This is a genomic window from Nocardiopsis sp. NPDC057823 (genome assembly GCF_042797335.1).
Classification (GTDB): Bacteria; Actinomycetota; Actinomycetes; order Streptosporangiales; family Streptosporangiaceae; genus Nocardiopsis; species Nocardiopsis changdeensis.
The window spans coordinates 398985-456655 of the sequence record NZ_JBHVLR010000002.1 but is presented as its reverse complement, the minus strand read 5'-3'; the positions used below and the strand labels follow the sequence as shown (position 1 = coordinate 456655).

Annotated in this window: 49 protein-coding genes and 1 CRISPR repeat array (2 of these 50 cut by a window edge); of the genes, 18 read left to right on the top strand and 31 right to left on the bottom strand. The window is 74.3% G+C overall.

All coding sequences use genetic code 11. The annotated features are described in order from the left end of the window. The 3 genes from cas1e to ACFVNO_RS06250 form a co-directional block, all read left to right on the top strand. Window positions 1-956, top strand: partial view of a type I-E CRISPR-associated endonuclease Cas1e gene (cas1e, locus tag ACFVNO_RS06260; protein ID WP_378889847.1) — the 3' portion only. 34 nt of this gene lie to the left of the window's left edge; the window shows 956 of its 990 coding nt (coding positions 35-990); its start codon lies beyond the left edge, outside the window; it ends in the stop codon at window positions 954-956. Next, window positions 956-1369 carry a type I-E CRISPR-associated endoribonuclease Cas2e gene (gene cas2e, locus ACFVNO_RS06255; RefSeq protein ID WP_378889844.1) on the top strand — a complete coding sequence of 138 codons (414 nt, stop codon included), beginning with the start codon at window positions 956-958 and terminating at the stop codon, window positions 1367-1369. The genes cas1e and cas2e overlap by 1 nt, the downstream gene beginning before the upstream one ends. Before the next feature lie 209 nt (window positions 1370-1578). Next, the gene (locus tag ACFVNO_RS06250) at window positions 1579-1740 is read left to right on the top strand and encodes a hypothetical protein (RefSeq protein WP_378889842.1); all 162 of its coding nucleotides are present in this window, start codon (window positions 1579-1581) and stop codon (window positions 1738-1740) included. A 56-nt stretch (window positions 1741-1796) separates the two neighbouring features. Beyond that, window positions 1797-3044: direct repeats of the CRISPR family, unit length 29 nt; unit sequence CGGTCCATCCCCGCGTGCGCGGAGCTGAC. Window positions 3045-3464: 420 nt separating this feature from the next. Here ACFVNO_RS06250 and ACFVNO_RS06245 read toward each other — a convergent pair. Next, a complete protein-coding gene (locus ACFVNO_RS06245; protein WP_355255043.1) occupies window positions 3465-4535 on the bottom strand; it encodes an alkene reductase in 1071 nt (356 codons plus the stop codon). Between the two features lie 270 nt (window positions 4536-4805). On the opposite strand from ACFVNO_RS06245, the gene ACFVNO_RS06240 reads away from it, so the two are divergent. Next, on the top strand, window positions 4806-5891 hold the full coding sequence (locus tag ACFVNO_RS06240) for an S-(hydroxymethyl)mycothiol dehydrogenase (RefSeq protein WP_355255046.1): 1086 nt from the start codon (window positions 4806-4808) through the stop codon (window positions 5889-5891). Further along, window positions 5888-6520 (top strand): MBL fold metallo-hydrolase, encoded by a 633-nt coding sequence (locus ACFVNO_RS06235; protein WP_355255049.1) that lies wholly within the window; start codon window positions 5888-5890, stop codon window positions 6518-6520. Before ACFVNO_RS06240 ends, ACFVNO_RS06235 begins: the two co-directional genes overlap by 4 nt. A 76-nt stretch (window positions 6521-6596) precedes the next feature. On the opposite strand, the gene ACFVNO_RS06230 is transcribed toward ACFVNO_RS06235, so the two are convergent. Further along, a complete protein-coding gene (locus tag ACFVNO_RS06230) occupies window positions 6597-7388 on the bottom strand; it encodes an NRDE family protein (protein WP_355255052.1) in 792 nt (263 codons plus the stop codon). 515 nt (window positions 7389-7903) lie between these two features. Between ACFVNO_RS06230 and ACFVNO_RS06225 the strand changes: the two genes are divergently transcribed. Both ACFVNO_RS06225 and ACFVNO_RS06220 read left to right on the top strand, forming a co-directional pair. Then, a complete protein-coding gene (locus tag ACFVNO_RS06225; RefSeq protein ID WP_378889838.1) occupies window positions 7904-10447 on the top strand; it encodes an HAD-IC family P-type ATPase in 2544 nt (847 codons plus the stop codon). Between the two features lie 82 nt (window positions 10448-10529). Next, on the top strand, window positions 10530-11006 hold the full coding sequence (locus ACFVNO_RS06220) for a nucleoside deaminase (RefSeq protein ID WP_378889836.1): 477 nt from the start codon (window positions 10530-10532) through the stop codon (window positions 11004-11006). A 4-nt stretch (window positions 11007-11010) separates the two neighbouring features. Here the strand turns inward: ACFVNO_RS06220 and ACFVNO_RS06215 are convergent, their stop codons facing one another. From ACFVNO_RS06215 to lnt, 8 genes are all read right to left on the bottom strand, one after another. Beyond that, the gene (locus ACFVNO_RS06215; RefSeq protein WP_355255058.1) at window positions 11011-11550 is read right to left on the bottom strand and encodes a suppressor of fused domain protein; all 540 of its coding nucleotides are present in this window, start codon (window positions 11548-11550) and stop codon (window positions 11011-11013) included. Window positions 11551-11657: 107 nt separating this feature from the next. After that, entirely contained in the window at window positions 11658-11981 is a 324-nt protein-coding gene (locus ACFVNO_RS06210) for a nuclear transport factor 2 family protein (protein ID WP_355255061.1), read from the bottom strand. Between the two features lie 66 nt (window positions 11982-12047). After that, window positions 12048-14297: a xanthine dehydrogenase family protein molybdopterin-binding subunit gene (locus tag ACFVNO_RS06205; RefSeq protein ID WP_355255063.1), complete on the bottom strand. Its 2250-nt coding sequence runs from the start codon at window positions 14295-14297 to the stop codon at window positions 12048-12050. Then, a complete protein-coding gene (locus ACFVNO_RS06200; protein ID WP_355255066.1) occupies window positions 14294-15295 on the bottom strand; it encodes a xanthine dehydrogenase family protein subunit M in 1002 nt (333 codons plus the stop codon). The genes ACFVNO_RS06205 and ACFVNO_RS06200 overlap by 4 nt, the downstream gene beginning before the upstream one ends. Next, window positions 15295-15870 (bottom strand): (2Fe-2S)-binding protein, encoded by a 576-nt coding sequence (locus tag ACFVNO_RS06195; RefSeq protein ID WP_355255069.1) that lies wholly within the window; start codon window positions 15868-15870, stop codon window positions 15295-15297. The genes ACFVNO_RS06200 and ACFVNO_RS06195 overlap by 1 nt, the downstream gene beginning before the upstream one ends. Window positions 15871-16090: 220 nt before the next feature. Then, the gene (locus ACFVNO_RS06190) at window positions 16091-17098 is read right to left on the bottom strand and encodes an aldo/keto reductase (RefSeq protein ID WP_355255072.1); all 1008 of its coding nucleotides are present in this window, start codon (window positions 17096-17098) and stop codon (window positions 16091-16093) included. Between the two features lie 206 nt (window positions 17099-17304). Then, complete coding sequence (locus ACFVNO_RS06185) at window positions 17305-17871, bottom strand: FxsA family protein (protein WP_355255075.1); 567 nt, start codon at window positions 17869-17871, stop codon at window positions 17305-17307. 111 nt (window positions 17872-17982) lie between these two features. Further along, window positions 17983-19542, bottom strand: coding sequence for an apolipoprotein N-acyltransferase (gene lnt, locus ACFVNO_RS06180; RefSeq protein WP_355255078.1), 1560 nt, complete (start codon window positions 19540-19542; stop codon window positions 17983-17985). 688 nt (window positions 19543-20230) lie between these two features. Between lnt and ACFVNO_RS06175 the strand changes: the two genes are divergently transcribed. From ACFVNO_RS06175 to ACFVNO_RS06165, 3 genes are all read left to right on the top strand, one after another. Continuing rightward, window positions 20231-21448 (top strand): sn-glycerol-3-phosphate ABC transporter ATP-binding protein UgpC, encoded by a 1218-nt coding sequence (locus ACFVNO_RS06175; protein WP_355255992.1) that lies wholly within the window; start codon window positions 20231-20233, stop codon window positions 21446-21448. A 314-nt stretch (window positions 21449-21762) separates the two neighbouring features. Further along, on the top strand, window positions 21763-23955 hold the full coding sequence (locus ACFVNO_RS06170; protein ID WP_355255081.1) for a prolyl oligopeptidase family serine peptidase: 2193 nt from the start codon (window positions 21763-21765) through the stop codon (window positions 23953-23955). Between the two features lie 214 nt (window positions 23956-24169). After that, window positions 24170-25372, top strand: coding sequence for a JmjC domain-containing protein (locus ACFVNO_RS06165; RefSeq protein WP_355255084.1), 1203 nt, complete (start codon window positions 24170-24172; stop codon window positions 25370-25372). Window positions 25373-25418: 46 nt separating this feature from the next. Here ACFVNO_RS06165 and ACFVNO_RS06160 read toward each other — a convergent pair whose 3' ends face one another. Then, window positions 25419-26213, bottom strand: coding sequence for a TetR/AcrR family transcriptional regulator (locus ACFVNO_RS06160; RefSeq protein ID WP_355255087.1), 795 nt, complete (start codon window positions 26211-26213; stop codon window positions 25419-25421). Window positions 26214-26311: 98 nt separating this feature from the next. Between ACFVNO_RS06160 and ACFVNO_RS06155 the strand changes: the two genes are divergently transcribed. The 4 genes from ACFVNO_RS06155 (at window position 26312) to ACFVNO_RS06140 (ending at window position 30186) form a co-directional block, all read left to right on the top strand. Next, complete coding sequence (locus ACFVNO_RS06155; protein ID WP_378889824.1) at window positions 26312-27301, top strand: ATP-binding cassette domain-containing protein; 990 nt, start codon at window positions 26312-26314, stop codon at window positions 27299-27301. A 22-nt stretch (window positions 27302-27323) separates the two neighbouring features. Continuing rightward, window positions 27324-28169, top strand: coding sequence for an ABC transporter permease (locus ACFVNO_RS06150; RefSeq protein WP_355255093.1), 846 nt, complete (start codon window positions 27324-27326; stop codon window positions 28167-28169). Window positions 28170-28318: 149 nt separating this feature from the next. Next, the gene (locus tag ACFVNO_RS06145) at window positions 28319-29053 is read left to right on the top strand and encodes a DUF2306 domain-containing protein (protein WP_355255096.1); all 735 of its coding nucleotides are present in this window, start codon (window positions 28319-28321) and stop codon (window positions 29051-29053) included. Between the two features lie 272 nt (window positions 29054-29325). Continuing rightward, entirely contained in the window at window positions 29326-30186 is an 861-nt protein-coding gene (locus ACFVNO_RS06140; RefSeq protein WP_378889817.1) for a (2Fe-2S)-binding protein, read from the top strand. Window positions 30187-30256: 70 nt separating this feature from the next. On the opposite strand, the gene ACFVNO_RS06135 is transcribed toward ACFVNO_RS06140, so the two are convergent. The 5 genes from ACFVNO_RS06135 to panD form a co-directional block, all read right to left on the bottom strand. After that, on the bottom strand, window positions 30257-31672 hold the full coding sequence (locus tag ACFVNO_RS06135; protein WP_378889814.1) for an MFS transporter: 1416 nt from the start codon (window positions 31670-31672) through the stop codon (window positions 30257-30259). A gap of 340 nt (window positions 31673-32012) precedes the next feature. Continuing rightward, entirely contained in the window at window positions 32013-33140 is a 1128-nt protein-coding gene (locus ACFVNO_RS06130; RefSeq protein ID WP_378889811.1) for a DUF4352 domain-containing protein, read from the bottom strand. 128 nt (window positions 33141-33268) lie between these two features. After that, a complete protein-coding gene (locus tag ACFVNO_RS06125; protein WP_355255108.1) occupies window positions 33269-34537 on the bottom strand; it encodes an MFS transporter in 1269 nt (422 codons plus the stop codon). Between the two features lie 93 nt (window positions 34538-34630). Beyond that, window positions 34631-34873 (bottom strand): hypothetical protein, encoded by a 243-nt coding sequence (locus ACFVNO_RS06120; RefSeq protein ID WP_220562105.1) that lies wholly within the window; start codon window positions 34871-34873, stop codon window positions 34631-34633. Between the two features lie 181 nt (window positions 34874-35054). Beyond that, on the bottom strand, window positions 35055-35462 hold the full coding sequence (panD, locus tag ACFVNO_RS06115) for an aspartate 1-decarboxylase (RefSeq protein ID WP_220562106.1): 408 nt from the start codon (window positions 35460-35462) through the stop codon (window positions 35055-35057). A gap of 280 nt (window positions 35463-35742) precedes the next feature. Here panD and ACFVNO_RS06110 point away from each other — a divergent pair, with 280 nt between their 5' ends. After that, complete coding sequence (locus ACFVNO_RS06110) at window positions 35743-36837, top strand: LacI family DNA-binding transcriptional regulator (protein WP_378889806.1); 1095 nt, start codon at window positions 35743-35745, stop codon at window positions 36835-36837. On the opposite strand, the gene ACFVNO_RS06105 is transcribed toward ACFVNO_RS06110, so the two are convergent. From ACFVNO_RS06105 to ACFVNO_RS06075, 7 genes are all read right to left on the bottom strand, one after another. After that, a complete protein-coding gene (locus tag ACFVNO_RS06105; protein ID WP_378889803.1) occupies window positions 36830-39691 on the bottom strand; it encodes a DEAD/DEAH box helicase in 2862 nt (953 codons plus the stop codon). The genes ACFVNO_RS06110 and ACFVNO_RS06105 overlap by 8 nt on opposite strands. 12 nt (window positions 39692-39703) lie before the next feature. After that, window positions 39704-40603: a YegS/Rv2252/BmrU family lipid kinase gene (locus ACFVNO_RS06100; RefSeq protein ID WP_355255116.1), complete on the bottom strand. Its 900-nt coding sequence runs from the start codon at window positions 40601-40603 to the stop codon at window positions 39704-39706. A gap of 88 nt (window positions 40604-40691) precedes the next feature. After that, complete coding sequence (locus tag ACFVNO_RS06095; RefSeq protein WP_220562110.1) at window positions 40692-41120, bottom strand: DUF397 domain-containing protein; 429 nt, start codon at window positions 41118-41120, stop codon at window positions 40692-40694. A gap of 110 nt (window positions 41121-41230) precedes the next feature. Continuing rightward, window positions 41231-42061, bottom strand: a complete 831-nt coding sequence (tatC, locus tag ACFVNO_RS06090) for a twin-arginine translocase subunit TatC (RefSeq protein ID WP_355255998.1) — start codon at window positions 42059-42061, stop codon at window positions 41231-41233. A gap of 162 nt (window positions 42062-42223) precedes the next feature. Then, window positions 42224-42553: a Sec-independent protein translocase subunit TatA gene (gene tatA / locus ACFVNO_RS06085; protein ID WP_355255120.1), complete on the bottom strand. Its 330-nt coding sequence runs from the start codon at window positions 42551-42553 to the stop codon at window positions 42224-42226. Window positions 42554-42619: 66 nt separating this feature from the next. Beyond that, on the bottom strand, window positions 42620-42799 hold the full coding sequence (locus ACFVNO_RS06080; RefSeq protein WP_220562112.1) for a hypothetical protein: 180 nt from the start codon (window positions 42797-42799) through the stop codon (window positions 42620-42622). 103 nt (window positions 42800-42902) lie between these two features. Next, on the bottom strand, window positions 42903-44918 hold the full coding sequence (locus ACFVNO_RS06075; RefSeq protein ID WP_378889797.1) for a helix-turn-helix transcriptional regulator: 2016 nt from the start codon (window positions 44916-44918) through the stop codon (window positions 42903-42905). 95 nt (window positions 44919-45013) lie between these two features. Here ACFVNO_RS06075 and ACFVNO_RS06070 point away from each other — a divergent pair, with 95 nt between their 5' ends. After that, window positions 45014-46093, top strand: coding sequence for a DUF3866 family protein (locus tag ACFVNO_RS06070; protein ID WP_378889794.1), 1080 nt, complete (start codon window positions 45014-45016; stop codon window positions 46091-46093). A gap of 3 nt (window positions 46094-46096) precedes the next feature. Here ACFVNO_RS06070 and ACFVNO_RS06065 read toward each other — a convergent pair whose 3' ends face one another. The 6 genes from ACFVNO_RS06065 to ACFVNO_RS06040 all read right to left on the bottom strand — a co-directional run bounded on the left by ACFVNO_RS06065 (window position 46097) and on the right by ACFVNO_RS06040 (window position 52104). Next, window positions 46097-47158, bottom strand: coding sequence for a methionyl-tRNA formyltransferase (locus ACFVNO_RS06065; protein ID WP_378889791.1), 1062 nt, complete (start codon window positions 47156-47158; stop codon window positions 46097-46099). A 144-nt stretch (window positions 47159-47302) separates the two neighbouring features. Then, window positions 47303-48418 carry an FKBP-type peptidyl-prolyl cis-trans isomerase gene (locus ACFVNO_RS06060; protein WP_220562115.1) on the bottom strand — a complete coding sequence of 372 codons (1116 nt, stop codon included), beginning with the start codon at window positions 48416-48418 and terminating at the stop codon, window positions 47303-47305. A 234-nt stretch (window positions 48419-48652) separates the two neighbouring features. Next, a complete protein-coding gene (gene pafA / locus ACFVNO_RS06055) occupies window positions 48653-50011 on the bottom strand; it encodes a Pup--protein ligase (RefSeq protein WP_220562116.1) in 1359 nt (452 codons plus the stop codon). A gap of 97 nt (window positions 50012-50108) precedes the next feature. Beyond that, the gene (prcA, locus tag ACFVNO_RS06050; RefSeq protein WP_220562117.1) at window positions 50109-50846 is read right to left on the bottom strand and encodes a proteasome subunit alpha; all 738 of its coding nucleotides are present in this window, start codon (window positions 50844-50846) and stop codon (window positions 50109-50111) included. 57 nt (window positions 50847-50903) lie between these two features. Then, window positions 50904-51755 carry a proteasome subunit beta gene (gene prcB / locus ACFVNO_RS06045; protein WP_355255132.1) on the bottom strand — a complete coding sequence of 284 codons (852 nt, stop codon included), beginning with the start codon at window positions 51753-51755 and terminating at the stop codon, window positions 50904-50906. Between the two features lie 148 nt (window positions 51756-51903). After that, on the bottom strand, window positions 51904-52104 hold the full coding sequence (locus tag ACFVNO_RS06040; RefSeq protein ID WP_220562119.1) for a ubiquitin-like protein Pup: 201 nt from the start codon (window positions 52102-52104) through the stop codon (window positions 51904-51906). A 360-nt stretch (window positions 52105-52464) separates the two neighbouring features. Between ACFVNO_RS06040 and ACFVNO_RS06035 the strand changes: the two genes are divergently transcribed. Together ACFVNO_RS06035 and ACFVNO_RS06030 are read left to right on the top strand one after the other, a co-directional pair. After that, window positions 52465-53526, top strand: a complete 1062-nt coding sequence (locus ACFVNO_RS06035) for a S1 family peptidase (protein WP_378889787.1) — start codon at window positions 52465-52467, stop codon at window positions 53524-53526. Window positions 53527-54048: 522 nt separating this feature from the next. Continuing rightward, window positions 54049-55188 (top strand): S1 family peptidase, encoded by a 1140-nt coding sequence (locus ACFVNO_RS06030; protein ID WP_355255138.1) that lies wholly within the window; start codon window positions 54049-54051, stop codon window positions 55186-55188. A gap of 129 nt (window positions 55189-55317) precedes the next feature. On the opposite strand, the gene ACFVNO_RS06025 is transcribed toward ACFVNO_RS06030, so the two are convergent. Then, the gene (locus tag ACFVNO_RS06025; RefSeq protein WP_378889785.1) at window positions 55318-56928 is read right to left on the bottom strand and encodes an amidohydrolase; all 1611 of its coding nucleotides are present in this window, start codon (window positions 56926-56928) and stop codon (window positions 55318-55320) included. A gap of 131 nt (window positions 56929-57059) precedes the next feature. Further along, window positions 57060-57671 carry the end of an MFS transporter gene (locus tag ACFVNO_RS06020; RefSeq protein ID WP_355255144.1) on the bottom strand. Its footprint extends 693 nt past the window's final position, so only the last 612 of its 1305 coding nucleotides appear in the window; its start codon lies beyond the right edge, outside the window; it ends in the stop codon at window positions 57060-57062.

Sequence of the window (57671 nt, the reverse complement as noted above, 5' to 3'; positions counted from 1 at the left end):
CGCTGGCCCGGCCGACCCTGGCGATGCTGCCGAAGGTATCGGACAACCTGTCGTTCCTGTACGCCGACATCTGCCGCATCGTGCAGACCGACACCGGGGTGTGCGCCGAGGTCGCGGCGGGGGCCGGGACGGTGCACCGGGTCCCGATCCCGACCGCCTCCCTGGCCTGCCTGCTGCTGGGACCCGGAACCTCGATCACGTCACCGGCACTGGCCACCTTCATGCGGCACGGGACGACGGTGGTCTCCTGCGGGTCGGGCGCCATCCTGCACTACGGGAGCCTGGTGCCCGAGAGCCGGACGACCCTGTGGCTGGACCGCCAGGCGCACGCGTACACCGACAAGGCGGCACGGCTCGCGGTGGCCAGGCGGATGTACGAAATGCGGTTCGGGGAGGAGGTGGAGGAAGGGGTCGGCATCGAGAGGCTGCGGGCCCTGGAGGGGCAGCGGATGAAGGCCCTCTACCGGAGCCTGGCCACCAAGCACCGGGTGAAGCCGTTCAAGCGCAACTACGACCCGGCGGCGTGGGACGAGCAGAGCCCGGTCAACAAGGCGCTGTCGGCGGGGAACGCGGCGCTGTACGGGGTGGTGCACTCGGTGATCGCGCACCTGGGGTGCTCGCCCGCCATGGGGTTCGTGCACGCCGGCAAGCAGCAGTCGTTCGTGTACGACATCGCGGACCTGTACAAGGCGAAGACGACGATCCCCCTGGCCTTCTCCCTGCACGATGCGGAGAACCCGGAGGCCCGGGCCCGGACCCTGCTGCGGACGGAGTGGAAGCTGTACCGGATGATCCCGCGCATGGTGCGGGACGTCCAGGTGCTGCTCGACCCGGAACTGGAGGACGAGGAGGACGACGACGGCCCGGTGCCGACGCGGTGGCGGGTGGTCGACCTGTGGGACCCCGTCCTGGGCGCGGTCTCCGGCGGGGTGAACTACGCGGGGGAGGCGAACTGATGGGGTCGATGGTGGTGATCTCCACGACCGCGGTACCGGACCGGGTGCGCGGTGCGCTGTCCCGGTGGATGATCGAGCCGGATACGGGGCTGTACGTGGGCACGATGAACGCCCGCGTACGCGAGAGGCTGTGGGCCGCGGTGAGCGAGTCCGTGGGGGACGGCGCCGCCGTGTGCCTGCACACGGTCGACAACGAGCAGGGGTATGTCGTCCTGACGGCGGGTGAGCGGCGTCGGCGAGTGGTGGACTTCGACGGCCTGCAACTGGTGAGGTTCACCGCGCCGGTCGAGGAGGAGGATCCCGCCTGGCTCGCCGAGGCCCCGGAGGGGATGGGGGGTGCGGGGGCGCCGGAGGGTCCGGAGGTGTCGGAGGGCCCCGGAACGCCGGGGGTTCCGGAAGAGGACGGCGGCTAGCGCGCCCTGCCGGTGCGGGGCTCGTGAGGGGCGCTTTCGTCGTTCCTGGGATGCTGTCTTCACCCGCCCGGCTGGAGTCGCGACCCCGGCGGCGCTCAGCCACGATCGGCTCCACGTGAGAAGCGGTGGAGCGGACCCCGGATGGAGAGGACATCCGGGGTCCGCCTCCTCCCGGAATCGTGCACCGTACCCCCCGAGGAAAGAGAAGCATGAGCACCAAAGTCGCCGTCTGGTTCACATGGGTGGCGCTCGCCGTCGCTGGAATCGCCCTGCTGCTCGGCGCCGCCTGGTGGGCGTGGTGCATCTGGGCTGCGCTGGTCATAGGGGCCGCCGTCCTGCACACGCTGGCGTACCGGGCCGGCCTGATGTAGCCCGGGGGCAACGGCGCCCTGTCCTCCCTAGGGGGCGGGGCGCCGTCGACCCCTTCCGGTCCATCCCCGCGTGCGCGGAGCTGACCACCCGTACTGGTGGGCGGCGGCGAGGGTGCGCGGTCCATCCCCGCGTGCGCGGAGCTGACGGCGCCCAGATGCGCCCCTGCTGGCGGGACGGCGGTCCATCCCCGCGTGCGCGGAGCTGACGTGACCCTCCACCCCTGGGCAGCCAGGGCCAGCGGTCCATCCCCGCGTGCGCGGAGCTGACTGAGCCACCCCAAGGGCGCGCACACCGCCGACCGGTCCATCCCCGCGTGCGCGGAGCTGACGCCGCCTCAGCAGCGGCCTTGAGCTTGGTGGCCGGTCCATCCCCGCGTGCGCGGAGCTGACCAGGAAGCCACCGCACCGGCGGGCAGCAAAATCGGTCCATCCCCGCGTGCGCGGAGCTGACACACGGTCGATCTGGAAGGACCCGCCGAGGGGCGGTCCATCCCCGCGTGCGCGGAGCTGACGCCTGGCGGAACTCGTCGGTGGCCGGCGCCCCCGGTCCATCCCCGCGTGCGCGGAGCTGACGGCTGGTGGCGCTCCACGAACAGGCTGATGCGCGGTCCATCCCCGCGTGCGCGGAGCTGACAGCGCGAGGACGGCGTGCCCGAGGACGTTGAGCGGTCCATCCCCGCGTGCGCGGAGCTGACCTGCTCATCGAGGAGGCGGCCGCGGTGGTCGACGGTCCATCCCCGCGTGCGCGGAGCTGACTCCCCGGTCTTGGGGTTCACCCGCCGGACGGACGGTCCATCCCCGCGTGCGCGGAGCTGACGATGTCGCCGTACTTGCTCATCTGGCCTCCAGCGGTCCATCCCCGCGTGCGCGGAGCTGACTCCCTGCGGGCCGCGATCTGCACGATCTTGGCCGGTCCATCCCCGCGTGCGCGGAGCTGACCGGGGAGAGGGGCCTTCGGCGTTTCCGGACCCCGGTCCATCCCCGCGTGCGCGGAGCTGACGGATCGTCCGCCTGGTCGGGTGGGTCATCGGACGGTCCATCCCCGCGTGCGCGGAGCTGACACGGACTCGGTGCCATATAGAGCCGGAGCTGGCGGTCCATCCCCGCGTGCGCGGAGCTGACGTCGACGGATGCCATGGCTGTCTCCTGCTCTCGGTCCATCCCCGCGTGCGCGGAGCTGACGTTGGGTGTCTCTGAGACACCCCGCGAGGTGTCGGTCCATCCCCGCGTGCGCGGAGCTGACGGCCTGGAATCGACCGACCGCGCTGTGATCGCCGGTCCATCCCCGCGTGCGCGGAGCTGACAGTTAACGACCTGGAGAAACGCGGAGCGTTATCTCCGCGTTATGAAAGATCTGGCACGTACACTCGCTGCCCTGAACACTGTCGCACGCGGACCCCACCAGCTCAAAGCGAGGATGTACAACTGGCTGGAACGCGACTCGTCCAAGAGCAGGTAGGCAAAGCAGACCCCAGGCACAGGTGCGCATACCGGGTGCGGCCCGGTTCATCCCCGCGTGCGCGGGGCGGACGCCGGCGCGGCCGGTCCGTTCGTCATCATGGACGGTTCATCCCCGCGTGGGCGGGGCTGACAGTTGATGAACTGGGGCGACGCGGGGCGTCGGCTCCGCGTCGCGGGGGTCCGGCGGGTGCCGACCGCCCCCTGACACCATCGCACGTGGGGCTTCGGGGGCTCAAGGGGTGGGGGCGCCAGTGGCCCAGGACCTACGCCCCCAAGGGCGGGTAGTCGAGGTAGCCGCGGTCGTCGCCGCCGTAGAAGGTGGCGCGGTCGGGCCGGTTGTACGGTCCCCCGGCGGCGAGGCGGGCCGGGAGGTCCGGGTTGGCCAGGAAGGCCGAGGCGAAGGAGACCAGGTCGGCGCCCGCGTCCGCCAGGGCGTCGGCCCCCGCCTCGTGCGGCGGCAGCGGCTCCTTGTCCCGGTGGGGGTTGAGGACCAGGGTGTGCGGCCACGCCGCGCGCAGCGCGCGGGTCAGGTCGCGGCGGCCCGGGGCCTCGACCACGTGCAGGTAGGCCAGCGGGACCTCGCGCAGCTCCTCCAGCAGGGCCGTGTACAGGGCGAGGGGGTCGCCCTCCTCGATCCCCTGGGAGGTGCTCGCCGGGGACACGCGCAGCGCCGCCCGGCCGGGTCCGAGGGCGTCGGCCAGGGCGCGCACGAGTTCGACGGCGAACCTGATGCGCCCGCGCACCGACCCGCCCCACTCGTCCGTGCGCAGGTTGGCGCTGGTCGAGAGGAACTGCTGGGTCAGGTAGCCGTTCGCGCCGTGCACCTCGACGCCGTCGAAGCCCGCCGCGAGGGCGTTGCGGGCCGCGTCGACGTGCTCCCGGATCACCCCGCGGATCTCCCCGGCGGTGAGCTCGCGCGGCACCACGGGGTCCTTGCGGCCGGTGGGGGTGTAGATCTGTCCCGGCGCCGCCACGGCGGACGGGCCGACCGGCCGCAGGCCGCGGACGTCCGGGTGGCCGACGCGGCCGGCGTGCATGAGCTGCGCGAAGAACAGCGCGCCGTCGGCCCGGGCCGCCTTGACGACCGGCTTCCAGCTCTCGGCCTGCTCGGCGGTGTGCAGGCCGGGCGTGTCCGGGTAGCCCTGGCCGGTGAGGCTGGGCTGGACACCTTCGGTGACGATCAGGCCCGCCGTCGACCGCTGGCCGTAGTACCGGGCCATGGAGTCGGTCGCGTGCCCCTCGGGGGTGGCCCGGCTGCGGGTCATGGGCGCCATGGCGATCCGGTTCGTCGTCCGGGCCGACCCGATGGTCGACGCCTCGAAGAGTGTCGGCATGTTCTCTCTGTCTCCTGGGGGGCTGTACGTCTCGGCCGGGGCCGTTCCCGTCGGCCGGTCCGGAGCGCCCCGGACCGGCCGTTCGGAGGGTACGGGGAGCGTCCGGACGCGTCACCGCCGGGGTGGCGGTCCGGCCCTCCCCGGCCCTCCCCGGCCCGGGCCGGTGACGTCCCGGCGGTGGGGTGGTGGACACGGGCGGGCCGGTGGACGAGGGTGGCGGTACCGCGAGCGCGCTCGCGGACGCTCACCGTTCGGAAGGGGACGATCTCCGTGTCGCAACGAGTCCGGGGCGTGGTGGCCCGCGCCGTGGGGCAGCCCGTCGAGCTGACGACCATCGTGGTACCCGATCCGGGTCCCGGGGAGGCCGTGGTCGCCGTCCGCACCTGCGGGGTCTGCCATACCGACCTGCACTACCGGGAGGGCGGCATCAACGACGACTTCCCGTTCCTGCTCGGGCACGAGGCCGCCGGGGTGGTGGAGGCGGTCGGAGAGGGCGTGACCGACCTGCGGGCCGGGGACTTCGTGGTCCTCAACTGGCGGGCGGTGTGCGGCCGGTGCCGTGCCTGTCTGCGCGGCCGCCCCCAGTACTGCTTCGACACCCACAACGCAAAGCAGAGAATGACCCTGGAGGACGGCACCGAGCTGTCCCCCGCCCTGGGCATCGGGGCGTTCGCCGACAAGACCCTGGTGGCGGCCGGGCAGTGCACCAAGGTGGACCCGCAGGCCTCCCCCGCGGCGGTGGGGCTGCTGGGCTGCGGTGTCATGGCCGGGATCGGCGCGGCCGTCAACACCGGGGGCGTCACCCGCGGCGACTCGGTGGCGGTGATCGGCTGCGGCGGCGTGGGCAACGCCGCGATCGCCGGGGCGAGCCTGGTCGGGGCGCACCGGATCATCGCCGTGGACGTGGAGGAGCGCAAGCTGCGGTGGGCGCGGGGCTTCGGCGCGCACCACACGGTGAACGCCGCCGAGACCGATCCGGTGCAGGCGATCCGCGACCTCACCGGCGGGTTCGGGGCGGACGTGGTGATCGACGCCGTGGGCACGCCGCGGACCTACGAGCAGGCGTTCCACGCCCGCGACCTGGCCGGGACGGTGGTGCTGGTGGGGGTGCCCACCCCCGACATGCGGCTGGACCTGCCGCTGCTGGACGTGTTCGGCCGGGGCGGCGCCCTGAAGTCGTCGTGGTACGGCGACTGCCTGCCCTCGCGGGACTTCCCGGTGCTGGTGGACCTGTACCTGCAGGGGAGACTGGACCTGGACGGGTTCGTGAGCGAGCGGATCGCGCTGGACGAGGTGGAGGAGGCGTTCGCCCGGATGGAACGCGGTGAGGTGCTGAGGTCGGTGGTGGTGCTGTGAGCGGCGCGCGGGTGGAGCACCTGGTCACCTCCGGGGTGTTCGCCCTGGACGGCGGCGAGTGGCAGGTGGACAACAACGTCTGGCTGGTCGGAGACGACTCCGAGGTGCTGGTGGTGGACGCCCCGCACGACGCCGACGCGATCGCGGCGGCGGTGAGCGGGCGCCGGGTGGTGGCGATCGTGTGCACGCACGCCCACAACGACCACGTGGACGCGGCGCCCGCGCTGGCGGACGCGGTGGGGGCGCCGGTGCTGCTGCACCCGGACGACCGGGTGCTGTGGGACATGGTCCACCCCGACCGGGAGCCCGACGGGGCGCTGGCCGACGGGCGGGAGATCACGGTGGCGGGGACCGTGCTGCGGGTGCTGCACACCCCGGGGCACACGCCGGGCGCGGTGTGCCTGTACGCGCCCGGGCTGGGCACGGTGTTCAGCGGGGACACGCTGTTCCGGGGCGGTCCCGGGGCCACCGGACGGTCGTTCTCGGACTTCCCGACGATCATCGAATCGATCCGGGACCGGCTGCTGGGGCTGCCGCCGCACACGGTGGTGCGCACCGGGCACGGCGACCCCACGACGATCGGCGAGGAGGCCCCGCACCTGAAGGAGTGGATCGAGCGCGGGCACTGACCGGGCGCGGGCGCCGACAGGCGGTGGGCGCCCGCGGCCGCTCTTCGCCCGGGGCGGGGCCGGGTCCGGCCCCGCCTCAGCCTGAGGCGGTGTCCACCATGGCCCAGGCGCCCGGGTCGGCCGGGTCGGAGGTGAAGGCGTAGCGGACCGTGTCCCGGTCCATCGCCAGCAGGGTCACCGACCCGGTCGCCCACACCTTCCCGCCGCCCAGGTCGGCGTGGGCGATGAGGCCGCCGGGGTCGCCGCTGTCGTCCAGGCCCGCCGAACGCGGCGCGGCCTTGGCCGCCTCGGTGATCAGCCGCGGCCACTCCCCCCAGACCTCCTCAAGCGTGCGGGCCGCCGCCAGGCGCGGGTCCGGGCGGGTGCGCGCGAACTCGGGCGTGTGCCGGGCCGCCCGCGGGTCGGCCGGGTCCAGGCCGGTGTTGACGATGACGCTCACCCCGGCCGGGATCCGCCGGGTGTCCAGGCAGCGCCCGTCCCAGCTGTACAGGTCGGCGTGGTGGGCGTCCGCGTCCAGCAGGTGGAACGGCGCGTACAGGGTCGGGTCCTCGCCCTGGAGCGGGTCGCGGACGGGATGGGTCAGGGCGCGCAGCGGCAGTTCGCCGCGGCTGGCCGGGTAGGTGCCCTCCCAGGGCATCTTCCCGTCCCAGGGCCACCCGTTGAGCAGCGCGGCGGTGCGGGGCCGGCCCGGGTCCACCGCCAGCCAGGTGCCGCCGGCCAGGCGGTCGCGTCCGCCGACGAACCCCGGCCGCTCCGGCCAGTGGCGCCCGGGCCCGTCCCAGGGGCGGTCGCGCATCTCGTCCCGGATGGCGGCGATGACCAGGGGTGTGTCGGCGTCGGGGTCGAAACCGACGATGACGGTGCACATGTGGACCTCTACCTACCCGTCTCTCCGGGTCCCCGCGGTGGGACCTCGAAGGCTGGGAACACGGTACCCGGACTCACCCGGGCCGTACACCGCGGCTCCCGGACCGGACCCGTACCCCGCTCCCCGGGCGCCCACACCCGGCCGCCCGCACCCGGGCGTCCGCCCGGGCATCCGCGCTCCCCGGCAGCCGCACCCCGCACCCCCGGCATCCCGCGCCCCACCTCCGGCCCCCGGTGCCTCCGCTCCCGGCGTCCTCCCCCGGCCTCTCCGCCGCCCGCGCCGCGGGCCCGGCCGTCCCACCCTCCCCGCCCGCCTCCCGCGCGCCCCGCGGGCGTTCCCCGCGCACCGGCGTCCGGGCACCCGCTCCGGGCGTGGTGCCGCCCCCACCCGCGTCCGGGAGCGGGCACGACTGCGTCCTGCGTCACCGATCTTCTAGTCTTGTGTCCCTCCCCCACTCCCGAGGTCCCTCCTCGGGGCGTCCCGGGACCGCCGACCGGCCCGGGCGCGCACCGTCCATGTCATCCGCAGGAGCACGTGTGCCCGACAACCACGACCGCCCCGGCGGCGCGGAGGCCGCCCCGGAGCGGCCGTCCCCGCTCTCGACCGGCCCCTCCCGGCCGCCGGAGGAACCCGGACTGTCCCTGTCCCAGGTCTCCGAGCGGGTCGCCGCGGGCCGGACCAACGACGTCCCCGTCCGGGCCAGCCGCACCGTCGCCCAGATCATCCGCGGCAACGTGTTCACCCGCATCAACGCGATGATCGCGGTGCTCTTCGCGATCATCGCCGTGATCGGCCCCGTCCAGGACGGGCTGTTCGCGATGGTCATCCTCATCAACACGCTGATCGGCATCGTCCAGGAGCTGCGCGCCAAGCGGACCCTGGACAAGCTCGCCATCGTCAACGCGGCCCGCCCCCGGGTGGTGCGCGAGGGCGCGGTGGTGCGGGTGTCCGCCCAGGAGATCGTCCTGGACGAGGTCCTGGAGGTGGGCGTCGGCGACCAGATCGTGGTCGACGGCGCCGTCACCTGGTCGGGCGGCCTGGAGGTCGACGAGTCGCTGCTGACCGGCGAGGCCGACCCCGTGGTCAAGAAGCCGGGCGACACGGTGATGTCGGGCAGCTTCGTGGTGGCGGGCACCGGTCGGTTCCGCGCCACCAAGGTGGGCCGGCACGCGTACGCGGCGCGGCTGGCCGAGGAGGCGAGCCGGTTCTCCCTGGTGCACTCGGAGCTGCGTTCGGGCATCAACCGGATCCTCACCTGGATCACCTACGCCCTGTTCCCCATCGGCGGCCTGCTGATCTACAGCCAGCTGTTCATGGGCGGCCACGTCACCCTGGACGAGGGCACCGCGGGCGGGCAGATCTCCGGCCCGCTGGCCGACGCGCTGCGCGGCATGGTGGCGGCCCTGGTGTCGATGATCCCCGAGGGGCTGATCCTGCTCACCAGCATCGCGTTCGCGGTGGGGGTGATCCGGCTGGGCCGCTACCAGTGCCTGGTGCAGGAGCTGCCCGCGATCGAGGGCCTGGCCCGGGTCGACGTGGTGTGCACGGACAAGACCGGGACGCTGACCGAGGTCGGCATGAAGATGGCGGAGATCCGCGACCTGGGCGGCGGCACGGCGGGCGGGCCCGCGCCCACCGAGGTGCTGGCGGCGCTGGCCGCCCACGACCACGACCCCAACGCGAGCATGGCGGCGATCGCCCAGGGGGTGCGGGCCGGCGGGCACCGGGCCCCGGACTGGGAGCCCACGGCGCAGGCGGCGTTCTCGTCGGCGCGCAAGTGGAGCGGCATGGGGTTCCGCACCCCCGAGGGCGACGTGAACTGGGTGCTGGGCGCGGCGGACGTGCTCGCCCCGGGGCACGCGGCCTCCTCCGAGGCGGCCCGGCTGGGCGCCCAGGGGCTGCGGGTGCTGCTGCTGGGCCGCACCCCGCTGCGGGTGGACGACCCGGCGGCACCCGGCGAGGTGGAGCCGGTGGCGCTGGTGGTGCTGGACCAGAAGGTGCGCGCGGACGCCGGGCCCACCCTGGACTACTTCGCCGAGCAGGGGGTGGACGTCAAGATCGTGTCCGGCGACCACGCCGCCTCGGTGGGCGCCGTGGGCCGGGAGCTGGGGCTGCCCGGCGCGGACCGGCCGGTGGACGCCCGGGAGCTGCCCGAGGACCCGGCGGAGCTGGGGCTGCGGGTGGACGACCACTCGGCGTTCGGCCGGGTCACCCCCGAGCGCAAGCGCGACATGGTCAAGGGGCTGCGCGACCGGGGGCACACGGTCGCGATGACCGGTGACGGGGTCAACGACGTGCTGGCGCTGAAGGAGGCCGACATCGGCGTGGCGATGGGCTCGGGCAGCCCGGCGTCGCGGTCGGTGGCGCAGCTGGTGCTGCTGGACGACCGGTTCGCGGTGCTGCCGCGGGTGGTGGCCGAGGGGCGCCGGGTGATCGGCAACATCGAGCGGGTGGCGAGCCTGTTCCTCACCAAGACCGTGTACACGATGGTGATGGCGACGATCGTGGGGCTGCTGGCGGTGGCGTACCCGTTCTTCCCGCGGCACGCGACGCTGATCAACGCGGTGACGTTCGGCATCCCGTCGTTCTTCCTGGCGCTGGCGCCCAACACCGACATCGCCCGGCCGGGGTTCGTGGCGCGGACGCTGCGGCTGGCGGTGCCCTCGGGCATGGTGGCGGGGCTGGCGGCGGTGACCACCTACCTGCTGGTGCTGGGCGGGCGGACGGTGCCCGACCCGGCGGACCGGACGGCGGTGGTGATCACGCTGTGCACGACGACGCTGTGGGTGCTGCTGCTGGTGGCCAAGCCGTACGTGTGGTGGAAGGTGGTGCTGGTGGGGTCCATGGTGGGGCTGCTGACCCTGGCGATGGCGACCCCGCTGGGCCGGTGGTTCTTCGACCTGGACGTGAGCCAGCCCGGCAAGCTGCTGACCGGCCTGGCGGTGGCGGGCGTGGCGATCGCGGTGATCACGGTGATCCGGGTGGTGGACGACCGGGCGATGGCCCGCTCCGAGGCCCGGGCCGCCGAGGAGGCCGAACGCGAGCCGACCCCGGTCTGACGGACGCGGACGGCCGTGTCGCCCCGGGGGGCGGCACGGCCGTCGCCGTGTGTACGGTCGGGGGGAACAGGAGGAGGAACCCATGGACGAGACCGACCTGCGGCACCTGCGCCGGGCGGTGGAGCTGGCCGGGGAGGCCCTGGACGCCGGAGACGAGCCGTTCGGCTCGGTGCTGGTGGCGGCCGACGGGACGGTGCTGTTCGAGGGCCACAACGAGGTCTCCGGCGGCGACGGCACCCGCCACCCGGAGCTGGCCATCGCGCAGTGGGCGGCGTCCCGGATGCCGGTGGAGGAGCGGGCGGCGGCGACGGTGTACACCTCGGGCGAGCACTGCCCCATGTGCGCAGCGGCGCACGCCTGGGCGGGGCTGGGCCGGATCGTGTACGCGAGCTCGTCGGAGCAGCTGACCGCGTGGCGGGAGTCCTGGGGGCTGCCGCCCGGCCCGGTGCGGCCGCTGCCGGTCACCGAGGTCGCCCCGGACGTGCCCATGGAGGGCCCGGTCCCCGAGCTGGCCGAGGCCGTCCGCGCCCTCCACGCCCGCTTCGCGGACCGCTCCTGACGGGTCAGACGACGGGTGGGCGGTCGGCGGCGAGGATGTCGACGCCCTCGGCCTCCAGGAGCTCCTCGAAGGCCTCCGGGCCCTCGGCGAGGACCAGCTCGGCCTCGGCGGCGTGGACGGGCAGCAGCCACAGGTACCGGACGCCGCCGGGGGCCTGCTCCAGCAGCGGCCCGTAGGGGTAGGGCGGGCTGACCAGCAGGTGCTCCATGCGGGAGCCTCCCGTCCAGGGGCGGCCGAGGTGCAGGACCGAGCCGGCGTCGACCCGGTACTCCTCGAACGAGTTGAAGTGGGCGACCGCGGCGAGCGTCTCGGCGTGGTCGTCGGTCCCGGAGGGAGCCATGAGCACGAATTCCAGGCCGCCCAGGGCGGAGGCGCCGACCGTGGCGTAGTTCCACCCGCTCCCCTGGGCCACGCGGTAGGCGGCGAAGTCCGGGAGCCGTTCCAGGACCGGGCCGTCCTCCCGGGCGACCGGCTCCAGCTCCCGCCCCGGCCAGAACCCGCGCAGGTGCTCCTCCAGCTCCGCCGTCCCCGCCCCTGCGCCCACCGCTGCTCCCGCCGTCGTGCTCCACCGGACCGGTGCCGTTCTACCGTGCCCGCCGCCCGGTTGTCACACCGGCCGCCCCGCACGGCGGCGCGGGACGGCCGGTGCGCTCACCCCTCGCGGATGGTCATGCGGGTGATGGTGTCGCCGTCGACGGCGAAGGTGAACTCGCTCGGCCCGTTGGCGTGGTTGGACCGCCAGTCCCCCACGACCCGGACCCCGTCCGGGGTGTCCTCGACCGATTCCACGGCCAGGACCCCCTTGGAGCCGATGAACTCCTTGGCGCTCCAGGCCGCGATCTCCTCCCGGCCCAGGAACTCGCGCCCCCAGTCGTCCACCACGGCGTCGTCGGCGAAGGCGTCCAGGGCGGCCTCGTCGTGGGCGTTCACCCGGTCGAAGAACGTCGCCACCGGCTCGGGGATCTGCGTGCTCACATCGTCTCCTTCGTGTTCGGGCCCGGATGCGGCTCCGGGCACGGCCTCGTTCCCCCGCGACCGCGTTCAGGCCGGGGCCATGACCGCCTCGACCGTGATGGGCAGGTCGCGGAACCTGCGCCCGGTGGCGTGGAAGACCGCGTTGGCGATGGCCGCGGCCATCCCCACCTGGCCGATCTCCCCGACCCCCTTGACGCCGAGCGGGTTGACCGCGCGGTCCTCGACCTCGATCATCTCCACCCGCACGTCCGGGGCGTCGGCGTTGACCGGGACCAGGTAGCCGTCCAGGCCCGCGTTGAGCCAGCGCCCCCGGTTCGGCTCCATGTGCGTGGCCTCCAGCAGCGCCTGGCCCAGCCCCCAGAGCATGCCGCCCATCAGCTGGCTGCGGGCGGTCCTGTAGTTGAGGACCCGGCCCGGGGCGAACACCCCGAGCATCCGGCGCACCCGGACCAGCCCCAGGTCGGGGTCGACGGCGACCTCGGCGAACTGGGCGCCGAAGGTGGCCGTCCCGTACTCCCCCTGTTCCGGCGGCGCCCATTCGCCCAGGGCCTCGGCGTCGAAGGTCATGTGGCGGCCGAGCATCTCCCCGTAGGTCTCCCCCGCCCCGGTGTCGGGCCGGACCATGCGGCCTCCGGACACCCGGACGGCGGCCGGGTCGGCGCCGTGCAGGGGCGAGCCGGGGTCGGCGACGGCCTGGGCGACGAGCCGCTCGCGCAGGGCGGTGGCGGCGGTGTGGGCGGCGGCGCTGATCGCCCCGGCCCCCGCGGAGCCGACGGCGGCGACGGTGGTGGGCAGGTCGGTGTCGCCGTAGTGGGCGGTCACGGCCTCGGCCTCCAGGCCCAGGGCGTCGGCGGCGACCTGCCGCAGCACGGTGCCGGCGCCGGTGCCGAAGTCGGAGCAGCCGGTCTCGATGACGGCGCGCCCGTCGGCGTACACGCGGGCGCGGGCCCTCTGCGGGTTGAAGACCCCGACCACCGGGTAGATGGCGCCGGCCATGCCGGTGCCCAGCACCCAGTGGCCGTCGCGGGCGGCGCCGGTGACCGGTGCCGGGTCGCGGTCGGCCCAGCCGAAGAGCTCGGCGCCCAGCGTGTAACACTCCCGCAGACCCTTGCTGGACCAGGGCCTCCCGCTCTCGGGGTCGAGGTCGGCGTGGTTGCGCAGCCGCAGCTCGATGGGGTCCATGCCCAGTTCGTGGGCGAGCTCGTCCATCGCGGTCTCGATGACGAACGCGCCGGTGGCCTCGCCGGGCGCCCGCATGAACGTCGGCGTCATGGTGGCGGCCTCGAACAGGTGGTGCGCGCCCTCGAAGGCGGGGCACGCGTACATGCGGTTCACCGCCCCCATGGACGGTTCGGCCCAGTCGTCGAAGGGCGAGGTGGGCGACGTCTTGGAGTACCGGATGGCGGTGAGCCGCCCGTCGCGGGTCGCCCCCAGGGTGATCGTCTGCTCCTGCTCCTCGCGGTGCCCGGTGTTGGTGAACGTCTGGGCGCGGTTCAGCGCCAGGGTGACCGGCGCCCGCACGTGCCGGGCGGCCATCGCCGCCAGGGTGGGGTGCGCCCAGACCATGGCCTTGGAGCCGAAGCTGCCACCGACGAACCCACTGATCACCCGCACGTCCGAGGGCGGGATGCCGAGCAGCTGCGCGACGGTGAGCCGGGTGGCGGTGGGCCCCTGGGTGGAGTCGTACAGCGTGAGCCCGGAGCCCTCCCACACGGCGGTGGTCGCGGACGGCTCGATCGGGTTGTGGTGGTTGGCCGCGAAGTGGTGGGTGTTCTCGATCCGCACGTCGGCGCGGGCCAGGCCCGCCTCGACGTCGCCGCGCTCGATCCGGCCGGGGGCGAACCCGCCGAAGATCCGTTCGGGCTCGTAGGCGTCCCCGCGCCCCTGGGCGAGGGTGGCGACCCAGGGCTCCTCCTCGTAGGAGACGTCGACCAGCCCGGCGGCGTACTCGGCGCGCTCCAGGGTGTCGGCGACCACGAGGGCGACGGGCTGGCCCGCGTAGTGGACCCGGTCGTCCTGCATCGGGAAGAAGCTCTGCCCGTGCGCGGTGGTGCCCGCCAGCGACGGGATGAGGTGCGGGGCCTCGGCCACCCGGGGCAGGTCCAGGTGGCTCAGGACGGCGGCGACCCCTTCGGCGGCCCGGGCGGCGGACGTGTCGATCGCGGTGATCCGGCCCCGGGGGATCCGCGCGCCCACCAGGACCGCGCGCAGGGTGCCGGGCGGCCCGTGCTCGGCGGAGTAGCGGGCGGCGCCGGTGACCTTGGCGCGGGCGTCGACCCGGTCCATGCCCCGGCCGATCTGCGGTGGAATGGTCATGCCGCCCCTCCTGCGATACGGGACGCGACGGTGGTCAGCGCCCGGACCATGGTCCTCTCGGCCAGTGCGATCTTGAAGCCGTTCATGGAGCGCGGGACCGCGTCGGCCATCTCGGCCGCTGCGGCGCGGGCGAACGCCTCGGCGGTGGCCGGGGCGCCGATCAGGATGTCCTCGGCGCGGCGGGCCCGCCAGGGCTTGGTGGCGACCCCGCCCAGGCCGATGCGGGCCTCGGCGACGGCGTCGCCGTCCATGCGCAGGGCCGCGGCGCAGGAGGTGAGCGCGAACTCGTAGGACTCCCGGTCGCGCACCTTGAGGTAGTGGGAGGCGCGGGCCATCGGCAGGTCGGGCAGGTCGATGCCGGTGATGAGCTCGCCGTGTCCGATGGGGTGCTCGCGGTCCGGGGTGTCCCCCGGGAGCAGGAAGAAGTCGTCGAACGCGACGGAGCGCTCCCCGGCCGGCCCGCGCAGCCGCACCACCGCGTCCAGGGCGGTGAGGGCCACGGCCGCGTCGGAGGGGTGGGTGGCGATGCAGTGATCGCTGGTCCCCAGCACGGCGTGGTCGCGGTTGACGCCCGGGATCGCGGCGCAGCCGCTGCCGGGCGCGCGCTTGTTGCAGGCGCGGTCGCCGTCGCGGAAGTAGGCGCAGCGGACCCGCTGCATGAGGTTGCCGCCCATGGTGGCCATGTTGCGCAGCTGGGGCGAGGCGCCCTTCTCCAGGGCCTCCGCCACCATGGGGTAGCGCTCGCGGACCGCCGGGTGGGCGGCCACGTCGCTCATCCGGGCCAGTCCGCCCAGGCGCAGCCCGCCGCCGGGCGGCTCCTCGACGGCGGCGATGGGCAGGTCGTTGATGTCGACGACGCGGCGCGGCCGGGCCACCCCGATGCGGAGCATGTCGACCTGGGTGGTGCCGCCGGCCAGGTACTCGCTGCCGGGGTCCCGGGCGACCTCGGCGATGGCGGCGTCGACGTCGGTCGCGCGGGTGTAGGCGAAGGGCCGCATCACCGGTCCCCTTCCGCTCCGGCGCCGTCGCGGACGCTGCGCACGGCCCGCCGGATGTTGGGATAGGCGGCGCAGCGGCAGAGGTTGCCGCTCATCCACTCGGCGATCTCGGCGTCGTCGCCGGTGTGGCCCTCCTCCAGCAGGGCGACCGCGGACATCAGCTGCCCGGGGGTGCAGTACCCGCACTGGAAGGCGTCCTCCTCGACGAAGGCGCGCTGCACGGGGTGCAGTTCGTCGCCGTCGGCCAGGCCCTCGGCCGTGGTGATCTCCCGGCCCGCGCAGGCCACGGCCAGGGTCAGGCAGGAGAGCACGCGGCGGCCGTCGACGTGGACGGTGCAGGCGCCGCAGGCCCCCTGGTCGCAGCCCTTCTTGGGGCTGGTCACGCCCAGGCGCTCGCGCAGGGCGTCCAGCAGGCTGACCCGGGGTTCGACGGCGACCCCGCGACGGGTGCCGTTGACGGTGAGCAGGACGTCGACCGGTCCGGGTCCCAGGTCGCCGCGTTCCTCGGCGCGGGCGGCCTGGCGGGGGACGGTGGGGACGGCGGTGCCCGTGCGGCCGGGCTCGCGGGGCGTCATGACGCCCTCCCGGCGGCGGATCGGGCGGATCGGACGGCGGACATGGGGCTCCCCCTCGGGCGCGGACGTGCACGCGGCGGCCGCCGCCCGTCACGGGCGGGTGACGGCCGCCGTGTTCTCGATCTCTGTGGATGCTCGCACCGTTCGGTCCGCCGCCGCGTCCACGGGGCGCCAAGGTCGGGTAAAACACCGGCCCCCGGGCCCCGGGGGCCGGTCGCGGTCAGGCCGGCCGTTCGCTGTCCAGGAACGCCATCTGGGCGGCCATGTAGCGGTCGCCCGCCGCCGCCCCGGCCGGGACGGCGGCCTCGATGGCGGCCAGGTCCGAGGCGGAGAGCTTCACGTCCTGCGCGCCCAGGGCCTCGGACAGGCGGTCGCGGCGCCGGGCGCCCACCAGCGGGACGATGTCCTCGCCGCGGGAGGCGACCCAGGCGATGGCGACCTGGGCCACGGTGGCGCCGAGCCCGTCGGCGACGGCGCGCAGCCCCTCGACCAGGCGCAGGTTGGCGGCGAGCTCCTCCCCCTGGAACCGGGGGCTGTGGCCGCGGAAGTCACCGGCGGCCAGGGCCCGCTCGGGGCTCCAGTGGCCGGAGAGCAGGCCGCGGGAGAGCACCCCGTAGGCGGTGACGCCGATCCCGAGCTCGCGGGCGGTGGGCAGGATGTCGGCCTCGATGCCCCGGGAGAACAGGGAGTACTCGATCTGGAGGTCGGCGATGGGGTGGACGGCGGCGGCCCGGCGCAGGGTCTGCGCCCCCACCTCGGACAGGCCGATGTGGCGCACGTACCCGGCCCGCACCATCTCGGCGATGGCGCCGACGGTGTCCTCGATGGGGACACCCGGGTCCAGGCGGGCGGGCCGGTAGATGTCGACGTGGTCGGTGCCCAGGCGGCGCAGCGTGTAGGCGAGCCGGTCCTTCACCCCGGCCGGGGTGGTGTCGTAGGGCGCGTGCTGGAACGCCCCGCCGGGCTGCTTGCGGGCGCCGAACTTGACGCTGATGACGGCGTCGTCGCGGGAGCGGGTGCGCAGGGCGTCGCGGATGAGGAGTTCGTTGTGGCCCTCGCCGTAGAAGTCGCCGGTGTCGATCAGGGTGATCCCGGCGTCCAGGGCGGCGTGGACGGTGGCGATGCCCTCGGCCTCGTCGGCCGGGCCGTACAGGTCGGACATGCCCATGGTGCCCAGGCCCAGGGCGGAGACGGTGGGGCCGGTGGTGCCGAGCGTGCGCTGGTTCATGCGCTTCCCTTCGCCGACGGGTCGCGGACGGACCCGTTGGTATCGCTGATAACAAGTGAACGATATCAGAGATACAAACCAAGGGAAACAGTTTTCTGTTATCAGCGATACCAAGCGGGGGTCCGGACACGGGACGGGGCCCGCCGAGGGACGGACGCTCGGCGGGCCCCGTCGCTCCCGGCGGACCGGGAGGGAGGGTGGTCTGGTCAGTCCTTCGTGTCGTCCTCCGGCTCGAAGCGGCCCTGGATGACCCGGCCGCGCGAGGTCGCGGGGCGCTCCTCCCCTCGGGCGGCACCGGCCCCGGCGCCGCCGGAGGGGCTCTGCCCGAAGGGACTCTGCCCGAAGGGGCCCTGGCCCGGCACCCGCACGCCCTGGGCCAGCAGCTCCTCCTCCATGCGGTCCTGCATGCGGCGCATCCGCCGCTGGGCCCAGCCGGCGAACGCCCAGCGCAACAGGGGGCGGGTGAACGGCAGCACCAGCAGCAGGCCCACCGCCGCGGTGAGGAAGCCCGGGATCACCAGCAGGACGCCGCCGGCCATGAGCATGAGCGGGTCGAGCAGCCCGCCGCGCGGCTGCCGCCCCGAGCGCAGCGCCTCGTCGGCGTCGCGGAAGGCCCGGGTCCCGGCCCGGCGCAGCACCGCCACGCCCAGCACCATGAGGGCGACCAGCGCGGCCAGCGTCCATGGGACGCCGATCCAACCGCCGACGACGATCATGAGCCACACCTCGACGAAGGGCAGCGCCATGAGTGCGAGCACTGTCAGGATCGGCATACGGAACCATCCTCGGGGTCGTACGGGCCGGTGAGGTCCTCCCTCACCGGGAAGAACGCCCCGCCGGCCCGCATGGTTCCCCGGCCGCCGCCGTCCGCCTCCGGGCGCGGGTCACTCCGGGCGGGCCCCGCGGGCCCTGCGGGAGGCGACCACCGCGACGGCGACGGCCGCCAGGCCCACGGCGGCCAGCAGCGCCTCGGGGGCCGCGCCCAGCCGGGTGGCGAGGGTGGGGCCGTCGGCGGCGGTGAGCTCGGCGATGTGGATGTCGGCCTCGGCCTCGGGCGATCGGTAGGCGACCGTGCCGTCGGGGTTCACGACCGCGCTGATGCCGCTGGTGGACACCACCACGGCGGGGCGGCCGTGCTCGACCGCGCGCAGCCGGGTGATGGCGAGCTGCTGGTCGGACTGGCCGGTGAAGTTGTAGTTGGCGTTGTTGGTGGGGATGACGATGATCCCGCCGCCCGCGGCCACGGACTCGCGCACCGGCGCGTCGAAGGCCACGTCGAAGCAGATGCCCACGGCCAGGGTGGTGCCGCCGATCTCCACGGCGCCGGGCTCGGTGCCGGGGATCGCGTCGGAGCTGACCTGCTCCAGGCGCTGCACGAACCGGGTGAAGAAGTCGCGGTAGGGGATGTACTCGCCGAAGGGCACCAGGAAGCGCTTGTCGTAGATCTCCCCCGGCCCGGTCTCGGGGTCCCACACCACGCTGGACACGTACCGGGTGCCGTCGTCGTTGAAGCGGCTCATCCCCCACAGCAGGGGCACCCCGGCGTCGGCCGCGGCGGCGTCGATGATCTCGCGGGCGGCCGGGTCGCGGAAGGGGTCGATGTCGCTGGCGTTCTCCGGCAGCAGGACGAGGTCCAGTCCGGTGCCCTCGGCGCGGGCGGCCCCGGCCAGCTCGTGCACGCCGTCGGCGTGGTTGCGCAGGACCTGCATGCGCTCGCCCGCGATGGACATCTCCCCGACGTTGGGCACGTTGCCCTGCACCATGCCCACGGTGACGGTCTCCCCCGCCGGGGGGCGGCCGACGGCCGGGGCGACGGTGCCGCAGAGCACGACCGCCGCGGCGGCGGCCAGGGCGAGGGCCGCGGCGGGCAGGCCGGCCCGCGGGCCGCGCGCGACGACCCGCAGCAGGGCCCACAGCAGCAGGCCGCCGGTGAGGGCGACGGCGAAGGTCACCAGCGCGGAGGAGCCCAGGGCGGCGTATCCGGAGAAGGGCGTGTCGGGCTGGGCGAAGGCGAGCTTGCCCCAGGGGAAGCCGCCCAGCGGCCAGCGGGCGCGCACGGCCTCCTGGGCGACCCACAGGGCGGCGGTCCACACCGGCCAGCCCGGCAGCCGGGCGGCCAGGGCGATGCCCATGGCCATGGGCAGGTAGTAGACGGTCTCGGCGGCGGCGATGAGCAGCCACACGTCGGTGCCGAACACGTCCTGCCACCGCACCAGCGGGACCATGAGGGCGGCCCCGGACAGGACTCCCAGCCAGGCTGCGCGGCGCATCCGGGCCCCGGCGACGGCGAAGAGGAGCAGTGCGGCGCTCAGCGGCCCCAGCCACCACAGACCGTAGGGGGGCAGGGCGAGCAGTTGGGCCAGGCCCGAGCCCGCGGCGGCGAGGACGCGCCACAGGAGGTCGTACCGTCCCCAGCGGTGACCGAGGGGGAGGACGCCGGCCACTGGGCCTCTCACCGGCGCCGTGGGCGCCTGGGGGCCGGCGGCGGGGGCCCCGCCCCGCTCCGTGTGTTCGGTGACCACGTGGGGTCTCGCTTTCCGCAGGTGTGGTGAGGGTGTGCGGTCAGCATATTGGGGGGACGCGGAAAAGGCCCGAGCCACCCTTCGGACCGGCTCCGTCCCGTCGGCGGCGAGCTCGGAAGACCGTTGTCTACTGGATGTTCGGGCCTTTTCCGGGTCCAACCCCCCGCCCGGTCGCGCTACTTCCGCCCCTCACCCGATCCCGGCTGCACCTGGCGCGTGATGCAGCGTCCGATCGGACGAGTGGGGGCCGCACAACCGGTCCGTCCAGTGCTGGACTGGTCGTTAGGTTACCCAGACTCCCCAACCGGATGCCTCAACCCGGCCGCCGTGTCGTGGCGGCCCCGCAGAGTGTCCGTCGGGGAGGAAGTGGTGAACCGTCGGACAGGCTAACGCACCTGGGGCCGCCATGCCAGTTGAGCACTCCGGGTTTCAGTCTGACCGCAATCAGATCGACTCCGATCCGACTATGGACTTTTCGATCAGAATCCTGTCTGATGTGATCAGCAAAGCAGTCCGGTTCGATCAACCCGAACACGAACCGGTCCGGGTGACCCGGGTCGACGGCCACGAGACCCCTGTCACCCCCGACCCGATGCAGCGGAGCACAGACATGGCGGAGATCGTCCTCGAGGGCGTCGACAAGATCTACGGCGGCGGCGTCAAAGCCGTCGACGACCTGAACCTGCGGATCGAGGACGGCGAGTTCATGGTGCTCGTCGGCCCGTCCGGCTGCGGCAAGTCCACCGCGCTGCGCATGATCGCGGGCCTGGAGGAGATCTCCGCCGGCACCCTGGTCATCGGCGACGAGATCGTCAACGACCGCCCGCCCAAGGACCGCGACATCGCGATGGTCTTCCAGAACTACGCGCTCTACCCGCACATGACCGTCGAGCAGAACCTCGCCTTCGGCCTGAAGCTGCGCAAGGTCCCCAAGCCCGAGATCGCCCGCCGCGTGCAGGAGGCGGCCGAGATGCTGGGCCTGGAGCCCTACCTCAAGCGCAAGCCCGGCGCCCTCTCCGGCGGCCAGCGCCAGCGTGTGGCCATGGGCCGCGCCATCGTCCGCGAGCCGCAGGCCTTCCTCATGGACGAGCCGCTGTCCAACCTGGACGCCAAGCTCCGCGTCCAGATGCGCGCCTCCCTCAACCAGCTGCACGAGCGCCTGGGCGTCACCACCGTCTACGTCACCCACGACCAGATCGAGGCCATGACCCTGGGCGACCGGGTCGCGGTGCTGCGCGACGGCCGCCTCCAGCAGGTGGACACCCCCAAGCGCCTGTTCGACGCCCCGGTCAACCTGTTCGTCGCCGGGTTCATCGGCTCCCCCGCCATGAACTTCGTGGACGCCTCGCTGACCTCCGAGGGCGGCGGCGCGGTGCTGAAGTTCGCCGAGCACACCCTGCCGGTCCCCGCCTCCGTCCTGGACTCCCGCCCGAACCTGCGCGAGTACCTGGGCCGCGACATCATCCTGGGCATCCGCCCGTCGGACTTCAGCGACGCCGAGCTCGACGGCAACGGCGACCCGCGCATCCAGGTCACCGCGGACGTCACCGAGGAGCTGGGCACCGAGATCAACGTGATCTTCACGGTGGACGCCCCGCCGGTCCGCCACGAGGACGCCGCCGCCCTGGCCAAGGACGCCGCGGGCGACGACTCCGACGGCGACGCCGCGCTGCCGCTGGGCGCGAACCGCTCGTTCTTCACCGCCCGCGTGAGCCCGCGCAGCCAGGTGCGCCCGGGCAGCACGATCACGCTCGCGGTCGACGTCAGCCAGCTGCACTTCTTCGACCAGGAGACCGGCCTGGCCATCGGCCACCCGGACAACGTCTGACGCGGACTCGGACGGGGTGTCGACTCCCGAGGTGGCCGGGCGGTCCTCTCGCCACTGACGCCCGGCACCTGACACCCCTGCCCTGCGGCGCCCCGCTCCGAGCGGGGCGCCGCCCTTTCACGTGCGCCGCCCTCCTCCCGCTTCCGTCCGCACCGGTACCCCGTTCCGCGCGGATAGGGTCGGTCCGAATCCCGGGGGGCGCGGTCCGCCACCGTCCCGGCCTGCGGACCTCACCTTCTGGCAAGGCCCGTGTCACCTCCGGGTGAGCCGGTTCTTTCTTGACCGTCCGACACGGCGAGCCGAACGATGTGAGGGTGCGCAACCGAGCCCCCGGAGTCGCCCTCGTCCGCGAACCCTCGTCCGTCGTGGACACCCTGCACGGCCGCCCCGTGCCGGACCCCTACCGATGGCTGGAGTCCGCCGACGACCCGCGGACGCTGCGGTGGCTGGAGGAGCGGGCCCGCGACCACGCCCGCGAGGCCGCCGGGTGGCCGCTGCGCGACCGGCTCGCCGAGCGCATCCGCTTCCACCTGGACGCCGACCTGTGGTCGGCGCCGGTGCACCGCCCCGGGCTCGTCATGGCCACCGTGCGCCCGTCCGGGGCCGAGCACCCGCGCCTGGTCGCCTTCGACGTCCCCGCCGGCCTCCCCGCCGGGACCGCCGCGGCCGCCGCCGCGGTGCGCGCCGACCGGGCCCGGGTGGTCTACGACCCGGCGGCGGCCGACCCCAGCGGACGCACCACCCTGGACGCCTGGGAGCCGGACCCCACCGGGCGCCTGGTCGCGGTGCAGACCTCCACCGGCGGGGTCGAGCGCGGCGTCCTCCAGGTGCTGCGCACCGCCGACGGCATCCCGATCGGCCCGCCGGTGCGCGGGGTCCGCTACTCGCACGTGGCCTGGACGCCGCAGGGCCCGCCCGCGTTCTACTACGTGCGGCGCGACGACGAGGGCGGCACCCGCGGGGTGTGGCTGCGCCGGGCCGCCGACGGCACCGAGGCGTTCGTGCGGGCCTGCTCGGGGCCGGGGACCGTGCCCGGCGTGCGGGTCCTGGGCGGGCGGCTGCTGCTGTTCACCGAGAGCCACGGCACCGGGCACCGCACCGACCTGTGGCTGGCCGACCTGGAGGCCGGGCCGCCGCAGGCGCCGGACTTCCGGCCGGTCCAGGTGGGGGTGGAGGCCGAGACCGAGGCCGACCTGGGCCCGGACGGGCTGCTGTACCTGCGCACCACCCTGGACGCCCCCTGGCGGCGGATCTGCGCCGCGCACCCGGACCGGCCCGGGCCGGAGCACTGGCGCGAGGTGGTCCCCCAGCAGGAGGGCGGCACGTTGGACGCGTTCGCCCCCTGCGGCACCGCCGACGCCCCCGAGCTGCTGGTGGTGCGCACCCGGCTGGGCATCGACTCCGCCACCGTGCACGACGCCCGGACCGGGGCCCCGGCGCGCACCGTCGACCTGCCCGGCGAGGGCATGGTGAGCGGTCCGGCCGCCGCTCCCGACGGGGCCGTGTACCTGGGCTACGCCGACGTCACCGCCCAGCAGCGCGTGCTGCGCCTGGCCCCGGGCTCGGCCCGCCCGCTGCCCTGGCCCGCCGGGGCCGCCGCACCGCCGCCCGCGCCGGAGGTGGAGCGCACCGTGCTGTGGTGCCGCTCGGCCGACGGCACCCGGGTGCCCGTCACCGTCCTGACCGCGCGCGGCGCCGCCGCGAAGGCCCCGCCCCCCGGTTCCGGGGCGGGGCGGCCGGCGGAGCCGCTGCCGACGCTGCTGCACGCCTACGGCGGGTTCGGCCGTCCGCGCCGGTTCGGGTTCAGCGCGACGGTGCTGGCCTGGCTGGCCTCGGGCGGGCGCTACGCGGTGGCGCACGTGCGCGGCGGCGGCGACATCGGCCGCGAGTGGCACCTGGCCGGGGCCGGGCGCGGCAAGCCGCGCGCGGTGCAGGACCTGGTGGCGGCCGCCGACGCCCTGGTAGCCCGGGGCCTGTGCGTCCGCTCGGGGCTGTGCCTGTCCGGCGGCTCCGCCGGCGGGCTGCTGGTGCTGGCCGCCGCCGCGGCCCGGCCCGACCTGTGCTCGGCGGTGATCGCCTCGGCGCCGCTGGCCGACATGGCCCGGTTCGAGCACCTGGGCCTGGGGCGGATGTGGACCCGCGAGTTCGGGACCGTCGCCGACCCCGACGACTTCGCCGCCCTGATGTCCTACTCGCCCTACCACCGGGTCTTGGAGGGCGCGGTGCGCACGCCGGGACTGCGGTACCCGAGCGTGCTGCTCACCGGGTTCGCCGGGGACACCCGGACCGACGCCGCCCACCCGCGCAAGATGTGCGCGGCGCTGCTGGCGGCGGCCCGGCCCGAGGACGGGCGGCCACCGGCCCTGCTGCGGTACGAGCGCGACGTCGGGCACGGCCCGCGCGCGGTCGGCCGCGCGGTGGGGCTCGCCGCGGACGCGCACGCGTTCGCGGCCCACCGAACGGGGCTGTCGCCGCGCCGCCCGGCGCGGGGCCGGCCCTGGTCCTAGAGGAAACCCACACGGAAAGCGAGGTGCGGCACATGGACCCCATCGAGGTCGAGGTCGAGGAGCTGGCCGAGGTGACCTCCCGCGACATCACCGCGGGCGGCGACAGCGACGGTACCGACTCCAGTTCCGACTTCATCTGATCCCATCCGCACCCGCCCGGTCCGGCCGTGTCCGGGCCGGGCGGGCCCCTTCGCCGTTGAAAGGCGGGAACCCAGTGACCGATCCCGGCCACCTGTTCAGTGAAGGGCTGTGCGGCGCCGTGGGCCGGAAGGCCCTGACCGCGCGGCTGTCGGAGGAGTTCGTGTTCGCCGACCTGGGCGCGGACGCGGTGCGCTCCCTGGTGACGTTCGACGACCTCAACGCCCTGTTGGCGGCGTGCGCCCCCGAGCCGCCGCGGCTGCGGCTGCACAGGGACGGCTCCCCGGTCCCGGTGGACCGGTACACCGAGGTGGGGACGGCCTCCCGGGTGACGCGCCGGGTGGTGCGGCCCGAGGCGCTGTACCGGGAGCTGCGCGCCGGGGCGAGCCTGGTGCTGGACGGGCTGGACCGGATGCACCCGCCGGTGGCGGCCGCCTCCGACGACCTGATGCGGCTCGTGCGCGAGCGCGTGCAGGCCAACATGTACCTGATCTGGGGCGAGTCGCGCGGGTTCGACACCCATTGGGACGACCACGACACGGTGATCGTGCAGGTGGAGGGGACCAAGCACTGGCAGGTGCACGGCCCCGGGTCGCGCCCCCACCCGATGAAGAACGACGTGGACCACGCGCACACCCCGCCGCGGGACGCCGACGGCGAACTCCAGGTGGTGTGGGAAGGGGTGCTGCGGCCCGGGCAGGTGCTGCACGTGCCCCGGGGCTGGTGGCACACGGTGACCGGGACCGGCGACGTGAGCCTGCACCTGACGTTCGGGTTCACGCGGGCGACCGGTGTGGACTGGGCCGAGGCCCTGGTGCGGCGGCTGTTCGAGGAGGAGGCGTTCCGGCGGGACCTGCCCCGGTTCGCCGACCCGGACGTGCGGCGCAAGCACCGGCGGGAGCTGGCGGCGCGGCTGGCGGAGCTGGCCGAGGAGGCCGACCTGGACGCGTTCCTGGCCGAGCGGGACGCGCGGTTCCCGCGGCGCACGTCGTTCTCGCTGCCCTGGCCGGTGGAGGAGGGCGTGCCGGGGCCGGACGCCCGGGTGGAGTTCGTGCCGATCCTGCCGCCGCCGGCGGCCCGCGAGGGCGACCGGGTCGCCCTGTCGGTGGGCGGCCGCCGGTACACGTTCCCGGCGGAGGTCGAGGACGTGCTGGGGGTGCTGGCCGAGCGGCGGTCGCTGACGGTGGCGGAGCTGGCCGGGGCCGCGGGCACGGCGCCGGAGCGGGCCGCGCAGGTGGTGTCGGTGCTGGCCCGCCACCACCTGGTCCTCATCCGCTGAACCGCCTGACGGGGGCGGTGCCGCGCCGGGCGCGGCACCGCCCCCGTCACGTCCCGCCCGCCCGCTTGGCCCGCACGTACACCTCGATCCCGTCCAGGATGCGGCGGATGCCGAAGTCGAGTTCCTCCGCCGGGCCGCCGGAGCGCTCGTCGGCCTCCCCGGCCTCCTCTTCGAGGATGTGCTCCTCGAGCATGCGGGCGATGGTGGGGAACTGCTCGGCGGTCACCACCCTGCGCAGCCCGAGGCTGTAGTCGCGCTCGCTGTCCACCATGGTGCCCCCCGCGGCGCGGGCGGCGCGCGACATGTCCGCCTCCAGGCGCGCGGTCTCCCGGGTGACGGCCGAGAGCAGCACCAGCATCTGGAGCGCCTCACCGATGTCCAGGCCCGAGGCGACCAGCTCCCGCAGGCCCGACTCCATCCAGCGCAGGCCGTTGGGCCCGCTGGGAGGCCCGGAGATGCCGACGTACACCGACCAGGGGTGGGCGCGCGACATGTCGATGGCGCGGTGGCACCACTCCTCCAGGCCGGCGCGCCAGTCGCCGTCCTCGCGGGGGCCGGGGGGCTCGCCGTCCATGGCGGCGTCGAGCATGAGGACGAGCATGTCCTCCTTGCTGTCCACGTGCCGGTACAGGGACATCGTGGTGTAGCCGAGCTCCTTGGCCACCCGCTGCATCGAGACCGCCTCGATGCCCTCGGTGTCGGCGACGGCGACCGCCGCGCGGACCACCGCCTCCCGGCTGAGGCGGGGCTTGGGACCGCGCCGGGCGGGCGCCGTGTCCAGCCCCCAGAGCAGTTCCACATCCCGCGCCATCCGGCTCTTGCGCTCGTCCTCGGTCGTCATGGGCCACCAGTCGTCGGGGTCGTCGTTGACACCATCCTAGAACTGTGTATTACTTACACCAATAAGTGTGTCACATAAACAGTTTAGGAGGTACACCAATGTCGGCCGAACCCCCCGCCGTCCGGGCCGAGGGACTGCGCAAGGACTACGGGGAGACCCGCGCCCTGGACGGGCTCGACCTGGAGGTCTCCGCCGGCACCGTCTTCGGCCTGCTGGGCCCCAACGGGGCGGGCAAGACCACCGCCGTCCGGGTGCTCGCCACCCTGCTGCGCCCCGACGCCGGGCGCGCCGAGGTCGCCGGGCACGACGTCGTCCGCCGGGCCGACCGGGTGCGCGCCGCCATCGGCCTGACCGGCCAGTACGCCTCCGTCGACGAACTGCTCACCGGCCGGGAGAACCTCGTGATGTTCGCCCGCCTGTACGGCCTGGACCCGCGCGCCGCCCGCGAACGCGCCGAGGAGCTGCTGGAGCACTTCGACCTCACCCACGCCGCCGACCGGCGGTCGGACGGCTACTCCGGCGGCATGCGCCGCCGCCTGGACCTGGCCGTCAGCCTCATCCAGCGCCCGCGGGTGCTCTTCCTGGACGAGCCCACCACCGGCCTGGACCCGCGCAGCCGCCTGGGCGTGTGGGAGTCGGTGCGGTCCCTGGTCTCGACCGGGACCACCGTCGTGCTCACCACGCAGTACCTGGAGGAGGCCGACCGGCTCGCCGACACCGTCGCCGTCATCGACCACGGGCGCGCCATCGCCGGGGGCACGCCCGACGCCCTGCGCTCCCGCGTGGGCGGCGACCGCCTCGACGTGGTCGTGCGCGACCCCGCCGACCTGTCCGCCGTCGCGGGCCTGCTGGGGACCGCGCTGGACGCCCCGGCGACCGTGCACCGCGAGGAACAGCGCGTCAGCCTGCCCGCCCCCGACCGCCTGGCCGTCCTGACCGGGGCCGTGCGCGCCCTGGAGGGCTCGACCGCGGCCATCGCCGACATCGGGGTGCGCAGGCCGAGCCTCGACGAGGTGTTCCTGGCCCTGACCGGCCACGACGCCGACGCCGGTACCGGCCCCGGCACCGCCCGCCCCCTTCCGGCCTGAGACCCCTCTGGAGTGATCCGCGATGACCGCCGTCCTCGACACCCCGCCCGGCGCCGCCCCGGCCCGGCCCGCCGCCGCCCGCCGCGGCAAGGTCCTGTCCGACACCCTGGTCCTGACCCGGCGCAACCTCCTGCACATGGTGCGCAGCCCCTTCGAGCCGGGCATCGCCGTCGTCATGCCCGTCGTGATGGTCCTGCTGTTCGGCTTCCTCTTCGACGAGGTCATGTCCGGGCACGGGGCCGGGAGCTACCGCGAGTTCCTCGTCCCGGCGATGCTGGCGATGGTGATGGTCTACGGCGTGGCCGGGAGCGCCACCGGCACCGCCCGCGACGTCTCCCGCGAGGTGATGGGCCGCTTCCGGTCCATGCCCATGTCCCCGGTCTCGCTGCTGACCGCCCGCACCGCCGCCGACATGGTGCGCGCCTGCCTGGAGGTGGCCCTGCTGCTCCCGGTGGGCCTGCTGCTGGGCTGGCGGGCCGAGAACGGCCCGGCCGACGCCGTGCTGGCGATCGGGCTGCTGCTGTTCTTCCGCCTGTCCCTGGTCTGGCTGGGAGTCCTCATGGGCCTGGTGATGCCCGACCCCGACGCGTCGAGCATGATCGTCTACCCGCTGGCGTTCCCGCTCACCATGCTCTCGACCGCGTTCCTGCCCGCCGACGCCATGCCCTCCTGGATGGCGCCGATCGCCGAGTGGAACCCCCTGTCGGCGGTCGTCTCCGCCCTGCGCGGGCTGTTCGGCAACGCGGGCGTGCCCTCCGACTCCTGGCCCGCCGACCACGCCGGGCTCCTGGCCGTGGCGATCCCCGCGGCCCTGCTCGTCCTGTGCGTCCCGCTGTCCCTGCGCCGCTTCCGGGCGCTGAGCCGCTGAGGGTGGTGCGCGCACCACTCCTCCGCCGGGTGGGCGGCTCCCGCGCGGCGGCGGCCGCCCACCACCCGCGGCCGGGTGGGCGCACCCTCGTGCCCTCCCCCGCCCCGGACCAGACTCGTGAACACCGCATCCGCGAAGGAGAACCGACCATGGCACCCCCCGCCCCGACCGACACCGCCGCCCCGCCGGCCCGCCCGGCCCCGGCCCCCGTCCGCTGGTGGCAGCGGCCGTGGATCCTGCCGCTGGCCCTGTTCAGCCTCACGTTCCTGCTCTACTCGGTGCCGCCCTACTTCTCCCTGGACCCGGCCGACGCCCGCCTGCCCATCCCGGAGACGCCCTCCTGGTACTTCCCGATGCTGGTGACCCACATCTTCGGCGGCACCCTGCTGACCCTGCTGGTGATCCTCCAGGTGTGGCCGTGGCTGCGCGCGAAGTACCCGGCGGTGCACCGCTGGAGCGGGCGGGTCTACGTCCTGGCGGGGATCCCGCTGGTGGGGATCCCGGCACTGCTCATCTCGCCGTTCAGCGGCAGCGGCGCCAGCACCCAGATCAGCAACACGATCTGGGCGGTGCTGTGGCTGGGCTTCACCGTCCTGGGCTACGCGATGGCCCGCCGCCGCAGGTTCGCCGACCACCGCGAGTGGATGCTGCGCAGCTTCGCCCTCATCTACGGCATCGCCTTCAACCGGGTGATCATCTTCCTGCTGATGCCGATCGCCGTCCTCCAGGCGAGCCCGGAGGCCCTGGCCGGCGACCCGCGCGAGCTCGGGATGGCCATCGCCCCCGCGTCCAGCTTCCTGTCCTGGCTCGTGCCGCTGCTCTTCGTCGAGTGGTGGATCAAGTACCGCAGGCCGCGCCGGCGCCGCCGCCCGGCCGCCGCCTGACCCGCGGGGGTGCGCCCGCGGCCCCGGCGCACCCCGTTCCCGACGCCGCACGACGAACCCGAACGGAACCTTGGAACGGCGGCGACCTGCCCCTTCCCCCGTACGGGAAGGATTCCGGTCACCCCGGCGATCATTGCGGAGACCCCGATCGTTAGGGTAGCCTCACTTAACGAGGCGCAGACGTTCTATCCGTCCCCCGGTGGCCTGCGACCGCGACCCCCGGACACGACGGCTCCGCTGCGACGAAGGGCAGGTTCCCCACGGTGACTCCGGTGACCTCCGATCCGATCGAGGCCCTCCGCGACGCCTGCGCGCCCCTGCGCTTCTCGCCGCTCCCCGAGCTGCTCTCCTTCGGAGAACTGCACGGGCGCCCGGCCGGCACCGTGCAGTGGTACTCGGCCCGCGCCCTGGCGGCCGAGGGCTGGGTGCCGGTCCTGTTCGACAAGCTGCGCACCGAGCACGGGCCCGGGCACCGGCTCCCCGCCGCCACCAACTTCCTGCGGGTCACCCTGCGCGAGCCGATCTTCATGGTGTCGGCGTCGCTGTACCTGACCGGCCGCGCCCCCCTGCTCGACCCCGACGGCCTGTACCTGCCCTGGGACACCGCCGACGCCCGGTTCGGCACCCCGGTCTCGGTGGACACGCGCTTCGCGGTCCTGCCCGGCGACCCGGCCGCCGGGGCGTCCGGCACCGTGACGGCCCGCGACGCCGACGAGCAGGTCCGCCTGGCCGCCGAGGCCCTGTTCGCGACCTTCGAGCCGCTCATGGACGCCCTGCACGGGCACTCGCGGGCGGGCAAGCGTACCCTGTGGGGCTGGGTGCTCGACACCCTGCACTTCTACATGCTCAACCCGGCCCGCTACCTGGCCCGGGACGCCGAGCAGGCCTGGGACCTGGCCGAGCGCCTGGCCGACGCCGTGGTGGCGGCCGGCGCGGTCACCCGCAAGCGCCCGCGCCTGTTCCCCTTCGCCCCCGGGCACCCGCAGGGCACCTGGGCGGTGCGCGGCACCTGCTGCTTCGACTACAAGGGCGATCCCGATCACGGGTACTGCACCACCTGCCCGCTCAAGTGCGACAGGGAGCGGCAGGACTCCCTGGCGGAGTGGCTGCGCGACCCCGCGCTGGCCCCCTGACACCGCCCCCGGACGGACGGGGCGCCGCGGCGCCGCGCCGCCGGTCGGCACGGCGCCGCGGCACGACCCCCTACCCGGCCTGCGGCCGCGGCTTCCCCGCGGCCGGGGAGCGGCCGACGACCACGGCGCCGACGGCCAGCCCGGCGACCGCGAGGGCCGCCGCGACCAGGAACGGGTCCTGGGCGTGCGCGGCGGGGGCGAACCCGACGCCCACGTAGACGGCCACGCCGCCGGCCCCGCCGAGCTGGTCGGCCGCCCGCTGGACGCCGGAGGCGATCCCGGCGTCCCCCTCGGTGGTCCCGCCGACCGCGATGTACTGCAGCCCCACGAGCCCGAATCCCATCCCCGCGGCGATCAGCAGCATCGCCGGCAGCAGCCAGGCCGCCCCGGCGCCCAGGACCGCCACGAGGGCGATCACCGCCATGGCGGCCGCCGCGGCCCCGAGGCCCGCCAGCACGCACACGCGCGCCCCCCAGCGGCCCAGCAGCCGGGGCACGAGGACCGAGGCCGCGATCAGCGCCACGGCCAACGGCAGCATCGTGAGCCCGGCTCCCAGCGGGCCGATCCCCAGCCGGTCCTGCAGGTAGAACGTGAACAGCAGGAACGAGGTCGACAGCGCGCCGCTGAGCAGCATCGTCGTCAGGTTCGCCCGCACGCGGGGACCGTTGGCGAGGAGGGCCGGGGGCACCAGCGGGTCCGGCGACCGCGATTCGACCGGTACGAACCCGGCGGCGGCCAGCACCGCGCCGGCCAGTGCCGCGGCGCTCGCCCACGGGTTCGCACCGGGTTCGCCGGCCCCGACCACCGCGTAGGCGAACAGCAGCGGGCACGCGGTCAGCAGGAGCGCGCCGGGCAGGTCCGGCCGGGCCCGCTCCCGGGAGGCGGGGCGGTCGGCCGGGACGAACACGAGCGCGGCCGCGAGCACGGCCAGGATCAGGGGCACCGAGAGCAGGAAGATCCAGCGCCAGCCCAGGTGGGCGGTGATGATCCCGGAGAGGGCGAACCCGAGCACCAGCCCGCAGCTGGCGACCGCGGCCCACACGCCCAGGGCCCGCGAGCGGCGCGGCCCCTCGGGGAACATCAGCACGATGGTGGCCATCGCGGCCGGCAGCGCAACGGCCTCGCCGGCCCCCTGGGCGAGGCGCGCGGCCACCAGGACCGGGAACGAGGGGGCCAGTCCGGCCAGGAGGGACGCCGCGCCGAACAGGGCCACGCCGGCCAGCAGCGTGCGGCGGCGGCCCAGCAGGTCGCCGAGGCGGCCGCCGAGCATCAGCAGCCCGCCGCCGGTGACCGTGTAGCCGACCACCACCCATGTCAGCGAGTGGCCCCCGACGCCGAGGTCCGCGCCGATCGAGGGCAGGGCGATGTTGACCACGGTCACGTCGACCGCGATGAGGAACTGCAGCATGGCCATCGCGCACAGCACGAGCCGGGCGCGCAGGGGGGACGGGCTCCGCCCGTGGGAAGAGGGAATGCCTGAAAGCATCGAGTGCTCCGTCGCTCTGAAGCGTTTCGAGCAGCACAAAGCGCCGCTCCGGACCGGTCACGAAGCGGCTGGACGTTCCAGGTGGTGGTGTGTCGTCGTACGTCGAACGTCCCGCCGCTAGCGGGACGTCCTCGTCACTGCCGCACAAGCGGCCGAACTCGATGCGCCTGCCATGCCGGCCAGCCTAGCAGCGGCGCGCCGGGGGACCCGGCCGCGCGCCCGCGGGCCGGGGAGAGCCGGAGGCGGGCCGCCCGGGGCGGGGCGCACTGTGGCGCGGGACCGCGCCCCGCCCGGGGCGGGGCGCACCGTGGCGGGACGCGGGACCGCGCCCCGCCCGGGGCTACAGGACCGGGGCCTCGATCGGCTCGCCGTAGAACGGCTCGAACACGACGCGGTCGGCCTCCACCAGCCCCTGGACGGTGATCACCCCGGACGTGCTCTGCCCCGGGACGAGGGTGCTCGCGTCCAGCTCTCGCTCGTCCATCCCGATCCCCTCGGAGGTGCTGTGCAGCGTCCCGGAGACGTCGATGACGCTGAAGTACAGCGGGTTGACGTCCAGCGGCTCCTGGCCGTCGTTGCGCACGGACACGTCGACGCTGGTGAAGTCGCCCGACGAGTACAGCGGCCCGGGCTCGAACTCGGTGCGCCCGGCGGTCACCTCCGCGCCGCCGGCGCCCTCCTCCGACGGCGACCCGGAGTCCTCCGTCTCGGGCGCCCCCACACCGGGCGTCCCGCTCTGCGCCAGGACCAGGCCGATGGCGGTGCAGCCGCCGCCGACCAGCAGCAGGAGCAGCAGCACGCCGCAGCCGATGCCGAGGATCCTCCCCCAGGGGGTCTGCTTCTCCTGCGGCGGGCCGTACGCCTGCTGCGCGCCGTGCCCGCCGTACCCTCCGGGCCCGTACGCGGCGCCGTACCCGGCCCCGTAGGGACCGGACGGCGGCCCCTGCTCCCCGTACCCGGGCCCGGGCGCGGGCTCCCCCCGGTACGGCGGCTCCGGGTAGCTGCCCGCGCCCGCCCCGGACACGTCCGCCTCCCCGTAGCCGGGGGCGTATCCGGCGTGCTCGTACCCGGCCTGGGCGGGACCGCTGGGCCCCTCCGACAGCTCCCCGCCCACCGGCTCGGGCGGCCCGCCCGTGGGATGGTCGCCCGGCGGGTACCCGCCGGGCGGCGGTGGCGGGGGCGGCGGAGGGGACCCGGGGCCGGGGCCCTGGTCGCCCAGGGGCGGCGGCGTCCAGTTCGGTCCGGGCGGGGGCGGCAGGTGGCCGCCCTCCTCCGGCGGCCCCGGGCGCCCCCCGTGCGGCCGGTCGGGGAAGACGTGCGGGGGCTCGCCGAGCGGCTGCGGGCCGCCCTCCATCGGGTCCTCGGGGTCCCCGGGGCGCCACTCCTCCGGAGGGTGGTGGTTCACCGGGTCGCCCGGCCTCTCCTGCGGTCGCTCCTGCGGCCCTTCCTCGGGATCCCGATCGGTCACGTGAGAACACCCCTCCAGTGGCGTCGGCCCACCGAGGGCGGTGGGCGCCCCAGACCTGCACGGTAACCGCGCCGGTCCGGGGGCCGAGGAAGAAGTCGGGGCGTTTCCGGTAAAGGTCCGGAAGTTTTTCAGCGCCCGGCGCGCGCCGCCCGCAGCGCCAGCACGAACACCGGGACGGTGAACAGGGCGGCGAACAGGTTGAGGCCGCCGAAGCCCGTCTGGGACAGGACCACGCCGGACAGGCCGCCCGCGGCGGCCCCGCCCAGGTTCATCAGCAGGTCGCTGACCCCCTGGGCGCGGGGGCGCACGCCCACCTCCAGCGATCCGGCCAGCAGCGCCGTGCCCGACACCAGGCTGAGCGACCAGCCCAGCCCCAGCAGGAACAGGCCCGCGGTCACCCTGGCCTCGTCGTGTCCGGCGGTGCCCGAGACCGCCGTCGCCGCCAGCAGCACCGCCTGCCCGGCCAGCAGCACCGGGATCCGGCCCAGCCGGTCGCTGAGCCAGCCCACCAGCGGGGAGAACGCGTACATGCCCGCGATGTGCAGGGAGATGGTCAGGCCGATCACGGTCAGGGCGGCGCCGTGGTGGGACATGTGGACGGGGGTCATGGTCATGACCGCGACCATCACCGTGTGGGCGCAGACGATGCCGACCACGGCCAGCAGCGCGCCCGGGGAGGCCGCGACGATCCTCATGACCTCGCCCACCGGCAGCCTGCCCGGGGCCTTCGCCGCGGGGTCGGCCGAGGCGGCCGCGCGGGCGGCGGTGAGCAGCGGGTCGGGGCGCAGCAGCGCGAAGGTGAGCAGGGCGCCCAGGACGAACCCGGTGGTGGTGAACACCACCGGGCCCAGCAGATCGGGCAGGCCGAGCAGGGCGGCGACCCGGGCGCCGGGGGCGGTGAGGTTGGGGCCCAGTACCGAACCGACGGTGGTCGCCCACACCACGACGGACAGATCGCGTCCGCGGCTGCGGTCCGAGGCCAGGTCGACGGCGGCGTGCCGGGCCTGGAGGTTGGTGGCGGTCCCGGCCCCGACCAGGACCATGCCCAGCAGGAACAGCGGGAACAGCTCGGCGACCGCGGCGGCGATGACGACGAGGCCGCCGACCGCTCCCATCGCCCAGCCCAGCCCCAGCCCGGGGCGGCGGCCGCGGCGGGCCGCCAGCGAGGCCAGCGGCAGAGCGAACACGGCGGCGCCCAGGGTGATCATGGTGGTGGCCATGCCCGACCAGGTGTCGGAGCCGGTGAGGTCCAGGGCGATGAGCGCGCCCACGGCGATCATCGCCCCCATGCCGACGCCGCCGACCACCTGGGTGAGCATCAGCGCCGCGACGGTGCGGCGCTGGAGGCGAAGGCGCGTCTCCTCCGGCAGGGCGCCGGGAACGATATGCGTGGACACGCGACCTACTTCCGATTCGTCCGATCAACGGGGGAATCGTAACGCCGCGTTCATATCGTCCGCCATGTCATATGGCCCACCGTTCCGGACCCCTCAGCGGCGGCGGTGGCGCCAGCCCAGGTAGTCGTGTTCGCGCTCGACCTCGCGCATCGCGGAGTAGAGGTCTCCCGGGTCGACCGCGCTGACCACCACCCCCTGCGCCGGGATCACCGGCCAGCAGGCGAACGCCCAGTAACGGCGGGTGTGGACGCCCCAGAACACGACCCAGGCACCCTGCTTCTGCCACTGGATGTGCTCGGCGATCCGACGCTGCTCGGCGTCCCGCGTGTCGTCCATTCCGCCCCGGGATGTACCCGGCGCCGGGCCCGCCGACCAGTCCGGAACCGGCCATACGTCAGGGGTTTTCGGCCCTTTTCGGACACGTCGGGACACACGTTGACGCCGACCCCCGCGCCCCTCCCCCGGGGTCCGCGGCGCCCCGGCCGGCGCCCGGCCCGCGGGCGCCGGCGGGGGGCGTTCAGCGGCCGGGGACGAGCTCCGGGTCGCCGGGGACCGGCTCGGCCGGGTCGGCGCCCAGGGCGACCACCCTGTTGTCCCGGTCCACGTGCACGATGTGGGGCACGTGCCCGGCGCGCTCGGCCTCGGTCAGCTGCGCGTAGGAGATGATGATGACCAGGTCGCCGGGGCTGACCAGGCGGGCGGCCGCGCCGTTGATCCCGATGACGCCGGTGCCGCGCTCGCCGGTGATCGCGTAGGTGACGAGCCGGGCGCCGTTGTCGATGTCGACGATGTGGACCTGCTCGCCGTCGACGATGTCGGCGGCGTCCATCAGGTCGGCGTCGATGGTCACCGAGCCGACGTAGTGCAGGTCGGCCTGGGTGACGGTGGCGCGGTGGATCTTGCCGTTGATGAGGGTGCGCAGCACTGCTCGGTCCTCGTTTCAGGTGTCTTGCGGACTACAGGCTCCTCGCGGAGTCCCGTGCCCCTCCATGATGGACTCCGCCGTGACCGCTTTCGACCACGGGGTGCCCATCGCGCCCAACACCCCTTTCGGGACGGATGTTCCGCCCCCGCCGCCCCGCTCCCCGGACGGGCGCGGACGCCGGCGCGGGACGACGGTGAACAGGCGATGGTGAACAATGGGACCGCCCCGGGCTCCGTCCGGGACCCGGGGCGGTCCTGTCGTCGAAGAGAAGAAGATGCGGGTGTCGGTGAACCACAGCGGCGGCCCCGGGGCCGCCTCCGAACCGGTGCGCAGGGCCACCATGCGCGACGTCGCCGCCCTGTCCGGGGTGAGCATCAAGACCGTCTCGCGTGTCATCAACGGCGTGCCCTCGGTCTCCGAGGAGCTGCGCGACCGCGTCACCCGCGCCATCGCCCGGCTGGACTTCCAGCCCAACCTGGCGGCCAGCAGCCTGCGCCGCACCGACGGGGCCACCCGCCAGATCGCCCTGCTGCTGGAGGACGTCGCCAACCCGTTCTCGGCCACGCTGAGCCGGGCCGTGGAGGACGCGGCCCGCGAACACGGGACGCTGGTCCTGGCGGGCAGCCTGGACGAGGACCCGCAGCGCGAGAGGGAGCTGGTGCGGGCGGCCACCCTGCACCGGGTGGACGGCATCCTGCTGGTCCCGGCCGGCCCGGACCACGGCTACCTGCACCGGGAGATCCGCAACGGGACGCCGGTGGTGTTCGCCGACCGGCCCCCGCGCGGACTGGCCGCCGACGCGGTGCTGTCCGCCAACGCCGAGGGGGCGCGGCGGGCCGTGCTGCACCTGGCCGACCACGGGCACACCGAGATCGCGTTCCTGGGCGACGGGCACCGGATCAGCACCGCGGTCGAGCGACTGGCCGGGTACCGGGCGGCATTGGCCGAGCGCGGCCTGCCCGAACGGCCCGGCCGCGCGGTGTGGGACCTGTCCGACCCGCGGAGCGCCGCGGAGGCGGTGGCGGCGATGCTGGACTCCGACGACCCGCCCACGGCCCTGTTCACCGCGCAGAACCTGGTGACGATCGGCGCCATCCGGACCCTCCAGGACCGCGGCCTGCACGGCGAGGTGGCGGTGGTGGGGTTCGACGACTTCCCCATGGCCGACCTGCTGATGCCCCGGGTGACGGTGGTCGCCCAGGACGTGGCGGGCATCGGGGCGCTCGCGGTGCGCCGCCTGTTCGAGCGCATCGCGGGCGACACCTCGCCGCCCCGCGAGGAGCGGGTGCCCACCGCCCTGGTCGTCCGCGGCTCCGGCGAGATCCCCCCGGCCGCCGGGCGGCGGAGCGGGGCCGGGGGGAGCGCTCCTAGGTGAGCGAGGAGTAGGCGACCACCCCGCGGCGGACCAGGTCGGAGGCCTTGCGGGCGGTGGAGCGCACGTTCTGGTCGCCGGTGGCCCCGGCGATCTGGCCGAGCATGTCCACCAGCATCTTGGCGGTCCGCACGAAGTCGCCCGCGGTCATGTCGGACTGGCGCAGGATCGCGTCCAGCCGGTCGCCGCGCGCCCACCGGTGGGCCGTCCACACGAACCCCAGGTCGGGGCGGCGCAGGAAGCTCACCCGGTGGCGGGCCTCCACCTCGTTCAGCTCGCCCCACAGGCGCACCATCTCGGCCAGGGTGTCGTCCACCCGGCCGCCGGGCAGGCGCGGGTACGCCTCGTCGTTGCGGCGCGCCTCGTACACCAGGGACGCCGCGCAGGCGGCCAGCTCCACCGGGGAGAGGTCCTTCCACAGCCCCCGGCGCAGGCACTCGGCGACCAGCAGGTCCAGCTCCGAGTACACCTTGGCCAGGCGCGACCCGTCGTCGGAGACGTCGTCGCCGTCCAGGTACCCCAGGTCCTCCAGCACCCCGCACACGCGGTCGAAGGTGCGGGCGATGACGTGGGAGCGGCCCTCCACCCGGCGGCGCAGGGACTCGGTCTCGCGCTGGAGCCGGTGGTAGCGCTCCGCCCAGCGGGCGTGGTCCTCGCGCTCGGCGCAGCCGTGGCAGGGGTGCTCGCGCAGCGCGGCGCGCAGCCGGAGCACCTCGGAGTCCTCCCCCGCGTTGCGCGGGCCCCGCTCGTAGACGGGGTCGGTGCCCTGCTCCTTGAGCTTGTTGCGCAGGGTGGAGGCCAGGTCCTGGCGGGACCGCGGCGACTTGGCCGAGAACGACTTGGGGATGCGCATCCGCCCCGAGGCGTGCACCGGGACCGGGAAGTCCGCCGCGTTGATCCGCTTGACCTGCTTGTCCACGGTGAGCACCAGCGGCGCGGGCAGGTCGTGGCGCAGCCCCGGGTCCAGCACCACGGCGTGCCCGGTGTGGCGGCCCGCGGGGATGCGGATGATGTCGCCGGGGCGGAGCCGCTCCAGGCTCTCCAGCGCCTCCTCCCGGCGCCGCGCCGACCGGTTCTTGGACAGCATCGCCTCGCGGTCGCTCAGCTCCCGCCGCAGTCGGGCGTACTCCATGAAGTCGCCCAGGTGGCACTCCGCGGACGCGGCGTACCCCTCCAGCGCCTCCTCGTGCTTGCGCAGCTGCTTGACCAGGCCCACCACCGCCCGGTCGGCCTGGAACTGGGCGAAGGACTCCTCCAGCATCGCGCGGCTGCGCCGCCGCCCCACCTGGCCGACGAGGTTGACGGCCATGTTGTAGGAGGGCTGGAAGCTGGAGTTGAGCGGGTAGGTGCGGGTGCCCGCCAGTCCGGCGATGGTCTCGGGGTCGCTGCCCGCCTGCCAGACGACGACCGCGTGTCCCTCCACGTCGATGCCGCGCCGCCCGGCGCGCCCGGTGAGCTGCGTGTACTCGCCGGGGGTGAGCTGGACGTGGGCCTCGCCGTTCCACTTGTCGATCTTCTCGATGACCACGGTGCGGGCGGGCATGTTGATGCCCAGCGCCAGGGTCTCGGTGGCGAACACGGCGCGGATGAGCCCGCGCGAGAACAGGTGCTCGACGATCTCCTTGAACGTCGGCAGCATCCCCGCGTGGTGGGCGGCGATCCCGCACTCCAGGGCGCGCAGCCACTGGTCGAACCCCAGGACGGCCAGGTCGGCGCCGGGGATGTCGGCGCAGCGGGTCTCCGCGTACTCGCGGATGACCTCGGCCTCCTCGGGGGTGGTCAGGACCAGCCCCGCGGACAGGCACTGGCGGACGGCGTCGTCGCACCCGGCCCGGCTGAAGATGAACGTGATGGCCGGCAGCAGCCCCAGGTCGTCGAGCTCCTCGACGATCGCCGGGCGCGAGGGCGGCGCGAACCGGCTGCGCGGGCGCATGTTCCCGCGCGAGCGCGCCTGCGGGTGCCGGCGGCGGTGGGCCAGCTGGGTCAGCCGGGAGTCCTCCTCCGCGATGCGCGACAGCCGCGGGTTGATCCGCAGAGTCTGCCCGCCCACGCGGATCTCGCGGGGCTGCCAGCCGCGCTCGCGCCTGCGCTTCTTGCCGCCCTTGCGGTTCCTGCCGCGGTCCCGGTCGCCGGCCTCGGAGTCCTCGCCGTCCCCGCCGGTCCCCTCCTCCGCCTCCAGGTCCACGAACAGGTCGTGGATGCGGTCGCCCACCATGACGTGCTGCCACAGCGGGACGGGGCGCTTCTCGTCCACGATGACCGTGGTGTCGCCGCGCACCTGCTGCAGCCACTCGCCGAACTCCTCGGCGTTGGACACGGTGGCGGAGAGGGCGACCATGCGCACCGACTCGGGCAGGTGGATGATCACCTCCTCCCAGACCGCGCCGCGGAACCGGTCGGCGAGGTAGTGGACCTCGTCCATCACCACGTACGCCAGGCCGCCGAGGGTGGCCGAGCCCTCGTAGAGCATGTTGCGCAGCACCTCGGTGGTCATCACGACCACCGGGGCGTCGCCGTTGACGCTGTTGTCACCGGTCAGCAGCCCGACCCGGTCGGCGCCGTAGCGCGCGACCAGGTCGTTGAACTTCTGGTTGGACAGCGCCTTGATGGGCGTGGTGTAGAAGCACTTGGTGCCCTCGGCCAGGGCCTGGTGGACGGCGAACTCGCCGACCACCGTCTTGCCCGAGCCGGTGGGCGCGGCCACCAGCACCCCGTGGCCGTTCTCCAGGGCCTTGCAGGCCCGGACCTGGAACGGGTCGAACTCGAACCCGTACAGCCCCTGGAACGCCTCGATGGCGGGGCTGGAGGCGCCCTGGCGCCGACGGAAGGCGGCGTACCGCTCAGCGTGACTACTCATATGGCCTCCAGCCTATGAGGTCAGCTCCAACATCTCGACCGACTTCGGCACCACCTCGCACACCAGCGGCGCCCCGCCCAGGCGTTCCCCGTCGGCGTAGACCGGCACGCCCTCGGCGCGGACGGTGACGGTGCGCCCGCGCTCGGAGACGATCTCGGGCCGGTCGAGGTGGCCGCCGGTGAAGACCAGGGGGAACAGCAGCAGGAACCGGGCCAGCGGCGTCTCGCGGCCGAAGACCACGTCGATGAGGCCGTCGTCGGGTTCGGCGGCGGCGCACACCTTCATGCCGCCGCCGTAGGAGGTGGTGTTGCCCACGGCGACGAGCATGCCGGGCTCGTCGATGACCCGGCCGTCCACGTCGATCTCGTAGCGGGCGGGCTTGAAGGAGCCGAGTTCGGCGACGACGCCCGCGAGGTACCCGGCCCGGCCGATCCTGAACCGGAACCCGTTGACGCGCTCGTTGACGCGGGCGTCGAACCCGCACGCCAGCACGCTGAGGAAGTGGCGGCGGGTCCCGTCGGCCAGCTCGACCCGCACGCAGTCCACCGAGCGGGTGCGCCCGCGCAGGATGGCGGCGGCCACGTCGCGGGCCGACCCGCGCGGGCGGCCGAAGGCGCGGGCGATGTCGTTGCCGGTGCCGGCGGGCACCACGGCCAGGGGCACCCCGGTGCCGACCACGCCCTGAAGGGCCTGGTGGACCAGCCCGTCGCCGCCCACGGCGACCAGGGCGTGCGGTGCGTCGGCGGCGGCGAGGCGGGCCAGGCGGCGGCTGTCGGCGGCCGAACCGCCGCTGTAGACGTGGACGCGCGCCCCGGCCTCCCGCAGCGCCTCCTTGAGGCGGACCGCGGTGACGGCGGCGCGGCGCCGTCCCGACTTGGGGTTGACCAGCAGGGCGATGTGAGGGGACTGCATGGGGGTCCTTCGCTACCCGGGGGCGGGGAGGGTGTACGGACGGCGCGGGGACGCCGCACACCCTCGCGCCCGGGTGTGCGCGGACCGCTCAGGGGGCGTCGGTCCCCCGCGCGGCCGCGTCGGCCTCCTCGCGCTGACGGCGATGGTACTCCTCCATCGCCTTGGGGCTGTTCAGCGGGGAGGGGACCCATCCGACCTCGACGTCCACCTCGCCGCGCTGGATCCTGGCCTCCTCCTCGGTGAGGTACTCCTCGGGGATGTCGAACTCGCCGTCGCGGGCCCCCAGGACGAACGCCTCCCACTCCGCGGGGGTGAAGAACAGGGTGCCCTTCCCGGGCGACTTGCCGTCGCGCACCGCGCGGAAGCCGTCGTCGAAGGTGGCGACCTCCACGATCGCCTCCGAGTCGGGGTTGGAGAGGGAGGAGCGCATCCACACCGCGTCGGTGGTGTCGTGCCACTTCTCGTTGCCCATGGCCTCGGGCGGGAGCTCCCGCCCGGTCTGTGTCTGCTCGCTCATCGGATGTCCTCTTCACACTGCCGGGGACGCCGTCCGGGGCGGAGAAAAAAGGGGCCGGCGCCGGGGGCCCGACGGCCCCCGACGCCGACCCTAGCGCGTACGGGAGGTGCTCAGGAGCGCTTGCCCGCTTCCTCCTCCAGGTCCGGATCGTCCAGGGAGGAGGGGGTGTCGTCCAGTTCGGAGATCTCGTCGTCGGACAGGCCGGCGTAGGGGTCGTGGCGCTTCTTGCGGCGGTCGTTGAAGAACGCGAAGAGCTCGGCGAGCTCGAACAGGAGCACCAGCGGGACCGCCAGGGCCAGCATCGAGATGGGCTCGGCGGGGGTGACGACGGCGGCCAGGACGACCGCGCCGAAGATGATGACCCGGCGCCACTTGGCGATGGCGGCGTGCGGCAGGACGCCGATGATGTTGAGCAGGGCGACCAGCAGCGGCAGCACGAAGCCCAGGCCGAACATGGTCATCATGATGAGCATGTAGCTCAGGTACTCGCCGATGGTCAGGAACGGGTCGGCGTCGTCGGGCAGGAAGCTGAACAGCACCGTCAGCGCGTAGGCCGTGATGTAGTAGGCCAGCGCGGCGCCCGCGACGAACAGCACCGCGGCCAGCGGGGCGAAGACGTAGGCGTAGCGCTTCTCGCGGGTGTGCAGCGCGGGGGCGACGAAGGCCCACAGCTGGTACAGCCAGAAGGGCGCCGAGACGATCGCGCCGACGAACAGCCACACCTTGAACGCGACGAAGAACGCGTCGAAGGGGCCGGTGACGATGAGGGAGCAGCCGTCCTGCGCGGCGACCTTCGACTCCGGCAGCGAGCAGTAGGGGGCTTTGAGGAACTCCCACACGTAGTCGTAGGCGAGGTAGCCGACCACGCATCCCAGCGCGAGCGCGATCACCGCCTTCACCACGCGGCCGCGCAGTTCGCGCAGGTGCTCCATGAGCGGCATCCGGGCATCCGGGTTGGCCGCCCGGCGTCGGGCCCTCATCCTGTGGTCACTCTTCTCTCCCTCGGGGCCGCGCACCCGTGGTGCGGCCGCCTGCCCGGGCACGGCGCGCCCCTGGGCGCCGCGCCCGCCGCCGCGGCCCACCGGGACCGCGCGAGCCTGCCGTTACTGCTGGTTGTTGTAGGGCTGGGGCTCGCCGGCCTCGTTGACGATGCGCTGGCCGGGCGGCAGCTGCGGGTAGGAGGTCTGCGCCTGCGGCTGCTGCGGCTGCGCCTGGGGCGCGGCCTGCGGCTGCGGCTGCTGGGCCTGCGGCTGCTGCGGCTGCTGGGCCTGCTGGTTCTGGTCGTCCTCGTTCTCCACCAGGCCCTTGCTCTCGGCCTTGAGGATGCGGGCGCTGCGGCCCAGGGAGCGGGCCAGGTCCGGGAGCTTCTTGGCTCCGAACAGCAGCAGTGCGATGACCAGGAGGATCAGGATCTCACGTGCCCCGATACCCATCCTTCTCACTTCCTTTCGCGGCGCGACCAGGCGCCTTCGATGGTACGCGCACCGGACACGGGGTCGTCACCCGTCCCCGCCACGGCGGAGGGGGAGCGCCTGCGCCCCCTCGGTCCGGTGCTCGCCCGACGCCCGCGCCACCTGTCGGGCCAGCGCGTCCGCCGCCCGGCGCACACGCAGCGCGAGGACGCCGATGAGGACGCCTCCCACCGCAAACGCGCCGAACAGGACAGTCAGGACGATCACGCTTGTACCTTATCCCTTCCACCCCGACCTACACCCTGCCCCCGGATGAACAACCGAGGCTCACTCGTGCGACGAATCGGTCTCGGCCGACCGTCCGCGGGTTTCAGGAAGCCCGGTAGAGCTCCAGCGTCCGGCGTGCCTCGGCCCGCGCCTGCTCGGCCAGCGCCGGCGGCGCCGTGATCCGCCCCCGCGGACCGAGCCGCAGGGCCAGCCGCACCACCCAGGCGGGCGCGGGGGTGCGCAGCGAGGCGCGGACCCCGCCCCCCGGCAGCTCCGCCGTCGACTCGCACACGTAGTCCTCGGTGACCCACCGGGCCGAGGACTCCAGGTCCAGGGTGACCAGCGCGTCGCGGTCGGAGAGCTGGAGCAGCCCGCCGGACAGGTCGCGGCGGCCCACCCCCTCGGGCACCTCGGCCGGGTAGGGCAGCACGGTGAGGGCCAGCACCCGGTCCAGGCGGAACAGGCGCACGTCCTCGCGCAGCCGGCAGTACCCCTCCAGGAAGGTGTGGCCGTCCTGGACGACCAGGCCCATGGGGTCCACGTCGCGCTCGGTGACCTGGTCCAGGTACCCGGACAGGTAGCGCAGGTGCAGGCGCTGGCCCGACTCCAGGGCCTCGGCGCAGCGCCGCCGCGTCTGCTCGACCTGCTCGTCGTCGGAGTCCTCCAGGCGGACCTGCACCGAGTCGGCCAGGGAGCCCAGGGCGGTGCCCGCGGCGGTGCGCAGCTTCTCCGAGACCCGCTTGAGGGCGCCCGACTCCAGGCCCTCGGCCTCGGGCAGCGCCTCCAGCAGCGACAGGCCCACGACCAGGCTGGCCGCCTCGTCGGCGGTCAGCCGCAGCGGCTGGGCCAGCGTGTCGGCGTTGCCGATGATGATCTCGCCGGTCTCCCTGGCCGCGTCCAGGTCCACGTCGATGAGGTCGCCGGGGGTGTACCCGGGCAGGCCGCACATCCACAGCAGGCTCAGGTCGGCGACCACCTGCTTCTCGGTGAGGCCGAAGTGCTCCGCCACCTCCGGCACCCGCACGTCGCGGCCCAGGGCGTAGGGCACGAGCATCAGCAGGCGGCGCAGCTGGTCGGCCGAGCGCGGCCCGCGCGCCGGGCCGCCGCCGGGGGCCGCCTCGGTGGCCGGGGCCGGGTCGGGGTCGGGGACCCCGGCGTCGGCCGTCGCCGACAGGTGCTCGACCACGGCGGCACGGGCCTCGGCGGGTTCGACGATGACGGCGTTGGCGCCGTAGGAGGCGACGTGCTCGACCAGGTCGGGGACGTCGGTGTAGGGGACGGTGAGGACGTCCCAGCCGCCGTCGGCGCCCTCGCGCCCGCCCGGGACCACGCGCAGCGCCCCGCGGCGCAGGGCGTGGGCGGTGTCGGTGCGCACCCGCACGGTGGCGGTCGCCTCCGGCTCGGCGCGGTGCCCGGCCGCCACCGACCGCAGGTCGACGCCCTCGGGCACGACCACGTCGGGGCCGCCGCGCAGGACCTCCACCTCGCCGCGGATGCGGCCCAGGCGGAACACGCGGCGGGCGTCGCGCAGCCGGTCGTGGCCCACCACGTACCAGTGTCCGCGCAGGTTGACGATGCCCCACGGCTCGACCTCGCGCCGCTCGGGCTCGGACTGGCCGGGCTTGCGGTAGTCGAAGGCGATCGGCCGCCGGTCGCGCACCGCCTGCCAGACCGGCCCGAACGCGGGCTCGTCGGTGCGCATGGCGGGGGTCAGCCCCGGAGCGGCCTCGGTGTCCACCGGCACCCCGGCCGAGCGCAGCTTGAACAGGGCGTTGGCCGCGGCCTCGCCCAGGGAGGCGTGCCGCCAGGCGCGGGCGGCCAGGCCCAGCACCACGGCCTCGTCGGGCAGCAGCTCGATCTCGGGCAGCTCGTAGTCGGCCCGGGAGATGCGGTAGCCCTCCTCGCCGCTGATCGCGTCGCCGGTGCCCACCTGGATGGGGATGCCGCTGTCGCGCAGCTCCCGCTTGTCCCGCTCGAACATGCGCTTGAACGCCTGCTCGCTGTCGGCCTCGGCGTACCCGTACACCGTACGGCGGATCTCCTGGGCCGTCAGGTGGCGGCGCGTGGACAACAGGCAGATGACCAGGTTCAACTGCCGTTCCGTCTTCCTGCGCGACATCGCCTGCACCCTCTTCTCGCCCGCGTGTGGAATGCCGTCGGCCCCGGGGCGCGTCGTCCCCGTACCGACTCAGCAACGAAGGTACCGTGCCTTGCATGATCCGGTGGCGCCGTGGTGAAGTCCGTGAACTCCTCCCGTCCTGGCCCGGGGTGCGGGTGTGCCTGACCGCCGTCGGGGACGGCGCGGGCGGGGAGGCGCAGTGCCGGGCGATCGCCTACACCGGTCTGGTGGGCGACCCCCTCCCCGGCGACACCGTGCTGCTCAACACCGGGGCCCTGGACCTGGGGCTGGGCACCGGGGGGTACGCGATGGTGGTGGCCCTGCCCGACCGGCTGCCGCCCGACCGGGAGGGGCCCGGGCACCTGGTCAAGGCGCGGTACACCCCGCTCCAGGCGCTGGTGGAGGGCGCCGACGAGCAGGACTCCCCGCACCACGCGACGCTGCGCGACGCGGCCGGGCTGGCGGGCATGCCCGTGGTGGTCGCCGACCTGCACTCGTCGCTGCCCGCGGTGCTGGCCGGGGTGCTGCACGAGCGGCCAGGGGCGCGGGTGGTCAACGTCATGACCGACGGCGGTGCGCTGCCCGCCGCGTTCTCCCGGACCCTCGGGGTGCTGCGCGAGGAGGGGCTGCTGGCGGGGTGCGTGACCACCGGGCAGGCGTTCGGCGGCGACCTGGAGGCGGTGACGGTCCACTCCGGGCTGCTGGCCGCCCGGCACGTGCTGGGCGCGGACGCGGCGGTGGTCTGCCAGGGCCCGGGCAACCTGGGCACCGGGACCCCCTGGGGGTTCTCGGGGGTGTCCTGCGGCGAGGCGGTCAACGCGGCGGCGGTGCTGGAGGGGCACCCGGTGGCGGCGCTGCGGGTCAGCGAGGCCGACCCCCGCCCCCGGCACCGGGGGGTGTCCCACCACAGCCTGACGGCCTACGGACGGGTGGCGCTGGCCCGCGCCGACGTGGTGGTGCCGCTGCTGCCGGGGGTGTTCGGGGAGCGGGTGCGCGCCCAGGCGGCGCCGCTGGGCGCCCGGCACACGCTGGTGGACGTGGGTGTGGAGGGCCTGGAGGAGGCGCTGCTGGCGCTGCCGGTGAAGCCCTCCACCATGGGCCGGGGCCTGGAGGAGGACCGGGCGGCGTTCCTGAGCGCGGCCGCCGCGGGCCGCCACTGCGCCGCCCTCATCTGACCCTCAGCGGACGGCCCTCGCCCCCGGCACCTCCTTCACGGGGCCGTCGGGGCCGGGTGCCTGTCCGGGCACCGGGACCGGCCGGGACGGGGTGAGCGAGTGCGGCGAGGGCTCGTCGAAGAACGCCCCGGGCCGGAACATGGCCAGTGACGTCGGGTCGGCGCGGATCCCCTCGTCCACGCGGATCGCCGCGGGCACGAACACCGCCCCGTCCCCGCAGGTCACACCCCACACGCGGCCCGGTCCCGCCGACACCACCTCGCCCGGGGCGCCGCCCCGGACCCCCTCGTCCAGCACCCCGGCGCACAGGGTGATGCGGCTGCCGCCGAACATCGCGAAGGCGCCCGGGTAGGGGTCGGCCAGGGCCCGCACCAGGCGGTCCACGTCGCGGCCCGAGGCGGTGAAGTCGATACGCCCGTCGCTGGGCCTGCGGCGCGGCCACACCGACGCGTGCCCGCGCTGGGGCCGCCGGGGCGCGGTGCCCGCCAGCAGGTCGTCGATGCGGGCCGCGAGCATCTCGGCCTGGCGGCGGGCCACCCGGTCGTACAGGCCGGTGGCGGTGATGTCGGGCTCGACGTCGAACCACGCCTGGTCGATGATGTCGCCGGTGTCGCCGCCCCCGTCCAGGTGCAGCAGGGTGACGGCGCTGGCCCGCATGTCGCGCAGGATCGTCCACGGGATGGGGGCGCGGCCCCGGCCGACCGGCAGCGGAGCCGGGTGCAGGCCGACCCCGCCCCTCGGCAGGGCCGCCAGCAGGCGTTCGGGCACGGGGCTGGACCACCCGGCGACGACCAGCAGGGCGACGCCGCGGACCGCGAGCGCGTCGCGGACCTCGTCCGAGCCCAGGTCGGAGGCGCGCAGGTGCTCCAGGTCGTGGCGGCGGGTGACGGCCTCGTAGTCGACGTAGCCGGAGCGGTGGGCGAGTTCGGCGGGGTAGGAGACCACCAGGGACGGCGGGCGCCCCTGGGCGCACAGTTCCTCCAGGGCGGGGACCCCCAGGCTCAGCCCCGACACGTAGCAGTAGCGCAGCCGGTCCTCCACGGACTCCCCCTCCGCTCGGTCCACCCTTGGCACGACTCTACGCAGCAGCGGGGCGGAGCCGCCGGAGGCCGCCGTCGCTCTGCGTGTCCGGGGCGGCCCGCGGGGAACGCGCGGGGGCCTCCCGGCGGTCGCCGGGAGGCCCCTGTGCTCGCGGGATGCGGGAGTGCGCTACTCGGTCGCCTCGCCCTCGGGGGACTCCTCGTCCGCGGGGGCCTCCTCGCCGCCGTCCTCGGCTCCCTCGGAGGCGCCCTCCTCGGGCTCGGCCGGCGGCGGGTTGTCGAAGGCGCCCAGGACGTCCACCACGAAGACGAGGGTGCCCGCCGGGGCGCCCATCGCCTCCTCCTCGGTCTCGCCGTAGGCCATGTCGCCGGGCACGACCAGGAGCAGGCGGCTGCCGGTCTTCTGGCCGACGATGCCCTCGTCCCAGCCCTTGATCACCGAGCCCGCGCCGATGGTGGTGTCGAAGGGGGCGCCGCCGCGGGTCCAGGTGGAGTCGAACACGGGGTGGTCGCCGTTCTCGTCGGCCTCCCAGCGCACACCGGTGTACTGGACGATGACCTGCTGGCCCTCCTCGACCTCGTCGCCCGTCCCCTCGATCAGCGGGACGACCTCCAGCTCCTCGGGCGCGTCGCCCTCGGGGATCTCGATCGTGGGCTCGCTGTGGCCCTCCTGGGTCACGGTGGGCAGGCCGTCGCCGCCGTCGGTGGTCTGCTCGCCGGGCACCACCGAGCCCATGCCGAAGCGGTCCAGGATGTCGACGACCAGGACGCTGGCGCCCACCTGGGGCGGCTGGCCCATGGACTCGGCCTGGGCCTGCTCCTCCTCGGTCAGCGGCGGGAAGACGTACACCGCGCGGCTGCCGACGGCCTGGTTGACCAGGACCGAGCTGATCTGCTCGGGCATGTCGGTCATACGGATGAGGTCCGGGGCCCCGGTCTCGTAGCTGGACTGGCCCTCGACCGGCTCGCCCTCGCCGGGACCCGTCCACTGGAACTGGGCGACGTTGGCGATGACGAGGTCGTCGGCGCGGACCAGCTCCTCCTCGCTGGGGCCCTCGTCCACGACACCGGAGAGCTCCTCCTCGGGGGGCTCGATGTCGGGGAAGGCGACCTCGGGCGCCTCGCCGACGTCACCGGTGACGGTGGGCAGCCGGGAGTCGAGCTGGTCACCGTCCATCCGCATGAAGGCGGGAGTGCGCCACTCCTCGGGGATGTTTCCGCAGCTTGAGACCGTCAAAGCGATGACGGTCAGGGGCACCGCGAGGGCGGCGGCACGTCGGTGCATGGGTCACTACCTCTGTTTTCCGGCTCGGGACAGGGTCACACTACCGAAAAGCGCGACCTCCACCACCTCCCCCCGAGGCGGAACATCGGTAACAAAAGGTCACCGCGGCCCTGCGCGGCGCCCTTTTCGAAAGCGCCGGGAGGCGTTCCGGCCCCACTGCGGGGCGGTCCCGACGGCGGGCACGGCACGGCCCCGGCGGCGGGGGAAGGCCGCCGGGGCCGCTGGTGCCGCCGGTCACATCCCGGCGATGAGCTTCTCCACCCGCTCGTCCACCGACTTGAAGGGGTCCTTGCACAGCACGGTGCGCTGCGCCTGGTCGTTGAGCTTGAGGTGCACCCAGTCGACGGTGAAGTCGCGGCGCTGCTCCTGGGCGCGGCGGATGAACTCGCCGCGCAGCCGGGCCCGCGTGGTCTGCGGGGGCACCGACTTGGCCTCGAAGATCTTCAGGTCGCCGACCACCCGCTCCATCTGGCCGCGGTTCTGCATCAGGTAGAACAGGCCGCGGTCGCGGTGGATGTCGTGGTAGGTCAGGTCGAGCTGGGCGATCCGGGGCGAGGACAGGGACAGGTCGTGCTTGGCGCGGTAGCGCTCCAGCAGCATGTACTTGGCGACCCAGTCGATCTCCCGGGAGACCGACTCCAGGTTCTGGGTCTCGACCGCCTCCAGGGTGCGCTGCCACAGCTCCAGGACCCGCTTGCCGGTCGCGTCGGTGCCGTGCCGGTCGACGTAGCTCTGCACCTTCTCCAGGTACTCGCGCTGGATCTCCAGCGCGCCCGCCTCGCGCCCGTTGGCCAGGCGCACCTTGCGGCGGCCGGTCATGTCGTGGCTGACCTCGCGGATCGCCCGGATCGGGTTCTCCAGGGTGTAGTCGCGCATGACCACGCCCGCCTCGATCATCCGCAGCACCAGGTCGGTGGAGCCCAGCTTGAGCAGGGTGGTGGTCTCGCTCATGTTGGAGTCGCCGACGATGACGTGCAGGCGGCGGAAGCGCTCGGCGTCCGCGTGCGGCTCGTCGCGGGTGTTGATGATCGGCCGGGACCTGGTGGTGGCGGAGGAGACGCCCTCCCAGATGTGCTCGGCCCGCTGGCTGACGCAGTACAGGGCGCCGCGCGGGGTCTGCAGGACCTTCCCGGCCCCGCAGATGATCTGCCGGGTGACCAAGAAGGGGATGAGCACGTCGGCCAGCCGCCCGAACTCCCCGTGCCGTCCCACGAGGTAGTTCTCGTGGCAGCCGTAGGAGTTGCCGGCGGAGTCGGTGTTGTTCTTGAACAGGTAGATGTCCCCGGCGATGCCCTCCTCGTGCAGGCGCTGCTCGGCGTCGACCTGCAGCCCCTCCAGGATGCGCTCACCGGCCTTGTCGTGCGCCACCAGGTCCACGAGGCTGTCGCACTCGGGGGTGGCGTACTCGGGGTGGCTGCCCACGTCCAGGTAGAGGCGGGCGCCGTTGCGGAGGAACACGTTGCTGCTGCGCCCCCAGGAGACCACCCTCCGGAAGAGGTAGCGGGCGACCTCGTCCGGCGACAGTCGGCGCTGTCCCCGGAAGGTGCACGTGACCCCGTACTCGTTCTCCAGCCCGAAGATCCGTCGTTCCACGCGGCCTCACCAACTTCCCGTCACCGTCGGCCCGGGACGACGGGGCCGCGTCGTCCGCCGGCCGGTGCGGCGCCCGCGGGGCGCCGCACCGCTTCTGCTATGCGTCGTCCTCGGTGGTGGTACCGCCGGGGGCGGCCCCGCCGCGCCCCTCCTGGAGGAGGGAGACCAGGCGCTGCCCCTGGATGCGGCGGAACTTGCGGTGCTCCCTGGAGCGCTCCAGGACGGCGACCTCCAGGTTGGCCGCCTCCAGTTCGCGCTCCTCGCCGTTCTCCCTGGCCAGGGCGTGGGTGGCGGCGTTGAGCGCGGCAGCGAGGGAGGCGGTCGCGGAGAACCGGTCCTTGAGCGCCTGGGAGACGTGGTCGGAGGACCCGCCCACCGCGACGAACCCCTGCTCGTCGACGATGGAGCCGTCGAAGGTGATGCGGTAGATCTCGTCGCCGTCGGCGGTGTCGCCGACCTCGGCGACGACGATCTCCACCTCCCAGGGCTTGAGGCTCTCGCTGAACACCGTGCCCAGGGTCTGGGCGTAGATGTTGGCGAGCTGGCGCCCGCTGACGTCGCGGCGGTCGTACTGGTACCCGCGCACGTCCGCGAAGCGCACGCCCATCAGGCGCAGGTTCTCGAACTCGGGGTAGCGGCCGACCGCCGCGAAGGCGATGCGGTCGTAGAGTTCGCTGATCTTGTGGAGTGTGCGGGAGACGTTGTCCGCCACCAGCAGGATGCCGCCCTCGTACTGCAGGACGACGGCGCTGCGGCCGCGCGCGATGCCCTTGCGCGCGTAGTCCGCCTTGTCCTTCATCTGCTGTTCGGGGGCGACGTAGAACGGCATCGACACCGCGGATCGTTTCCTTACCTAGAAGTCCAATGGGGCGGGTGGGGCCGGGCCGGCGGCTCAGGCCAGGGGGGCGGTGGGGCCGTCCGGGTGGACGGCGCGCCCCTCGACCACCTCGGTCGCCAGGCGGGCGACGTCCTCGGCGGGCAGGCGGCGGTGGCCGTCCGCGGTGATCACGTCGACCAGGGGGAAGATCCTGCGGTGCAGGTCGGGGCCTCCGGTGGCGGAGTCGTCGTCGGCCGCGTCGTAGAGGGATTCCAGGGCGGCCTTGACGGCGTCCGTCTCCGTGAGGTCATCGCGGTAGAGCTTCTTGATGGAGCCCTTGGCGAAGACCGATCCGGAGCCGATGGAGTAGTAGCGCTGCTCCTCGTAGCGGCCGCCGGTCGCGTCGTAGCTGAAGACGCGGCCGCGGCCCTCGTTCTCGTCGTAGCCGACGAAGAGGGGGACCACGACGAAGCCCTGCATGGCCAGGCCGAGGTGGCCGCGGACCATCTGCGCGAGCTTGTTCGCCTTGCCCTCGAGGGAGAGCGAGCGGCCCTCCATCTTCTCGTAGTGCTCCAGTTCCACCTGGTAGAGACGGGCCAATTCGATACCGAAGCCGGCGGAGCCCGCAATGGCCACCGCGGAGAACTCGTCCGTTCGATAAACTTTTTCCATGTCGCGGTTGGCGATCACGTTGCCCTGGGTGGCGCGACGGTCGCCCGCGATCAGGACGCCCCCGGGGAAGGTCAGCGCGACGATCGTCGTCGCGTCGGGGGCGAGGTGCTCGGCGGCGGCCCCCTGCGCCTGTGCCGACAGTCCGTGGCCGGGCATCAGTTCAGGCCTGACCTCCCGGAGAAACTCGGTGAAGGACGAGGTCCCCGCACTCATGAAAGCGGCGGGCAACCCCTTGCCCTCGAACCCTTCGAACACGCGACTCCCTCCACTCGCGCCCCGCCCCGACGCGGGCGGGACGCCTCGTCCTCAGTCTTCTCGGATCAGACCCTAGCCGGGTCCGCGGCGGCGCCGACGGCATCGCCGGTGCGCTGTCAGCGAACCGCCGCGGGGCCGGGCCGCCGGGCTACTGTCCGCCCTTCTGCACGAACTGCCGGACGAAGTCCTCGGCGTTGCTCTCCAGCACGTCGTCGATCTCGTCGAGGATGTCGTCGACGTCCTCGTCCAGCTGGTCCTTGCGCTCCTGAACGTCGGCGGAGGCCTCGACCTCTTCTACCTCTTCGTCGCGGCGCGACGCGTGCTTCTGACCGCCGGTGTCCTTCGCCATACCTGCTACCTCCCGTTCGGGGCTCTCGCCCTTATCTTGGCCCAACACCGGGCACCTCAACCCACTTCCCGGAGCCCGATACCGGCTGGTTACCTCGAACCACGGGGCGTACGCGCGGCCGGAATCCGCACCGGCGGCCCCCGCTCCCGGGCGCGTCGCACCGTGACCGGCCGTCCCCGCGCGCCCGGGCGGGCGGTCGCCGCGGGAGCCCGGCCCTGCCGCGGCGCCGGTCGGACCGGGCGCTGCGGGCCGGTGCTCGGATGATCCCAGGTGGTGACCGAACGGAAAAGCGGGCATACCCGGGGCCACGGGCCCACAGGGCCCGCTCCCCCCGCCCCTTCCCACAAGGAAGTCACCCCCATGAAGCACTCCCCCGCTCTGGCCGCGCTGGGCCTGGCCGCCGCGATGCTCGCGTCGGCCGGCCCCGCGGCGGCCGACACCGTCGAGGACGCGCTGGTCCGGGACCTGGGCCTGACCGCCGAACAGGCGCACGGGCTGCCGCGGGCGCAGGCCCGGGCCGCGGAGATCGACGCCGCGGCCGAGGACCTGGACGCCTACGCCGGGTCGGTGTTCGACGTCCGGACGCGCGTGCTGACGGTCCACGTCACCGACGGGTCCGCCGTGGCCGCCGTCGAGGCGCTGGGCGCCGCGGCCGAGGTCGTCGACGGCGACCCGGACGGGGTCGTCCGCGCGCTGAACGCCGCCGAGCCCCCCGAGGGCGTCGTCGGCTGGTACCCCGAGGCCGACGCCGTCGTGGTGGAGGTCCTCCCCGGCTCCGGGGTCTCCGCCGCCGACCTGGGCGTGCCGGACGACGCGGTGCGCCTGGTCGAGGCCGCCCGGCCGTCGACCTACGGACGGATCATCGGCGGCCACCGGTTCACCGCCCACGGCGGCAGCTGCACCATCGGCTTCTCCGCGCGCGGCGACGGCGTCGAGGGCTTCCTGACCGCCGGCCACTGCGGCCGTCCCGGAGACGTCCTCCAGGGCCCCGACGGCCCCGTCGGCGTGTTCCGGCACTCGGTCTTCCCCGGCTCCGACGGCGCGTTCGTGCAGGTCTCCCCGCCGTGGGTGGTGACCAACCTGGTCGAGCGCTACAGCACCGCATACCTGGAGGTGGCGGGCTCCACGCCCGCCCCCGTGGGGTCGGCGCTGTGCATGTCCTCGCCGGCCTACGGCTGGCAGTGCGGCACCCTCCAGGCCCGCAACCAGACCGTGAGCTACCCCCAGGGGACCGTGCGCGGCCTGTTCCGGACGAACCTGTGCGCGGGCCCCGGGGACTCGGGCGCGCCCATCGTGGCCGGGGACCAGGCCCAGGGGATCGTCTCGGGCGGCTCCGGTTCGCCCGGGGGCGGGTGCACCACGTTCGGCCAGGAGGTGAACCCCCTGCTGGCGATGTGGGGGCTGACCCTGGTGACCTCGTGACGGCCCCCTTCCGGGAGTAGGCCCTCCGCGTCGGGGCCGGGCTGCGGCCCGGCCCCTCCTCCTTCCGGCCCCTCGCCCCGGCGCGCTCCCCGACCGTCCCGGCACCGGTCGCGCCCCCGCGGGCGGCGGCACCGTGACCTCGGTTGTTACCGCCGTGTAGCCACGCGGTCACGAAGGGGACGGGGTTCCCTGGCCGGATCCGGCCAGGGAACCCCCCTTGCGACGCCAGACTTTACGCGCAGGGTAACCGGGCGACTGCGGAAAAATACAGGTCGTTCAACATTCGACTACCAACAGCCACCGCGGGACCCCGTCTCATCGGATGATCCCCTTGCCACTTGGTCGCTTTCCGGAGAAAGCGGGTCTTTCCCTCGCCAAAGTGTCCACTTATGGTTTGGAATCGTTTACCGAGCGTCTCGGTGAGCTTCGCGGAGTGGACCAATCCCACTCCGCGGAAGGGCCGCCCGTCCCCACCGGAACGGGAGCCCATTCCCCCGTCAATCCCCCTGGAGAGTAGGGATCATGCGACCCTCCCCCGTTATCTCCGCCGTCGGAACGGGAGCCCTGGCCTTCGGCCTGGTGCTCGCCATGTCCCCCGGCGCCTACGCGGCGACCGCACCACAGACCCCCGTGGCCGATGACAGCGCCGCCACCATGCAGGAGGCCCTGGCCCGCGACCTCGACCTGACCCAGGCCGAGGCCACCGAGCTCCTGGAGGCCCAGGAGGAAGCCCTGGACGTCGACGCCGAGGCGACCGAGGCCGCCGGCGACGCCTACGGCGGCTCGCTCTACGACATCGAGACCCAGGACCTCACCGTCCTGGTCACCAGCGCCGACGCCGTCGCGGCGGTCGAGGCGACCGGCGCGCAGGCCGAGGTCGTCGAGTACGGCACCGAGGGCCTGGCCGAGGTCGTCGAGGCCCTCGACGCGGCCGACGCCCCCGAGGGCGTCACCGGCTGGTACCCGGACGTCGCGAGCGACACCGTCGTCCTGGAGGTCCTGGAGGGCACCGACGTCGACGCGCTCCTGGCCGACGCCGACGTGGACGCCTCCGCCGTCGAGGTCGTCACCACCGACGAGGCCCCGCAGCTGTACGCGGACATCATCGGCGGCCTGGCCTACTACATGGGCGGCCGCTGCTCGGTCGGCTTCGCCGCCACCAACAGCGCCGGCCAGCCGGGCTTCGTCACCGCGGGCCACTGCGGCACCGTGGGCACCGGCGTGACCATCGGCAACGGCCGGGGCACCTTCGAGCGCTCGGTCTTCCCGGGCAACGACGCCGCGTTCGTGCGGGGCACCTCGAACTTCACCCTGACCAACCTGGTCAGCCGCTACAACGGCACCTACCAGTCCGTCACCGGCACCACCCAGGCGCCGATCGGGTCGGCGATCTGCCGCTCCGGCTCCACCACCGGCTGGCGCTGCGGGACCATCCAGGCCCGCAACCAGACGGTCCGCTACCCGCAGGGCACCGTGAACGCGCTCACCCGCACCAACGTGTGCGCCGAGCCCGGCGACTCCGGCGGTTCCTTCATCTCCGGCTCGCAGGCGCAGGGCGTCACCTCCGGCGGCTCCGGCAACTGCTCCAGCGGCGGCACCACCTACTACCAGGAGGTCCTGCCGATGGTGAACTCGTGGGGCGTGCGGATCCGCACCAGCTAGTCGTCCCGCCCACCCCCTCCCCCGGTGTCCCCGCCCGCGCGCACAGCGCGGGCGGGGACACCCCCGTTCCCCCGCGGGTCCCCGGCCGGGAGGGCCCGCCCCTTTCCCGGACTCGGGGATGCGCGGGCCTCAGGCCCGGTGGACGACCTTCCCGTCCAGCACGGTCAGCCAGGCGTTCACCGAACGCAGCTCATCCGGGCCCAGCCCCTCGACGTCGCGGTCCAGGACCACGACGTCGGCCAGGTACCCCGGCCGGAGGGCGCCGAGCCGGTCCTCCATCCCCACCGCGTGGGCGGCGTCCAGGGTGTGCGCCCGCAGCGCCTCGTGCAGGGTGACCGCCTGGTCGGCGCCGATCTCGTCGCCCTCGCGGGTGGTGCGCCCCACCGCGTTGGCGATGGTGTCCATCGGGCGCAGGCTGGAGACGAACGCGTCGCTGGACAGCGCCGGGCGCAGGCCCAGGTCGAGTTCCTCGCGCATCGGCTGGAGCCGGTGGGCCCGGTCCCCCAGGCGGCGCAGGAAGTCGCGCCCGCTGTCGTAGAGGAAGTTGGGCTGGTTGACCGGGATGACCCCGTACTCGGTGAACCGCTTGGCCTGTTCCACCGTCGGGTACCCGCAGTGCTCCACCCGCGGGCGCGGGTCGGGCCCGGACACCTTCGCCGCCGACGCGATCGCGGCCAGGGTGTGCTCCATCGCGGCGTCGCCCTGGGTGTGGATCGCCACCTGCCAGCCCTCGCGGGCGGCCCGGGTCACCAGGTCCACCAGCTGGTCGGGGTGGTGGTACAGGCTCCCGGCGAACTGGCCCCGCTCGCCGTAGGGGACGGTGAACTTGGCGGTGCCGCCCAGCAGGGTGCCGTCGGAGTAGAACTTCATGCCGGTCAGGCGCAGCCAGTCGTCGCCGAACGGCGAGGCCAGCCCCGCCTGGGTGAGGGCGTCGAGCTGGTGGGACAGCGGCATGCCGAAGGTGCGCAGCGGCAGCGTCCCGGCGTCCCGCGCCGCCCGGTACACGCGCAGCTCGCGCGCCGACACCTGCGGGTCGCACACGGTGGTCACGCCGGCGGAGAGGTAGGGGCGGGCGGCGTCGGACAGCCAGCCCAGGAGGTGCTCGGTGGGCAGGTCGGTGTGGAAGTTGGGCCCGTGGCAGCCGATGTCGACGGCCAGCGGCAGCAGCAGCTCCATCGCGGCGTCGGTGACCATGCCGGTGAGGCGGCCGCCCTCGTCGCGCACGAACGAGCCGCCCGCCGGATCGGGCACGTCCTCGCCGATGCCGCTCCAGGCCAGGGCCGCGGAGTTGACGACGGCCTGGTGACCCGACACGTGGTAGACGATCACGGGGTGCTCGGTGGTGGCCGCGTCCAGGTCGCGGCGGGTGGGACGGCCCTCGGGGTACTTGGCGTCGTCCATGGAGAAGGCGCGGATCCACTGCCCGGCCGGGGTGCGGGCGGCCTCGGCGGCGATGGCGGCGACCAGCTCGGCGGCGCTGCCCACCCGGGGGTAGCGGGCGTCCACGGCGGCCAGGGACTCGGCGGTGGACAGCAGGTGGTTGTGCGGGTCGATGAACCCGGGCAGGACGGTGCGCCCGCCCGCGTCGATCTCGGTGGCACCGGGCCCGGCCGCGGCGCGGGCCTGCTCGGCCGTGCCGGCCAGGAGCACGCGCCCGTCGCGCACGGCCAGTGCCTCGGCGCGGGGGCGGGAGTCGTCCATGGTCAGGACGGCGGCATTGTGGATGAGCAGGCCGGACACGGCTTCCTCCTCGGTTCGGATACGGGTGGGAGCCCCGGGGCGGGCCGGAGGACGGCCGGCCCGCCCCGGGGAGACGGAAGAACGTCGATCGGTGCTTCCGGTTCGGGGGGTGCGGGGTGGTGCGGGCCGGCTCAGGCCGACGCGGACTCCAGCAGGTCGGCGTCGCGGTGCCGGGGCGCGTTGGCCAGGCAGATGATGCTGACCACCGCCATCGCCATCAGCAGGCCCGCCACCGGCAGGATGCTGCCGGTCGCCGCGTACAGCGCGGTGCAGGCCAGCGGCGACAGGCCGCCGAAGATCGCGCCGGCGACCTGGTAGGCGATGGAGATGCTGGTGTAGCGGGCCCGCGGCGGGTACATCTGCGCGAGCACCCGGGCGATCGGGCCGTAGACCGCGGCCATGGCCAAGCGCATCACGCACAGCGACAGGAAGATCAGGCCGACGCTGCCGGTCTCCAGGACCAGGAACTGCGGGATCGCCAGGACGATGACGCCGACCAGGCCGATGGTGACCACGCGGACGGTGCCGAAGCGGTCGCCCAGCCAGGACACCCCCAGGGTGGCGACCAGCTCCACGAACGCGGCCAGGCTCAGGCCGTTGAGGATGACCTGTTCGCTGATGCCGACCTCGGTGACCCCGTACCCCTGGAGGAAGGTGGTGACGATGTAGTAGCCGCCGACCGCGACCGGCAGGATCCCGATGCCCAGCAGCAGCGGCCGCCAGGAGGTGCGCAGCGCCTCGCG

Coding starts and splice junctions, on each gene's coding strand:
- ACFVNO_RS06040 (WP_220562119.1), bottom strand. CDS start 52,104: ATGGCGAAGGACACCGGCGGTCAGAAGCACGCGTCGCGCCGCGACGAA.
- ACFVNO_RS06075 (WP_378889797.1), bottom strand. CDS start 44,918: ATGTCGCGCAGGAAGACGGAACGGCAGTTGAACCTGGTCATCTGCCTG.
- ACFVNO_RS06155 (WP_378889824.1), top strand. CDS start 26,312: ATGTCGGCCGAACCCCCCGCCGTCCGGGCCGAGGGACTGCGCAAGGAC.
- ACFVNO_RS06200 (WP_355255066.1), bottom strand. CDS start 15,295: ATGCGGCCCTTCGCCTACACCCGCGCGACCGACGTCGACGCCGCCATC.
- ACFVNO_RS06250 (WP_378889842.1), top strand. CDS start 1,579: ATGAGCACCAAAGTCGCCGTCTGGTTCACATGGGTGGCGCTCGCCGTC.
- ACFVNO_RS06150 (WP_355255093.1), top strand. CDS start 27,324: ATGACCGCCGTCCTCGACACCCCGCCCGGCGCCGCCCCGGCCCGGCCC.
- ACFVNO_RS06220 (WP_378889836.1), top strand. CDS start 10,530: ATGGACGAGACCGACCTGCGGCACCTGCGCCGGGCGGTGGAGCTGGCC.
- ACFVNO_RS06035 (WP_378889787.1), top strand. CDS start 52,465: ATGAAGCACTCCCCCGCTCTGGCCGCGCTGGGCCTGGCCGCCGCGATG.
- ACFVNO_RS06060 (WP_220562115.1), bottom strand. CDS start 48,418: ATGCACCGACGTGCCGCCGCCCTCGCGGTGCCCCTGACCGTCATCGCT.
- ACFVNO_RS06135 (WP_378889814.1), bottom strand. CDS start 31,672: ATGCTTTCAGGCATTCCCTCTTCCCACGGGCGGAGCCCGTCCCCCCTG.
- ACFVNO_RS06095 (WP_220562110.1), bottom strand. CDS start 41,120: ATGAGCGAGCAGACACAGACCGGGCGGGAGCTCCCGCCCGAGGCCATG.
- ACFVNO_RS06230 (WP_355255052.1), bottom strand. CDS start 7,388: ATGTGCACCGTCATCGTCGGTTTCGACCCCGACGCCGACACACCCCTG.
- ACFVNO_RS06185 (WP_355255075.1), bottom strand. CDS start 17,871: ATGCCGATCCTGACAGTGCTCGCACTCATGGCGCTGCCCTTCGTCGAG.
- tatA (WP_355255120.1), bottom strand. CDS start 42,553: ATGGGTATCGGGGCACGTGAGATCCTGATCCTCCTGGTCATCGCACTG.
- ACFVNO_RS06225 (WP_378889838.1), top strand. CDS start 7,904: ATGTCATCCGCAGGAGCACGTGTGCCCGACAACCACGACCGCCCCGGC.
- ACFVNO_RS06100 (WP_355255116.1), bottom strand. CDS start 40,603: ATGCAGTCCCCTCACATCGCCCTGCTGGTCAACCCCAAGTCGGGACGG.
- ACFVNO_RS06105 (WP_378889803.1), bottom strand. CDS start 39,691: ATGAGTAGTCACGCTGAGCGGTACGCCGCCTTCCGTCGGCGCCAGGGC.
- ACFVNO_RS06120 (WP_220562105.1), bottom strand. CDS start 34,873: ATGGACGACACGCGGGACGCCGAGCAGCGTCGGATCGCCGAGCACATC.
- ACFVNO_RS06145 (WP_355255096.1), top strand. CDS start 28,319: ATGGCACCCCCCGCCCCGACCGACACCGCCGCCCCGCCGGCCCGCCCG.
- ACFVNO_RS06190 (WP_355255072.1), bottom strand. CDS start 17,098: ATGAACCAGCGCACGCTCGGCACCACCGGCCCCACCGTCTCCGCCCTG.
- ACFVNO_RS06195 (WP_355255069.1), bottom strand. CDS start 15,870: ATGACGCCCCGCGAGCCCGGCCGCACGGGCACCGCCGTCCCCACCGTC.
- cas2e (WP_378889844.1), top strand. CDS start 956: ATGGGGTCGATGGTGGTGATCTCCACGACCGCGGTACCGGACCGGGTG.
- ACFVNO_RS06245 (WP_355255043.1), bottom strand. CDS start 4,535: ATGCCGACACTCTTCGAGGCGTCGACCATCGGGTCGGCCCGGACGACG.
- ACFVNO_RS06160 (WP_355255087.1), bottom strand. CDS start 26,213: ATGACGACCGAGGACGAGCGCAAGAGCCGGATGGCGCGGGATGTGGAA.
- ACFVNO_RS06070 (WP_378889794.1), top strand. CDS start 45,014: ATGATCCGGTGGCGCCGTGGTGAAGTCCGTGAACTCCTCCCGTCCTGG.
- ACFVNO_RS06205 (WP_355255063.1), bottom strand. CDS start 14,297: ATGACCATTCCACCGCAGATCGGCCGGGGCATGGACCGGGTCGACGCC.
- ACFVNO_RS06175 (WP_355255992.1), top strand. CDS start 20,231: ATGGCGGAGATCGTCCTCGAGGGCGTCGACAAGATCTACGGCGGCGGC.
- ACFVNO_RS06030 (WP_355255138.1), top strand. CDS start 54,049: ATGCGACCCTCCCCCGTTATCTCCGCCGTCGGAACGGGAGCCCTGGCC.
- tatC (WP_355255998.1), bottom strand. CDS start 42,061: ATGCCGCTCATGGAGCACCTGCGCGAACTGCGCGGCCGCGTGGTGAAG.